The following is a 57,671-nucleotide window of genomic DNA, read 5'->3' on the forward strand; positions in this document are numbered from 1 at the left end:
ACCCCACCCCACCCCACCTGCACCCTCTTCCAACGCCCCTGCCCGCCCAGCCCCGTTCGCGCCGTCGCGCGAGCGACCCCGGCCACATCAATTCCTGCCCGGGTCATTGACGCGCCCGGAGGGCCTCCGTAACTTGTGGCGGCAAGCGCTTACTTGAAACGATTCATGGGGCGGACGCATCGTCGCGGGGAGGCTCAACCATGCAGCAGGACAGAAATGTTGAGAGGCGAACGATCCTTAAGGCGGGGGGAGCCTCGCTGGCCGCGCTGGGGCTGGGGGCCACGGCGACGGCCTGTGGGGGCGGCAGCGGTGCCGGAGACGGGACGGTGACGATCCGTTACGCGTGGTGGGGCGCTGAAGACCGGGCCCAGCGCATCAACAAGACCATTGCGCTCTTCGAGAAGAAGTACCCGAAGATCAAGGTGAAAACGGACTTCCAGCCGTACACCGACTTCTGGAAGAAATTCAACACCCAGGCCTCCGGCGGCAATCCGCCGGACGTTTTCCAGAATGCCGTCGGATTCCTGCGCAAATACGATGCGAAGAATGTGCTGCTCGACCTTAGTGAGCAGGTCAAGGCGGGCAACCTCTCCATGGACGGCTTCCGTGCCGGCCTGGAGAAGTTCGGCGAGATCGACGGAAAGCTCCTCGGCGTACCGGTCGGCTCCAACTCGATGGCCCTTGTCATCGACAAGCCCGTCTACACCAAGGCGGGCGTGACGCCGGAACAGGGCTGGACCTGGGACGACTATCACGAGGCGTTGCAGAAGATCCGCGACAAGGCGGGGCGCGCGGGAGACACCGGCCCGTACAACGTCATGTACCTCTACGACCTCTTCCTGCGTCAGAACGGCAAGGCGTTCTTCACCGAGGACGGACTCGGCTTCACCGAGGCGGATCTGACGGACTGGTGGACCAAGGCTGAGCGGCGGGTCAAGCAAGGTCTTTACGCCGACCAGAAGAAGGTCATCCAGATCAAGCCCAAGTCGGCGGTCTCCGGTGAAATCGCCGGCGGCGAGTTCACCTGGGACAACTTCACAGTCCGCTACACCGCCGAGGGCAAGAGTGAGTACGGCCTGGCGCCCATCCCCACCACGGACGGCAAGAAGACCGGCCAGTACCTCGGCTCCCTGATGCTCAGCGCTTCCAAGCGCACCCAGCACCCCAAGGAGGTCGCCCAGTTCATCGACTTCATGGTGCACGACCCCGAAGTCGCCAAGATCATGGGCTACGACCGCGGTGTGCCCGCGACGCAGGCCCAGTACGACGCGTTCAAGCCGGCCGACCCGGTCAACAAGGCGATCGCCGAGTACGAAGAGTCCCTCGTCGCGGCGGGCGTCCTGGAGCCCATCACCCCGCACCCGAACGGCGCGGACATCTGCGAGTCCGCGTTCCTGCGCATCGGCGAGGAACTGGGCCTGGGTGAGCGGTCGGTGGCCGACGCCGTCAAACAGTTCTTCACCGAGTCGAAGACGGCTCTCACCGGCTGATGGGAACCACCGTGACGCACGCCCCTGCGATGGAGGACCTGACCAAGGGCTCCGAGCCGCGGCACGGTCCGGTGAAGCCCGAGCGCTCCGCCGCCCTCAAGCGGCGGCGGCGCCGGGAGAACCTGGCCGGCTATCTCTTCATGTCCCCCTGGATCGCCGGTTTCCTGCTGCTGACAGCGGGCCCTATGGCCGCCTCGCTCTACTTCGCCTTCACCGACTACAACCTGTTCGACGCGCCCAAGTGGATCGGCCTCGACAACTTCTCGGAGATGTTCGGCGACCCGCGCTGGCGGCACTCGGTGCGGGTCACGCTGTGGTACGTCGTCGTCGGCACGCCGCTCAAGCTGCTCCTGGCCCTCGGCGTCGCCCTGCTCCTGGCCCAGAGTCGGCGCGGCCAGGCCTTCTACCGGGCCGCCTTCTACGCGCCGTCGCTGATCGGGGCGAGCGTCTCCGTCGCGATCGTCTGGAAGGCGATCTTCTCGGACGACGCGATCGTCGACCGTACACAGAAGATCTTCGGCATCGACGTCGGAGGCTGGACCGGCAACCCGGACATGATCATCTACAGCCTGGTGGCGCTCACCGTCTGGCAGTTCGGCGCCCCGATGGTCATCTTCCTCGCCGGTCTCAAGCAGGTCCCGCGCGAGCTGTACGAGGCGGCAGAAGTCGACGGGGCGGGCAAGCTCCGCCGGTTCTGGAACATCACCCTGCCGATGATCTCCCCGGTGCTCTTCTTCAACGTCCTGCTGGAGACGATCCATTCCTTCCAGATATTCAGCTCGGCGTACATCGTCGGCGGCGGCGCCGGCGGCAATGCCTGTGGCCCTGCGGACGGCTCAATGGTCTATACCTGTTACCTCTACGTTCAGGGCTTCGAGAACAGCCGGATGGGGCTGGCCTCCGCCATGGCCTGGATGCTGCTCGTCGCGGTCGCCCTGGTGACGGCGGTGCTGTTCTGGTCCCAGAAGCGCTGGGTGCACTACGAGGAGGGCGCCCGATGAGCGCACCGGCCACCGACATCACTCCGGCCCGTTCCACCAAGGCGGGCAACTTCCGCCGCAGGCTGCCCGGTTCGCTTGCCTGGCACGTCGGGTCCCTGGTGATCCTCGCAGTCATCCTGTACCCGGTGGTCTGGGTCGTCGGCGGGTCCTTCAAGCGGAGCGAGAACGTCGTCGGCAGCCTGGATCTCTTCCCGGGCGACCCGATCATCTCCAATTACACGAGCCTCGCCGACGGCATCGCGGACATCTCGATCTCCACGTTCTTCTTCAACTCGCTCCTCCTCGCGGTGGGTTCGGTGATAGGGATCGTGGCGTCCTGCTCGTTGACGGCGTACGCCTTCGCGAGGATCCGGTTCGCGGGCCGCAATCTGCTGTTCACGCTGATGATCGGCACCCTCCTGTTGCCGTATCACGTGCTGCTCATCCCGCAGTACGTGCTGTTCCGCAACATGGACATGATCAACACGTACACCCCACTTCTGCTCGGCAAGTACCTCGCCATCGAGGCGTTCTTCGTCTTCCTGATGGTGCAGTTCATGCGCAACCTGCCCAAGGAGCTCGATGAGGCGGCCCGTCTCGACGGCTGCGGGCACCTGCGCATCTACTGGTCGATCGTGCTGCCGCTGTGCCGGCCGGCCTTGATCACCAGTGCGATCTTCACCTTCATCAACTCCTGGAACGACTTCATGGGACCGCTGATCTACCTCAACGAGCCCAGCAAGTACACGGTCTCCCTGGGGCTGAAGATGTTCGTGGACCAGGAGGGCGTGGCCAACTACGGCGGCATGATCGCTATGTCGCTCGTCGCGCTACTGCCCGTCCTCGCCTTCTTCCTCGCCTTCCAGCGCTATCTGATCGACGGTATGGCGACGTCCGGTCTGAAGGGCTGAGGTGCGCAGGATGAGCCAGGCATCTGCCAAGACGCGCGGTACGCCGCGGGAGTCCGTCTTCGCCGAGCGGTTCGCGCTCTTCGCCGAGTGTCTGCTGACGGGTGTATGGATCGCGGTGGCTTCGCTGCCCCTGGTCACCTACCCCGCCGCTTTCGCCGCCGGGGCGCGGCATCTGCGGCGGCGTACGGACCACCAGGGCGGCGGCTGGCGGGAGTTCGTCGCCGACTTCCGGGCGGCCGTGCGCCACGGGTGGGTCGTCGGCGTCGCCGGCTGGGTCGCGGCCGTCGCGGTCTGGGTGGATGTGCATGCCGTACGGGCCGGGATCCCCGGTGGGCCGCTCGTCGGCGCCGTCGGGCTGTTCGCCCTGATCGGACTGGTCGTCGCCGGAATGCGAGCGGCGGCGGTCTGGGAGCCCGATGCGTCGTGGCGGGTGCTGCTCGGGGCCGCCGGGCGCCGTACCGTCCTCGATCCCGCCGGGTCCTTTCTGCTCGTCGGCGGACTGGTCGTGGTGGCCTGCTCCGCCTGGTTCGTCGTGCCGCTGGCGGTCCCCGTCCTGGGGGCCGTCGCGGCGGCGGCTCTTGCCGTGGAGGCGCGCGGCCGACGCCGCTGAGCGGCCGCAGCTCAAACAAGGTCGACGCCCCGGCGTCGTACCTCTCTCTGTCATGCCCCTGACTTCCCCGCACGGAAAGGAAAGGCCATGTCTCCCATCCCCCGCAGGTCCCTCCTGAAGGCCGCAGCAGTCGCCGGCGCCGCCGCCCAGTTCAGCTGGGCCTTGGGCACCCAGGACGCGCAGGCCGCGCCCAGAGCCGAGCCGGGCGACGCCGACCCGGTGACCCTGGACTGGCTCGAGGAGGGAGGCCTCGGCGCCGCCCCCGGTTCCACCGTGGGCGTGCCCTGGCCGAAGGGCGCGTACGAGAAGGACCAGACGTTCGCGCTGAAGGACGCAGACGGCAAGGAGGTGCCGGTCCAGTCCTGGCCCATCGGCTACTGGCCGGACGGCTCGCTCAAGTGGACCGCGCACGCGGTCGGGGCCGGAGTCGGCGCCGGGAAGCTGACGCTCGCCGCCGGTGCGCCCGCGGCGCCCGAGAAGAAGGTCACCGTCGACAAGAGCGGCGGCACCATCGACGTATCGACCGGTGTCATCACCGCGAAGATCGGCAAGAGCGGCTCCACGCTCGTCAAGTCCGTCGCCCGCGGCTCCACCGAGATCGCCAAGGACGGCCGGCTCGTACTGCTGCGCCAGCCCGAGATCGAGGACGGCGACCAGGGCACGGAGAAGTACGAGCGGTTCGAGAGCGTCATCGGCGAGGTCGAGGTCGAGCAGGACGGGCCAGTACGTGCCGTGGTCCGCGTCGACGGCAAGCACCGTAAGGGCGGCCGGAGTTGGCTGCCGTTCTCGATCCGCCTCTACTTCTATGCGGGCGCCGAGTCGTTCCGCATGGTGCACACGATCACGTTCGACGGGAAGCAGGAGCCCGGCAAGGCGAGCGGCGACTTCATCCGCGGCATCGGTGTGCGCTTCAAGGTGCCGATGCGGGACGCCGCGTACGACCGGCACATCCGCATCGGCGGCGAGGGCACCGGTCTGCTGCGCGAGGCGGTCAAGGGCATCACCGGGTTGCGGCGCGACCCGGGGGCGGCGGTGCGGACGGCCCAGTTCGAGGGCAAGAAGCTGCCCGACCCGTCCACCTGGGACCAGCGGGTGACCACCCGGCTGCAATACATCCCCGAGTGGGGTGACTACACCCTCTCGCAGCTCTCGGCCGACGGCTTCGGCGTCCGCAAGCGCACCAAGAAGGGCCACGGCTGGATCCCCGCAGGCGGCGGCCGTCGGGCGAGCGGCTTCGGGTACGTCGGCGGCGCGAGCGGTGGATTCGCCTTCGGCCTCAGGGACTTCTGGGAGAAGTTTCCCGCCCAGCTCGACATCCGCGACGCCCAGACCGACGAGGCCGAGGTCACGCTCTGGCTCTGGTCGCCCGAGGCACAGCCCATGGACCTGCGCTTCTACCACGACGGCATGGGCCAGGACACGTACCCCGAACAGCTCGAAGGCCTCAACATCACCTACGAGGACTACGAGCCCGGCTTCGGCACGCCCTACGGCATCGCCCGCACCAGCGAACTCCTTTTCTGGGCCCACGAGTCCACGCCGAGCGCCGAGGCGATGGCCCAGCAGGTCGAAGCCGTACGCACTCCGCCGCAGCTCGCCGCCCCGCCGGGGCAGCTCATCAAGGCAGGCGTCTTCGGCAAGCTGTTCGCCGAGCCGGACCGCTCCACGGCCGCCAAGGCGAAGATCGAGGACCACCTCGACTTCCTCTTCACCTATTACAAGGATCAGGTGGAGATGCGCCGTTGGTACGGCTTCTGGGACTACGGCGACATCATGCACAGCTACGACCCCAGCCGCCGCCAGTGGTGTTACGACGTCGGCGGCTACGCCTGGGACAACTCCGAGCTCTCGCCCGACCTGTGGCTCTGGTTCGCGTACATGCGCTCCGGCCGCGCCGACATCTTCCGCTTCGCCGAGGCCATGACACGGCACACCGGCGAGGTCGACGTCTACCACCTCGGCAAGTGGGCGGGCCTCGGCACCCGCCACGGCGTCCAGCACTACGCGGACAGCGCCAAGCAGCAGCGCATCGCCAACACCACCTACCGCCGCTACTACTACTTCCTCACCGCGGACGAACGCGTCGGCGACCTCATGCACGCCAATGTCGACTCCGACGAGACGTTCCTCGTGCTCGACCCCATCCGCAAGATCCGCACCGAGCCCTACACACCCGACCGCAACGCCCTCTCCATCGGCTTCGGCACCGACTGGAGCGGCCTCGTCTCCGCATGGCTCACCGAGTGGGAGCGGCGCGGCCCCAAGTGGGAGAAGGCCAAGGCACGCGTCCTGTCCACGATGGAGACCATCGCCGCCCAGCCCAACGGCTTCGTTCAGGGCAATGCGCTGTACGACCTGGACACCGGGAAGTTCGCCGTCGCCAAGGAGGCCAAGGTCAGCGTCTCGCACCTGTCGGCGATGTTCGGCCTGGTCGAGCTGAACGCCGAGCTCATCGACCAGATCGACATGCCGAAATTCAAGGAGGCGTGGCTCGACTACTGCCGCTACTTCAACGCCACGAAGGCCGAGCAGAAGGCCCGTTACGGCTCCGACTTCGGTTCCCTGCTGCTCTTCCAGGGCCATGCGCGGCAGGACGCGTACGCCGCCGTGCAGTTGAAGGACGACAAGCTGGCCGCGCGGGCGTGGCGGCAGTTCTACAACAGCGCCGACACCTGGGACTACAAGGAGTCCACCGACTGGTCCACGAAGAAGATCGAGGGCCCGACCGGGCTGGTGCCCGGCAGCGAGGCGGCGTGGGTGTCCACCAACGCGACGGCGCTGTACGGGCTGGCGGCGATCCAGAACCTGGCGTTGGTCGGCGACAAGATTCCGTCATGACCGTCGCCTAGCACCACCTCCCCAACTCCTCCCGCACTCGCCGCGCGCAACGACCGGCGAGTGCGGGAGGCAACCACCGGCTCAGAGGGCAGACTCGGGCCATGGACTGGACGCACTACCGCTTCCGCAGCCTGTGGGTTCTCGGCGCATCGGCCGACGACGTCTACGACGTGCTGGCCGACGCCGAGAATTACCCCAGATGGTGGCCGCAGGTGCGTGAGGTGACGCGGATCGACGACCACAGCGGGATCATCCGTATCCGCTCACTGCTCCCGTACGACCTGGTGTTCACCGCGCGAGAGGTACGCCGCGACCGGGCGGCCGGGGTCCTGGAGATCGCGATGACGGGCGACCTGGACGGCTGGGCACGCTGGACGCTCACCTCGCAGGGGCCGGGCACGCGCGCCCGCTACGACCAGGAAGTCCACGTGACGAAGCCCCTGCTCCGGCGCCTCGCCCTGCCCGGACGGCCGGCGTTCCGCGCCAACCACGCGCTGATGATGCGGGCGGGGCGGCGCGGGCTGGCCGCGTACCTGCGCGCGAACCATCAACAGGTTTGATGAGAACCCCGCTCGACCTGTATGGTTCAGTGCGTTCCTGGGCGATTAGCTCAGTGGGAGAGCGCTTCGTTCACACCGAAGAGGTCACTGGTTCGAACCCAGTATCGCCCACCCGGAGACAGCCGGTCCGTCACAGACGGACCGGTTTTTCGCATGTCAGGGCTTATGCCAGGACCTGTTCCACGTCTTACGCCGCCGCCGGGAGCTCCGGACGCAGAGGCCATGCCGGATCGACCGCCTCCTCTGTGCCGCTGCGTGCGAACCACGCCTCCAGGCCGCGGGCCTGCGCCGCGTGCCACACCGCCTGCAGCGTGTGCAGTTCGGCCGGCGAGAGCCGTTCCAGGCGGGCCGCGAAACGCCGCCCCACCGCGCGTACGACATCCATCGCGGCCTGCGCGTCGGCCGCCGCGTCATGGGCGCCCGTCAGCTCCACGCCGTAGTGCGCGCACAGGTCGGTCAGCGTGCGGCGGCCCTTGCGGTAGCGGTCCAGGTGTTTGTCGAGGACCCGCGGATCGAGCACGCGCAGCGGCACGGTCTCGAACCAGTGGTCCAGCGACGACGCCCGATGCCGACGCAACTCCCGGTCGAGCAGCGTCAGATCGAACGGCGCGTTCATCACCACGAGCGGGCGACCCGCCGCGCTCTGCTCGGCCAGCTCCCTGACTATCTCGTCCATCACCGGCGACGGCCAGCGGCCGTTGTGCTGCAGGTGATCCTCCGTCAGACCGTGTACCGCCGTTGCCTCTTCGGGCACCGGAACGCCCGGATTGACCAGCCAGCGGCTCACCCGCGGCCGGCCCCCGGAAGCGTCCTGGACGACGACGGCGGCCGACACGATCCGGTCGGTCTCCACGTCCACACCGGTCGTCTCGGTGTCGAACGCGGCCAGTGGACCTTCGTACCAGCACGTCATACGCACGCAACTCCTCATTCACCCTCGGCAGTTGACGCACCGTCCGCGCCGCCCTCTGCCCCGATTCGGTGATACCCGTGCTGTTTGCGGCGTACGCCGGAAGGAGACAACAGAGATACGGGTCTTTGCAGTTCAGCGGCCCGTCGCGGGGATTCACCGGTTTCGGAAGGCTGTTGGAAATGGCCATCGCGCAGCCCGAACAGGGCGGGCTGCTGCCTCAGCGGACACCACCGCATCGCGGCACACTCGCCACCACCGCCTGCATGGAGACACTGCAGGTCGGCTATCTGCACGCGGTCGCAGCGGCCGCGGGCTGCTCCCTGTCCCAGCCCTTTCCGGACAACGGCATCGACTGGCACGTCAGCCACAGCGCCCCCGGCCACACGGTCGACGACGAAGTCACCATCAAGGTGCAGCTCAAGTGCACGTACCAGATCCCGCCGAACCCCCCGGGCCCGGCCTTCTCCTTCACGCTCGACAACGCCCACCTGGAGAAGCTCGCCCGCAGCCCGGTCTCGGTGCACAAGATCCTGGTAGTGATGCTCGTGCCCAGATCCCAGGACGACTGGCTGCGCGCCAGCCACGACCGGCTCGATCTGCGGCACTGCTGCTACTGGACCAACCTCGCCGGACATCGCATCACCGGCCGGCGCAGGACCACCGTGCGAATACCGACCTCGCGCATCTTCGACGACCGGGCGCTCTGCGAGATCATGACGCGGGTCGGAACGGGAGGCAGACCGTGACGCACCGCCCGACCGACGAACCGGCACGATCAGCCAGGCCCCACCCAGTGGAGCCGACGGGCCAGTGGGACCGGCCGCCCAGGCCCGACCGGGTCGACCCCGCCGTCCTCAGCGCGCTGCTGCACCGGCACGGCTGGCAGCGCCGCGGCGGAGCCCCCGGACGGTACGGCCGCTGGACCCCGCCCGGGCCCGGCGGCGCCGGCACCAGCCTGCTCGTGCCGGAGAGCCGGGCCTTCCCCGACAGCGAGGACCTCCTCGGCGAGGCCCTGGTCGCGCTTTCGCGCAGCGGCTTGCCCTCCGCGCGTGACGTCCTGGTCGGCCTCGCCGTGCCCAGCGACGAGATTCGCTGGTGGCGCGATGTGCCCACCGGGCCCGTGGGCGCCACGCCCTGGACCGTCGAGGAGCAACTGCGCAAGGCAGCCCGCCAGATGCTCCTTGCGGGCGCCCTCGCCGTACGCGCGCGTGCGGGCTATTACGGCGCCCGCCACCGCAGGCCCGCCGCCGCGTCCCTGGAGGACGTGCTCGTCTCAGCCGCGCCCGGCGGCCGGCAACTGACCGCCTTGGTGCCCGTCGCCACCGGACGGCCGCTCGCCGTCCGGCTCCACCAGGCGGTGTACGCGGCCCGCGAGGCCATCGACTACCAACGCGCCACCGGCGGCATGGACGCCTTCGACGGCGCCGTCGAAGCGGGCGTCAGCCATGAGCTCACAGAGGCTCTCGTCACCCTCGTGAAGGGCACCGAGGGCGCTCGGATCGCCGTCGAGTGGGCACCCGCCGCCGGAGTCCCCGAGGGCTGCGCGACACCCGCCGAACCCGTCGAGTTCTCACCCGGCGACCTGCCCGTGCTGCGGGAGGCCGGCGCCCGCTACCTGCGCGACGAGCCGTCCGTGGCGGTGCGGCTCACGGGCACGGTCGTACGGATGCGCAGGTCGGCGCCGCGCGGTGACGGCACCGTACGGCTGCGGGTCATCGCGGGCGCCGAGGTCCCACACGTACGGATGACGCTCGACGAGGAGGCGTACCGGATCGCGGGCCATGCCCATCTGGTGGGGCTGCCGGTACGGGTGCACGGGCGGCTGGAGAGCCGGGGCGGCTTCCGGCGGCTGACCGGGGCGTCCGGGGTCGTGCCCGTGCAGGTGGACGACGCGGAGCGGGACCGGCTGATGAAGTCGCTGCAGGAGACGGCGGAGATCACGGCTTTCTTTGAGGAGGCGTGCGGCGGGGACTGAGACGGGGGACGGCGGGGCAGACCTAACCGTTTCGCAAGGGGTGCCCTGGGCTCGGTACGATCGCCCTTGTCTATTGCACGCGTAATCAAAGATCCGCGTGCCCCTTGCAGTCAGGAGAGACCGGTGTCAGACGTCCGTGTGATCATCCAACGCGATTCCGAGCGGGAAGAGCGCGTGGTGACGACGGGCACTACGGCCGCCGATCTGTTCGCCGGAGAGCGCATCATCGTCGCCGCACGCGTGGCCGGCGAGCTGAAAGACCTCGCGTACGAGGTGAAGGACGGCGAGACCGTCGAGGGCGTCGAGATCTCCTCCGAGGACGGTCTGAACATCCTGCGCCACTCCACCGCGCACGTCATGGCGCAGGCCGTGCAGGAGCTCTTCCCCGAGGCCAAGCTGGGCATCGGCCCGCCGGTCAAGGACGGCTTCTACTACGACTTCGACGTGGAGAAGCCGTTCACGCCCGAGGATCTCAAGGCCATCGAGAAGAAGATGCAGGAGATCCAGAAGCGTGGCCAGCGCTTCTCGCGGCGTGTGGTGACAGACGAGGCCGCGCGTGAGGAGCTGGCCTCCGAGCCGTACAAGCTGGAGCTCATCGGGCTGAAGGGCTCGGCTTCGTCCGACGACGGCGCGGACGTCGAGGTGGGTGCCGGCGAGCTGACCATCTACGACAACATCGACGCCAAGACCGGTGACCTGTGCTGGAAGGACCTCTGCCGGGGTCCGCACCTGCCGACCACCCGGAACATCCCGGCGTTCAAGCTGATGCGCAACGCCGCCGCGTACTGGCGCGGCAGCGAGAAGAACCCCATGCTCCAGCGCATCTACGGCACCGCCTGGCCGTCCAAGGACGAGCTGAAGGCGCACCTCGAGTTCCTCGCCGAGGCCGAGAAGCGCGACCACCGCAAGCTGGGCTCCGAGCTGGACCTTTTCTCGATCCCCGAGCAGATCGGCTCCGGCCTCGCCGTCTTCCATCCCAAGGGCGGCATCATCCGTCGGGTGATGGAGGACTACTCGCGGCGCCGCCACGAGGAGGCGGGCTACGAGTTCGTCTACACCCCGCACGCGACGAAGGGGAAGCTCTTCGAGACCTCGGGGCACCTGGACTGGTACGCGGACGGTATGTACCCGCCCATGCAGCTCGACCACGGCGTGGACTACTACCTCAAGCCCATGAACTGCCCGATGCACAACCTGATCTTCGACGCGCGTGGGCGGTCGTATCGTGAACTGCCCTTGAGGCTCTTCGAGTTCGGTACGGTCTACCGCTACGAGAAGTCGGGTGTGGTGCACGGCCTGACCCGGGCCCGCGGCTTCACCCAGGACGACGCGCACATCTACTGCACGCGCGAGCAGATGTCCGAGGAGCTCGACAAGCTGCTCACTTTCGTCCTCGATCTGCTGCGGGACTACGGTCTGACCGACTTCTATCTGGAGCTGTCGACCAAGGATCCGGAGAAGTTCGTCGGCTCGGAGGCGGCGTGGGAGGAAGCGACCGAGACGCTGGCCCAGGTCGCCGAGAAGCAGGGACTGCCGCTGGTTCCGGACCCGGGTGGCGCCGCCTTCTACGGGCCGAAGATCTCCGTCCAGGCAAAGGACGCGATCGGCCGCACCTGGCAGATGTCGACGATCCAGCTCGACTTCAACCTGCCGGAGCGCTTCGAGCTGGAGTACACCTCGCCCGACGGTTCCAAGCAGCGTCCGGTCATGATCCACCGCGCGCTGTTCGGCTCGATCGAGCGGTTCTTCGCGGTACTGCTCGAGCACTACGCGGGTGCGTTCCCGGCGTGGCTGGCTCCGGTGCAGGCGGTCGGTATCCCGGTGGGCGACGCACACGTCGAGTACCTGGAGACGTTCGCTGCCGAAGCGAAGCAGAAGGGGCTGCGGGTCGAGGTGGACGCCTCGTCCGACCGGATGCAGAAGAAGATCCGTACGCAGCAGAAGCTGAAGGTTCCTTTCATGATCATCGTCGGCGACGACGACATGAACGCGGGGACCGTGTCGTTCCGGTATCGCGACGGTTCACAGGAGAACGGCATTCCCCGGGACGAGGCACTGGCGAAGCTCGTGGACGTGGTGGAGCGCCGGGTCCAGGTGTGATCGTGGCCCTGCCACAGCGGCGCTTTGGCCCCCGGGTTTTCCCCAGGGGCCTTTGCCGTGCATGGTGTGTGAAGCCATATGCTGCACCACATGACGAGTGAGCCGGAGCAGCAGATCGGGGTGGGGACGCAGGACGCGTTCCAGCGCTTGTGGACGCCCCATCGGATGGCGTACATCCAGGGGGAGAACAAGCCCAGCGGCCCTGGTGCCGACGACGGCTGCCCGTTCTGCTCGATCCCGGCCAATTCCGACGAGGACGGGCTCGTCATCAAGCGGGGTGAGCAGGTCTACGCGGTGCTCAACCTGTACCCGTACAACGGCGGTCACCTGATGGTCGTGCCGTACCGGCACGTAGCTGACTACACCGAGCTGACCGCTGAGGAGACCGCGGAGCTCGCCGAGCTGACGAAGCAGGCGATGGCTGCGTTGCGCTCCGCTTCGGGGGCGCATGGGTTCAATATCGGCATGAACCAGGGTGGGGTCGCGGGCGCGGGGATCGCCGCTCACCTTCACCAGCATGTCGTGCCTCGGTGGGGCGGCGACACGAACTTCATGCCGGTCGTCGGGCACACCAGGATCCTGCCTCAACTCCTTGCGGACACCCGCAAGATGCTCGCGGAGGCGTGGCCTACGGCGGCCTGAGCGCTCCGCTTGGAATGCGGTTCGAAGCTGCGGGTCCGTTGTGGCTGGTCGCGCAGTCCCCGCGCCCCTGAAGGGCGCGGGGCTGCCACTGGTCGCCACAGGAGCATCCTTGTCTCCGGGCACCCACCCCCGCTGAACCGCCGGAGGCCTACGCGTCGTAGACGTCCGCCTTGCTGGGGGCCGCGTCCTGGACCTGGGTGCTCAGGAACGCTGAGCGGGTGCCGAACTTTTCGGTGTTCACGCCGTTCTCGTCGAGGACGCGGATGGCCGCGGCGTGGACCACGCGGAGGATGGGCGTCGCGGCGCGCAGGGCGTCGTCTGCCATGAAGCGGTGGCGCCAGGGCTTGTCGGCCCAGGCGTGGCGCAGGCCGAAGGGCTCGGGGAGGACCAGCTTGCCGCCCAGCCAGTCGAGGATCGGCGGATACCAGGTGAAGGGGGCGCGCACCGCGAGCCGTACCACCTCGTCCGTCTCGACCAGCGGCAGCTTCCGCTCCGTCGTCTCCCAGAACTTGACCGTCTTGGCGACTTCCTTCGTCTTGGCCGCGGGCTTCGAGGTGAACAGGGAGTGCACGGGTCCCAGGGCATGACCGGTGACCTCGATCCGCAAGGTCTCGTGCAGCACGGTCACGGTGATCAGCATGGTGATGATCAACTGGCCGTCCCAGAGCGTCCACTGGACCCCGAGGTAGTGCCGGTCGCCGCTGCCGAACTGCTGCTTGTTGCAGATGTCCTGAATGGCGTGGTTCTTGATCTGGTACGCGTCAACGTCCGTACCCCCCGGCCGGGACACCTCCGCGGCGTTCTCCCCGATCGGTGTGACCACCCAGTGCCGTATCGAAGGCTTCGGGAAGCCACCGGTGTTGAGCGGCCCGCGCTCCAGCATGCGCAGCTGGTCGTGGATCGAGCGTATGACGTCCCAGCTGCGGAAGGGGTGGATCTCCTTGTCGGCGTCTGCCGGCACCAGGTCCTCGGCGAGGTGCCAGCTGCCCCAGCGCGTACCCATGCCGAGTATGCCCTTGGGGCCCGCGTAGAACACGGAGTTGGACTGCTGCTCGGCGGTGAGCCGGGCCAGCCCCTGGCGCAGCCGCTCGGCCGCGGTCTCACCGGGACTGCCTGGCACCGCCTCGGGGATCTTGGCGCCTATGCCGCCGCCGGCCAGCAGACTGGCCCAGCGCTCGCGCATGTCCTTCGCCGTACGCTCGCAGATCTGCCGCGCCCAGAACCAGCCGAGGACGGGCGCGACGACCGCCGCGCGCGCATACCAGGCCCAGAAGCCGGTGAACGGCATCCGGATCAGGAAGATCACGGCGAGGGCGGCCACACCGATCAGAAGGGCCGTGGCGAGGGCGGAGGCACGCTTGTTGGTGGTCTTGTCGATCGTCCGGCGGATCTGGAAGACCAGCAGCCAGACCAGCAGACCGGGCAGGAAGATCAGACCGGTCAGCACCATCACGGCGGTGAGCCAGCTGTCCCGCTCCTTGCGGATGCGGTTCGCCGCCAGGCAGTGCTCGACGATGACCTGCGGCTCCGTGCCGAACGACTGGATGAGCGGCTTGCGCGCACCGCCCAGCATCCTCAGCTGCACGGCGCGGGCGAACGCCTCACCCAGGTTCGGCTTGCAGATCGTCGCCCACTTGAGTCCCGGCTTGACGGTCGACTTGTGCCACTCGCTGTTCGCTTCGAGGATCTTCTCGACGGGGTCGTCGCGGTACGCCGCCGAGGCCAGGGCGAACGTCGCCGCCGTCTGTCCCGCGGCACCCTGGAGCGGAATCTGTGCCCCGGGCCTGAAATCGAATCCGTCGTCCGCCACTGACCGCCCCCATCGCCGCCTTGCTCCGCTGCTGCGGCTTTTCCCGACTTCCGTACTCCGCACACCTGTTGATCAGGTCGTCGTCTTGATCAGGTTCTCAGAGTAGCCGCCGGGACCGACAATCGTCGGCGGACAGCCCAAGCTGCCCGCCGACACTACGAGAGATCAACTAGGGGGAGTCCTGGGCCTGTTCGCGGATCTTCTCGGCCAGCTGAGCCGGCATCGGCTCGTGCCGCGCGTAACGCCGGCTGAACCGTGCGGTGCCGTGAGAGAGGGAGCGCAGATCGACCGCGTACCGGTCGATCTCGATCTCGGGGACCTCGGCCCGTATGAGCGTCCGCCCGCCGCCCGCCTGCTCGGTGCCCACGACCCGGCCGCGCCGCCCCGACAGATCGCTCATCACGGCGCCCACGTAGTCGTCGCCGACCAGGACCGTCACCTCGGCGACCGGCTCCAGGAGATGGATCTTCGCGTCGGCGGCGGCCTCACGCAGGGCGAGCGCGCCGGCGGTCTGGAACGCGGCGTCCGAGGAGTCCACCGAGTGCGCCTTGCCGTCGAGCAGCGTCACCCGTACGTCGATGAGCGGATAGCCGGCGGCCACACCCTTGGCGGCCTGGGCGCGCACGCCCTTCTCCACGGACGGGATGAACTGCCTCGGCACGGCCCCCCCGACGACCTTGTCGACGAACTCGATGCCGGAGCCGCCGGGCAGCGGCTCGACCTCGATCTCGCAGATCGCGTACTGCCCATGCCCGCCGGACTGCTTCACATGACGGCCGCGGCCGGCCGACTTGGCGGCGAACGTCTCCCGTAGGGAGACCTTGTGCGGTACGACATCGACCTGGACGCCGTACCGGCTGCGCAGCCGCTCCAGGGCGACGTCGGCGTGGGCCTCGCCGAGGCACCACAGGACCACCTGGTGGGTGTCCTGGTTCTGTTCCAGGCGCATCGTGGGGTCCTCGGCGACCAGCCGGCTCAGGCCCTGCGAGAGCTTGTCCTCGTCCGCCTTGCTGTGCGCGTGGATGGCCAGCGGCAGCAGCGGGTCGGGCATCTCCCACGGCTCCATGAGCAGCGGGTCGTCCTTGGCCGAGAGCGTGTCGCCGGTCTCCGCGCGGTTCAGCTTGGCCACACACGCCATATCGCCCGCGATGGCGTGCGAGAGGGTGCGCTGCTGCTTGCCGAACGGTGCGGACAGGGCGCCGATGCGCTCGTCGACATCGTGGTCCTCGTGCCCGCGATCGGCCAGCCCGTGCCCCGAGACGTGCACCGTCTGGTCGGGCCGCAGGGTGCCCGAGAAGACGCGGACGAGGGAGATCCGGCCCACGTAGGGGTCGCTCGCCGTCTTCACGACCTCGGCGACCAGCGGCCCGTCCGGGTCGCAGGCCTTGATCTCGCGTGGTTTGCCTTCCGGAGTGGTGACCGTGGGTGCCTCGGGCTCCAGCGGGGTCGGGAAGCCGCCGGTGATGAGCTCCAGCAGCTCGACCGTGCCCAGGCCCTGACGGGCGCCGTCGGCCGCGGGTGCGGCAGCCAGCACCGGGAAGAAGACCCCACGCGCCACAGCACGCTCCAGGTCCTCCACCAGCGTCTTGAAGTCGATCTCCTCGCCGCCGAGATAGCGGTCCATGAGGGTCTCGTCCTCGCTCTCGGAGATGATGCCCTCGATCAGCCGGTTGCGGGCCTCCTCGATGAGCGGCAGCTGGTCGGGACCCGGTTCGGACTCCTTGCGCTCTCCGGAGGAGTAGTCGAACAGTTTCTGCGAGAGCAGCCCGATCAGGCCCGTCACGGGCGCGTGCCCGTCAGGGCCCGGCGCTCCGTGGAGCGGCAGATACAGGGGCAGTACGGCGTCCGGGTCGTCGGCGCCGAAAGCCTCCGCGCAGGTCCGCGTCATCTCGTCGAAATCGGCTCTGGCCGCTTCGAGGTGGGTGATCACGATGGCCCGTGGCATACCGACCGCCGCGCACTCCTCCCACACCATGCGGGTCGAGCCGTCCACCCCGTCCGAGGCCGAGACGACGAAAAGGGCCGCGTCCGCTGCTCGCAGACCGGCCCTCAACTCCCCGACGAAGTCGGCGTATCCGGGAGTGTCCAGAACATTGACCTTGTACCCGCCCCATTCGACGGGCACCAGGGAGAGCTGTACCGACCGTTGCTGCCGGTGCTCGATCTCGTCGTAGTCGGAGACGGTGCCGCCGTCCTCCACGCGGCCCGCCCTGTTCACCGCTCCCGCTGTCAGTGCGAGAGCTTCCACCAGAGTCGTCTTGCCCGATCCGCTGTGGCCGACCAGCACCACATTCCGTACGGACGCGGGGTGGTCGGCCGCCGTAGCCCTGCCGGCGGCTCCGGGGTGTGCGTTCGCCTTGTCGCCCATGGCCTTGCCTCCCGTGCACGGTGAGGTCATGTGTGGGCGCGGACATGCGGACCCGCGTGCCGCGTGCGGTTGGCGGCTCCGGTGACGCCCGCGGTCCTTTCGAGCTTTCCACTCAGGTTACGGCGCGTCCATACAAAGGACGTGATCGTGCGCTCAGGGTCCCGCCCGCCGTCCACGCGCGCGCGTGGCTACGATGGGCCAGCCGGTGGCCAGCAGGGGCCGCGCGGCCACACCGACCCTCGGGAAGGCCATGCTGAACAAGTACGCGCGTGCATTCTTCACGCGTGTTCTCACACCGTTCGCCGCGTTTTTGATCCGCCGCGGCGTCAGCCCCGACACGGTCACGCTCCTGGGCACGGCGGGAGTGGTCGCGGGCGCGCTGGTCTTCTTCCCCAGGGGCGAGTTCTTCTGGGGCACGATCGTCATCACGCTGTTCGTGTTCTCGGACCTCGTCGACGGCAACATGGCCCGCCAGATGGGCCGCTCCAGCCGCTGGGGCGCCTTCCTGGACTCGACCCTCGACCGGGTCGCCGACAGCGCGATCTTCGGCGGCTTCGCGCTCTGGTACGCGGGGAGCGGTGACGACAACATCCTGTGCGCGGTCTCGATCTTCTGCCTGGCCAGCGGCCAGGTGGTCTCGTACACCAAGGCCCGTGGCGAATCGATCGGCCTGCCCGTCGCCGTCAACGGCCTCGTCGAGCGGGCCGAGCGCCTGGTGATCTCGTTGGTCGCGGCCGGTCTTGCGGGCTTCGAGACGTTCGGGGTACCCGGTATCCATGTGCTGCTGCCCATCGCCCTGTGGATCGTCGCCGTCGGCAGCGTCGTCACGCTGATCCAGCGGGTCGTCACGGTACGCAGGGAGTCCGCGGAGGCGGATGCCGCGACCGGCCAGGAAGGCGACCGGCCGGGCGGCCAGGACAACGGCCGGGAACAGGGTCCGGAGAGCGCCCCACAGGACAACTCGCAGGACAACTCGCAGGACAGCTCAAAGACCAGCTCACAGAGCAGCGAGGCCACATCGTGAGCGGTGTGCGGGAACGGCTGACGGACGGCGCGTACGCCCTGGGCTGGAGCACAGTCAAGAAGCTCCCCGAGCCCGTGGCCGAACGGCTCGGCAGGACCATCGCCGACATCGCCTGGAAGCGGCGCGGCAAGGGGATACGCCGTCTGGAATCCAATTACGCGCGCGTGGTGCCCGACGCGACCCCCCAGCGGCTCGCCGAGCTCTCCAAGGCGGGCATGCGCTCGTATCTGCGCTACTGGATGGAGTCTTTCCGGCTGCCGGCCTGGAGCAGGGAGCGTATCGCGAGCGGCTTCATCCCCCAGGACCTGCACTACCTGACCGACGGGCTCGCATCCGGCAAGGGCGTCATCCTCGCGCTGCCGCACCTGGGCAACTGGGACCTCGCCGGCGCCTGGGTCACCACCAAGCTGGAGATTCCCTTCACCACGGTCGCCGAGCGGCTCAAGCCGGAGACGCTGTACGACCGTTTCGTCGCCTATCGCGAGGGCCTGGGCATGGAGGTGCTCGCGCACGAGGGCGGCTCCGCGTTCGGCACGCTGGCCCGCAGGCTGCGCGACGGCGGGCTGGTCTGCCTGGTCGCGGACCGCGACCTGTCCGCCTCCGGAGTCGAGGTGAAGTTCTTCGGTGAGACGACACGGATGCCCGCGGGCCCGTCGCTGCTCGCCCAGCAGACCGGCGCCCTGCTGCTGCCGGTGACGCTCTGGTACGACGACTCGCCCGTGATGCGGGGCCGTGTGCATCCTCCGGTTGATGTCCCCGAGACAGGTACCCGGGCCGAGAAGACGTCTGTCATGACGCAGGCGCTGGCAGACGCCTTCGCCACCGGCATCGCCGACCATCCGGAGGACTGGCACATGCTCCAGCGCTTGTGGCTCGCTGACCTGGAACCCCGCCCCGAGCTGTCCGACGGGGAGCGCCCGTGAGGATCGGCATCGTCTGTCCGTACTCCTGGGACGTGCCCGGCGGCGTCCAGTTCCACATCCGCGATCTGGCGGAGCACCTCATCCGCCTCGGGCACGAGGTGTCCGTCCTCGCCCCGGCGGACGACGAGACACCCCTGCCGCCGTACGTCGTGTCGGCGGGCCGCGCGGTTCCGGTGCCGTACAACGGGTCGGTGGCCCGGCTCAACTTCGGCTTCCTGTCCGCCGCGAGGGTCAGGCGCTGGCTGCACGACGGCACCTTCGACGTGATCCACATCCATGAGCCGGCCTCGCCGTCGCTCGGCCTGCTGGCCTGCTGGGCCGCACAGGGCCCCATCGTCGCGACCTTCCACACGTCCAACCCGCGCTCGCGGGCGATGGTCGCCGCGTACTCGATCCTCCAGGCGGCCCTCGAGAAGATCAGCGCACGGATCGCCGTGAGCGAATACGCACGGCGCACGCTCGTCGAGCACCTGGGCGGCGACGCGGTCGTCATCCCGAACGGCGTCGACGTCGACTTCTTCGCGAAAGTCGAGCCCAAGGCCGAGTGGCAGGGGGAGACGATCGGCTTCATCGGCCGCATCGACGAGCCCCGCAAGGGCCTGCCGGTCCTCATGAAGGCCCTCCCGAAGATCCTCGCCGAACGGCCGGGGACGCGTCTTCTGGTGGCCGGCCGCGGTGACGAGAAGGAGGCCGTCGAGTCACTGCCCAAGGAGCTGCGTGCACGCGTCGAGTTCCTCGGCATGATCAGCGACGAGGACAAGGCGCGGTTCCTGCGCAGCGTCGACCTGTACGTCGCCCCCAACACCGGTGGGGAGAGCTTCGGGATCATCCTCGTCGAGGCCATGTCGGCGGGCGCGCCCGTCCTCGCCTCCGACCTCGACGCCTTCGCGCAGGTCCTCGACCAGGGCGCGGCGGGCGAACTGTTCGCCAACGAGGACGCGGACGCGCTGGCGGCCTCCGCGGTACGACTGCTCGGCGACTCCGGGCGCCGCGCGGAGCTTCGTGAGCGGGGCAGCGCGCATGTCCGGCGCTTCGACTGGTCGACGGTCGGGGCGGACATCCTCTCCGTGTACGAGACGGTCACGGACGGAGCCGCCGCGGTCGCCGCCGACGAACGCAGCGGGTTGCGGGCGCGGTTCGGGCTGGCCCGGGACTGAGCGGGGCGTCTGGTGCGGGAGAGCTGCGCAACGTGCGGGAAGTGCCGCAGGAGGGCGCCACGACGCCTCTGACGGCCGAGGAGGAGCTGCGGGCCCGGTAGTGTTCGCAGCCGAGATCGGCGCGCAGTCGGCCCGTCAGGGATGGGCGACGTTTCCCGCGCACACGCCTCAGGAGCGCATCCGGCTGTACGCGGTGGCGCGGGATCGGGGAGGGGCTGGACAACCTAGTGGAGGCCGTGCCCGAGCACACGATCACCATGCACTTCGCGGTGGTCGGGACGGGTGACGCACTCAGCCGATCCCGGTGATCCGCGTGCGGCCCCGGGCCGCACCGGAGGCCTGGTCCGGCACCGGTAGCCTGTGCGCCCGTGACCTTCACCCTGATCTGGATCGTGGTCGCCCTTGTGGCGATCGGCCTCTACTTGAGCTGGACCGCGGGCCGACTCGACCGGCTGCACGTCCGGATCGACGCCGCGCGCGCCGCCCTCGACGCGCAACTCCTGCGGCGTGCGTCGGTCGCACAGGAACTGGCCACTTCCGGCGTGCTCGATCCGGCCGCCTCGATCGTCCTCTACGAGGCGGCGCATGCGGCTCGGCAGGCCGAGGAGGAGCAGCGGGAGGTCGCCGAGAGCGACCTCAGCCAGGCGTTGCGGGCCGTCTTCGGGGAGGCGCAGCAGGTCGAGGCGGTACGCGAGGCCCCCGGCGGCGAGGAGGCCGCCCGCGAGCTCGCCCAGGCGGTACGCCGGGTGCCGATGGCCCGCCGCTTCCACAACGACGCCGTACGCGCCGCCCGCGCCCTGCGCCGCCACCGCAAGGTCCGCTGGTTCCGGCTGGCCGGCCACGCACCATTCCCGCTGGCCTTCGAAATGGACGACGAGCCTCCGGCGGCCTTGGCCGATCGCTCGGGCTAGGCGCGGGTTTGGCACCTGGGTTTCGCCCCGCCGCCCCTACCCCTCCCGAGGGGGCTGATTTTCAGCCCGTCCGGCGTTCGAGGACGAGGCCGTCAGGCCGATGGGGGTCTGGGGGCGCAGCCCCCAGCGGGGCCCGGGGCGGAGTCCCGGGACGGGACGGGTAGGGGCGGCGGGGGCGAAATCATGCCACCCGCTCCCCATTGGCCCTTGCAGTGGCCTGGTCCCCTCGCGTTTCCTCGGTGTTTGCAGAAACCCTCTTTCAGCGAGTGAGGTCAACCCGTGTCGAGCACGCTCTCCAATTCCGCCCAGGCCCCCGAAACCGGCACCGCGCGCGTGAAGCGCGGAATGGCCGAGCAGCTCAAGGGCGGCGTGATCATGGACGTCGTCACGCCTGAGCAGGCGAAGATCGCCGAGGACGCGGGCGCCGTCGCCGTCATGGCCCTGGAGCGGGTCCCGGCGGACATCCGCAAGGACGGCGGCGTGGCCCGGATGTCCGACCCGGACATGATCGAGGGCATCATCGAGGCCGTGTCCATCCCGGTGATGGCCAAGTCGCGGATCGGCCACTTCGTGGAGGCCCAGGTCCTGCAGTCCCTCGGCGTCGACTACATCGACGAGTCCGAGGTCCTCACCCCGGCCGACGAGGTCAACCACTCCGACAAGTGGGCCTTCACCACGCCGTTCGTCTGCGGCGCCACCAACCTCGGCGAGGCCCTGCGCCGCATAGCCGAGGGCGCGGCCATGATCCGCTCCAAGGGCGAGGCCGGCACGGGCAACGTCGTCGAGGCCGTCCGCCACCTGCGCCAGATCAAGAACGAGATCGCCCGCCTCAAGGGCTACGACAACAACGAGCTGTACGCCGCCGCCAAGGACCTCCGCGCCCCGTACGAGCTCGTCAAGGAGGTCGCCGCACTCGGCAAGCTCCCCGTGGTGCTGTTCTCGGCCGGCGGTGTCGCCACTCCCGCCGACGCCGCCCTGATGCGCCAGCTCGGCGCCGAAGGCGTCTTCGTCGGCTCAGGCATCTTCAAGTCGGGCGACCCGGCCAAGCGCGCCGCCGCCATCGTGAAGGCCACCACCTTCTACGACGACCCCAAGATCATCGCGGACGCCTCCCGCAACCTGGGCGAGGCCATGGTCGGCATCAACTGCGACACCCTCCCCGAGGCCGAGCGCTACGCGAACCGCGGCTGGTAAGCACCCATGACTGAAGCACCCGTCATAGGTGTCCTGGCCCTCCAAGGCGACGTACGGGAGCACCTCATCGCCCTGTCCGCGGCCGATGCCGAGGCCAGGGCGGTGCGGCGCCCCGAGGAGCTCGCCGAGGTCGACGGACTGATCATCCCTGGCGGCGAGTCGACCACCATCTCCAAACTGGCCGTCCTCTTCGGAGTGATGGAGCCCCTCCGCGCGCGCGTGCGGGCCGGAATGCCCGTCTACGGCACCTGCGCCGGCATGATCATGCTCGCCGACAAGATCCTCGACCCGCGCTCGGGCCAGGAGACCATCGGCGGCATCGACATGATCGTGCGCCGCAACGCCTTCGGACGGCAGAACGAATCCTTCGAAGCGGCCGTCGACGTGAAGGGCGTCGAAGGCGATCCTGTAGAGGGCGTTTTCATCCGCGCCCCCTGGGTCGAGTCCGTCGGGGCCGAGGCCGAGGTGCTCGCCGAGCACGACGGCCACATCGTCGCCGTACGCCAGGGCAACGCGCTCGCCACGTCGTTCCACCCGGAACTCACCGGCGACCACCGCGTGCACGGTCTGTTTGTCGACATGGTGCGCGCGGACCGTACAGCGGAGTCCTTGTAGGATCTCTGCCGTTCGGACAGAGATGGGTTACGCGAAGGAGACAGGCAGATGTCCGGCCACTCTAAATGGGCCACGACGAAGCACAAGAAGGCCGTGATCGACGCCAAGCGCGGCAAGCTCTTCGCGAAGCTGATCAAGAACATCGAGGTCGCGGCGCGCATGGGCGGCGTGGACCTGGACGGCAATCCGACGCTGTACGACGCCGTGCAGAAGGCGAAGAAGTCGTCGGTCCCGAACAAGAACATCGATTCCGCGATCAAGCGCGGTGGTGGTCTCGAGGCCGGCGGCGCCGACTACGAGACCATCATGTACGAGGGTTACGGTCCGAACGGTGTCGCGGTGCTCATCGAGTGCCTCACCGACAACCGCAACCGCGCCGCCTCCGACGTACGCGTCGCCATGACCCGTAACGGCGGCTCGATGGCCGACCCCGGCTCGGTCTCGTACCTCTTCAACCGCAAGGGCGTCGTCATCGTCCCCAAGGGCGAGCTGTCCGAGGACGACGTCCTGGGTGCCGTACTCGAGGCGGGCGCCGAGGAGGTCAACGACCTGGGCGAGTCCTTCGAGGTGCTCAGCGAGGCCACCGACCTGGTCGCGGTCCGCACCGCCCTCCAGGACGCCGGCATCGACTACGACTCCGCAGAGGCCAACTTCGTCCCGACCATGCAGGTCGAGCTGGACGAAGAGGGCGCCAAGAAGATCTTCAAGCTGATCGACGCCCTGGAGGACAGCGACGACGTGCAGAACGTCTTCGCCAACTTCGACGTCAGCGACGAGGTCATGGAGAAGGCGAGCGCGTAGCGCTGCCGCGAGCGCCGCAGGTTTCGGCGGGCCGGTGGGACATCTCCCACCGGCCCGCCGCTGTTGTCGGTGGCAGCGGATAGCCTGGCGTCATTCAAAAGATCACCGTCCACGGACCGTAACCATCAATTGAGAAACACCGATGGTGCTCAACCAGGTCCGCGAGAGCGGCGGCGGTTTAGCCGCAAAGAAGGGGGGGCTGGATGCGCGTACTGGGTGTGGACCCAGGGCTGACCCGATGCGGCGTCGGTGTCGTCGAGGGTGTCGCCGGGCGCCCCTTGACGATGCTCGGCGTCGGGGTCGTACGGACGTCCTCGGACGCCGATGTCGGCCACCGCCTCGTCGCCATCGAGCAGGGCATCGAGGAGTGGATCGACGAGCACCGGCCCGAATGCGTCGCCGTGGAGCGGGTGTTCAGCCAGCACAACGTACGGACGGTCATGGGCACCGCCCAGGCCAGCGCTGTCGCCATGCTCTGCGCGTCCCGTCGCGGACTGCCCGTAGCCCTGCACACCCCCAGCGAGGTCAAGGCGGCCGTGACCGGCAGCGGCCGGGCCGACAAGGCCCAAGTCGGCGCCATGGTCACCCGCCTGCTGCGGCTCGACGCGCCCCCGAAGCCCGCCGATGCCGCCGACGCCCTCGCGCTCGCCATCTGTCACATCTGGCGTGCCCCGGCCACCAACCGTCTGCAACAGGCCCACGCCCAGGCCCGCGAGGCCCAGGCCCGGGCCCGACAGGCCCGGCAGCAGGCTCAGTCACTCGCCCGAAAGGCCCCCCGATGATCGCCTTCGTCAGCGGCCCGGTCGCCGCCCTCGCTCCCGACTCCGCGGTGGTCGAAGTGGGCGGCATCGGCATCTCCGTCCAGTGCACGCCGGGCACGCTGTCCGGACTCCGCATGGGCAAGGAGGCGAAACTCGCCACGTCCCTCGTCGTACGGGAGGATTCGCTGACCCTGTACGGATTCGTGGACGACGACGAGCGCCAGACCTTCGAGCTGCTGCAGACCGCGAGCGGTGTCGGCCCGCGGCTCGCCCAGGCGATGCTCGCCGTGCACGGCCCGGACGACCTGCGCCGCGCGATCTCCACCGGTGACGAGAAGGCGCTCATGGCTGTCCCGGGCATCGGCAAGAAGGGCGCCCAAAAACTCCTCCTGGAGCTCAAGGACCGCCTCGGCGAACCTCTCGGCACGGGCCGCCCGGCCGTCGGTACGCCCGTCTCCACCGGCTGGCGCGAGCAGTTGCACGCCGCGCTCATCGGACTCGGGTACGCGACAAGGGAGGCCGACGAGGCGGTCTCGGCCGTCGCACCGCAGGCGGAGGCGTCCGAAGGGGCTCCCCAGGTGGGCCAATTGCTGAAGTCCGCTCTGCAGACCCTCAACAGAGCGCGGTAGCAAGCGAGTTCCGCGAAGAGGCATACACGCCCGTCCGAACTACCAGACCGCGAGGCACACGTAATGCTGCATCTTCCCGGAGGGCACTGCGCCCCACAGTGGCTCCGCCGCGGGCCGGACCCCCGGCCGGACGACCTCCCCGGCACACCCCTGCGAGGTGAACTTCAGTGAACTGGGACGACCCGACCGACGAGAGCGCCGCCGAGCGGCTCGTCGGTGCGTCCGCCGACCGTGAGGACCAGGCCGTCGAGGCCGCCCTGCGTCCCAAGGACCTGGACGAGTTCATCGGCCAGGAGAAGGTCCGCGAGCAGCTCGACCTCGTCCTGCGCGCGGCACGCGCGCGTGGCGCCACGGCCGACCACGTACTGCTCTCCGGCGCCCCCGGCCTCGGCAAGACCACCCTCTCGATGATCATCGCCGCCGAGATGGAGGCCCCGATCCGCATCACCAGCGGCCCCGCCATCCAGCACGCGGGAGACCTGGCCGCGATCCTGTCCTCCCTCCAGGAGGGCGAGGTCCTCTTCCTCGACGAGATCCACCGCATGTCGCGGCCCGCCGAGGAGATGCTCTACATGGCGATGGAGGACTTCCGCGTCGACGTCATCGTCGGCAAGGGCCCCGGAGCCACCGCCATCCCGCTCGAACTGCCGCCCTTCACCCTGGTCGGCGCCACCACGCGCGCGGGACTGCTGCCGCCCCCACTCCGCGACCGCTTCGGCTTCACCGCGCACATGGAGTTCTACGAGCCCGCCGAACTGGAGCGCGTCATCCACCGCTCCGCGCACCTGCTCGACGTCGAGATCGGCGCCGAGGGAGCCGCCGAGATCGCCGGCCGCTCCCGGGGGACGCCCCGTATCGCCAACCGCCTGCTGCGCCGCGTGCGCGACTACGCCCAGGTCAAGGCCGACGGCGTCATCACCCGGGACATCGCCGCGGCGGCCCTCGCCGTGTACGAGGTGGACGATCGAGGTCTCGACCGCCTCGACCGCGGCGTCCTCGAAGCCCTGCTCAAGCTCTTCGGCGGCGGACCGGTCGGCCTCTCCACGCTCGCCGTGGCCGTGGGGGAGGAGCGCGAAACGGTCGAAGAGGTGGCCGAGCCCTTCCTCGTACGTGAAGGACTGCTGGCCCGCACTCCCCGCGGCCGCGTCGCCACACCGGCCGCATGGGCGCATTTCGGCCTCACCCGGCCCGGGCCTTCCACTGGTGGAAACGGACAACAGGACCTGTTCGGGGCGTGAGGGGGCGCAGACTCGCCGGACCAGGAACCACGGTGCAATGCTGGGCGTTGTTCCTTGAGTGCGGACTCGCTTAGACTCCGCCGATGCCGCCTTTGCCGGCGGCGTACATATACCCCCATCCATCAGGCCGCACAGCATCGCGGTCGAATGAAGGAAGTTCCGACCCGTGAGTCTCGTGACCCTCCTCCCGTTCATCGTGCTCATCGGGGCCATGTTCCTGATGACCCGGTCGGCCAAGAAGAAGCAGCAAGCCGCTGCGCAGATGCGCAACGAAATGCAGCCAGGCTCCGGCGTCCGCACGATCGGCGGCATGTACGCGACGGTGAAGGAGGTCAACGAGGACACGGTCCTCGTTGACGCAGGCCCGGGAGTCGACCTGCTCTTCGCCAAGAACGCCATCGGTGCCGTCCTCAGCGACGACGAGTACAACCGCATCGTGCATGGCATCGAGCACGACCTGAAGACCGACGAAGCCGTCGTCCCGGACGATGCCTCCTCCCTCACCGAGACCGACGAGCCCGCCGAGTCTTCCGACGACCAGCCCATCGACCTCGGCAAGAAGGAAGCGGCCGACGAGACCGCCGACGAGGAGCCGAAGAAGGCCGATGACGCAGAGCTGAAGAAGTCCGACGGCGAGTCCGACGCGAAGTAGTCATGACCGGGGACCGCGGAGTGCGCTGCTCGCGCACCGCGGTCCCCGGACCATGTTGTTTCGCGGGGAATCTCGACACCATTTCATGGCCGTCCGCGCAGGTGCCCCGTCGCCGGGCGGACAACGAGGGAGAACGAGAAGGTGGCAGCACCTAAGAAGGGCCGAAAGCAGAGCGCCCAGGGGAGGCCGGGTCGCACTCTGGCCCTGATGCTGATCGCGATCGTGGCGCTCACCGGTGGCATGTTCGCCTCCGGGCACACGACGCCGCGCCTCGGCATCGACCTCGCCGGCGGCACGAGCATCACGCTCGAGGCCCAGAACGAGCCAGGTCAGAAGAACGCGATCAACCCGACCAACATGAAGACCGCGGTCGGCATCATGGAGCGTCGCGTCAACGGCCTGGGCGTCTCCGAGGCGGAGGTCCAGACCCAGGGCGACAAGAACATCATCGTCAACATCCCCAAGGGCACGAACTCGGCGCAGGCCCGGGAGCAGGTCGGCACCACCGCCAAGCTCTACTTCCGTCCGGTTCTGACCGGGGCGCCGACGGGCGGTGCGACGGACCCCGGCGCTTCCCCTTCGCCCAGCCCTTCCGGGAACTCCGCGTCGCCTTCTGCCTCCGGGAAGTCTCCCTCGCCGACTCCCTCCGCCACTGCCACCACCCAGGGCCGCGCGGTGACGGAGGGCCTCGCTGCGAAGGATGAAGCGAAGAAGGCGTCCCCGACCCCCTCCACGACGCCCAGCGACAGCGCTTCCCCGCCGGCCGACCCCTCCGACGGCAGCGCCGCTGCCGCCGACGTGCAGAAGCAGCTGGACGCGCTGAACTGTTCCACGGCGAAGGGCCGTGCCGCGGCGAGCGAGAAGGCAAGCCAGGCCAAGGACTCCGAAACCATCGTCGCCTGCGATCCGGAGTCCCAGTACAAGTACGCGCTCGGTCCGGTTGCCGTGAACGGCGAGCGGGTCGAGGACGCCAGCGCCGTGTTCGCGACGACGACCGGCGAGGGCTGGATCGTCCAGATGAAGTTCGACAACAAGGGTTCGGATCAGTTCGCCGATGTCACCGGCAGGCTGGTCGGCCAGACACCGCCGCAGAACCAGTTCGCCATCGTCCTCGACGGCGAGATCGTCTCGGCTCCGTCGGTCAACTCGGCGATCACCGGCGGATCCGCCCAGATCTCCGGCGGCTTCACCCAGCAGTCCGCCGAGGACCTGGCGAACGTACTGTCCTACGGCGCCCTCCCGATCACCTTCGAGGAGGCGAGCGTCACCACGGTCGACGCCGCGCTCGGCGGCGACCAGCTGGAGGCCGGTCTGATCGCCGGCGCCATCGGCCTCGCCCTGGTCATCATGTACCTGCTGCTCTACTACCGTGGCCTGTCGCTGATCGCCATCGCCTCACTGCTGGTCTCGGCGGTCATGACGTACGTGATCATGTCGCTGCTCGGCCCGGCCATCGGCTTCGCGCTGAACCTGCCGGCCGTCTGCGGTGCGATCGTCGCGATCGGTATCACGGCGGACTCGTTCATCGTGTTCTTCGAACGCATCCGTGACGAGGTCCGTGAGGGCCGTACGCTGCGGCCCGCCGTCGAACGCGGCTGGCCGCGCGCCCGGCGCACCATCCTGGTCTCCGACTTCGTGTCGTTCCTCGCCGCCGCGGTGCTCTTCATCGTCACCGTCGGCAAGGTCCAGGGCTTCGCGTTCACCCTGGGTCTGACCACCGTCCTGGACGTGGTCGTGGTCTTCTTCTTCACCAAGCCGCTGATGACGATCCTCGCCCGCAAGAATTTCTTCGCGAACGGCCACAGTTGGTCCGGCCTGGACCCGAAGCGGCTCGGCGCCAAGCCACCGCTGCGCCGCTCCCGCCGCGTATCCGCTCCCGTCGACCCGAAGGAGGCGTGAGATGTCGAAGCTCGGCAACCTCGGCGCCCGTCTCTACCGCGGTGAGGTCGGCTACGACTTCGTCGGCAAGCGCATGCTCTGGTACGGCGTATCGATCCTGATCACCATCCTGGCCATCGTCGGCCTGGCGGTACGCGGCCTGAACATGGGCATCGAGTTCGAGGGCGGTGCCGTCTTCACCACCCCGAAGACCAGCGTTTCGGCATCCCAGGCGGAAGAGTACGCCGAGGAGGCAGCCGGCCACGACGCGATCGTGCAGGGCCTCGGCACGGGCGGGCTGCGCATCCAGGTCGCCGGCGTGGACACGGACAGGTCCGACCAGATCAAGTCGGAAATCGCCCGGGACATGAACCTCGACGCGGAGAGGATCAGCGCCGAGCTCGTCGGACCCAGCTGGGGTGACCAGATCGCCAACAAGGCGTGGCAGGGCCTGGGGATCTTCCTGGTCCTGGTGGTGATCTATCTGGCGATCGCCTTCGAGCGGCGCATGGCGTTGGCGGCGTTCGTCGCCCTCATCCATGACATCACCATCACGGTCGGCATCTACGCCCTCGTCGGCTTCGAAGTCACACCAGGCACCGTGATCGGTCTGCTGACGATCCTGGGTTATTCGCTGTACGACACAGTCGTCGTCTTCGACAGCCTCAAGGAACAGACGAAGGACCTCACCAAACAGACTCGCTGGACCTACAGCGAGGTGGCGAACCGCTCGATCAACAGCACCCTCGTGCGCTCCATCAACACCACGGTGGTCGCACTTCTCCCGGTAGCCGGACTGCTGTTCATCGGTGGCGGCGTACTCGGCGCAGGCATGCTCAACGACATCTCGCTGTCGCTGTTCGTGGGCCTCGCGGCCGGTGCGTACTCCTCGATCTTCATCGCCACGCCGCTCGTCGCCGACCTCAAGGAGCGCGAGCCGCAGATGAAGGCGCTCAAGAAGCGCGTACTCGCCAAGCGCGCCTCGGCGGCCTCGCAGAGCGAGCCCCAGGAGGCCCCTGCCGTCGACGAGCCGTACGACGAGGGGCCGGAAGACGCGGCGCCCGCGGTCGTCGGGCCGCCGCGCGGCCAGCGTTCGCAGCCGTCGTCCCGCAACAGGGGCCGCGGCCGACCTTCCGGGAAGCGCCGATGAGCGAGCTCACAGACATCTCGGAGTTGCTCCTCAGCCGTATCCGGGACGTGGCCGACTATCCGGAGCCGGGCGTGATGTTCAAGGACATCACCCCGCTCCTGGCCGACCCGGCGGCGTTCACGGCACTCACCGACGCGCTCGCCGAGATCAGCGTCCGCAGCGGCGCCACGAAGATCGTGGGCCTGGAGGCCCGTGGCTTCATCCTCGGCGCCCCCGTAGCGGTCCGCGCCGGGCTCGGCTTCATCCCCGTCCGCAAGGCCGGCAAGCTCCCCGGGGCGACGCTGAGCCAGGCGTACGAGCTGGAGTACGGCTCGGCCGAGATCGAGGTGCACGCCGAGGACCTGGCCGTGGGCGACCGCGTCATGGTCGTCGACGACGTCCTCGCCACCGGAGGCACCGCGGAGGCCGCGCTCCAGCTGATCCGCCGGGCCGGCGCCGAGGTGGCCGGAGTGGCCGTCCTCATGGAGCTCGGCTTCCTCGGCGGCCGGGGGCGGCTGGAACCGGCCCTCGCGGGCGCCCCGTTGGAGGCGCTCCTCACGGTCTGAGCTAGGGACTGAGCGACGCCCGGACACCCTGAGACAGGGCGTACGCAACGCCTGGGACGCTCGTAGGACACCGCGGAGGCGGGCCCGGAGGAATCCGGTGCCCGCCTCCTGCGTTTCTCCTGTACAAGGCAGTCTCTCCGGGCGAAGGCGAGTCCGCAGCAGGGGATCGCTACCATGGGATCTCCGGAGCCTGACCGGGGACCCGGATCGCGCACGAGGAGCCCTCTTGGCAGACGAGGCCCAGCCACTGACTCCCAGGGCTGAACACCTGGGGGCACCCCCAGCCGCCAAGCCCGACTCGGCGACGGGCACCGCGGCCGCGCCCACGAAGAACGCCAGAAGCGACACCGGCGGGCCGGTCCAGCATGCCCAGCCGGCCTCCGGCGGCACAGCGGCCGAGCAGTCGCGCCCGAAGCCTGCTCCTCCCGAGCGCGAGCGGCCGGGGCCCTCACCCACGCCTACGACCGCACCCGCGGTTCGCCCCGCGCCCGGCCAGCCCGCCCGCTCCGGCGGCTCCTCCAATCGCGTACGCGCCCGTCTCGCCCGCCTCGGCGTCCAGCGCTCCAACCCGTACAACCCGGTCCTGGAGCCCCTGCTGCGGATAGTGCGCAGCAACGACCCGAAGATCGAGACCTCCACGCTCCGCCAGGTCGAGAAGGCCTACCAGGTCGCCGAGCGCTGGCACCGCGGCCAGAAGCGCAAGAGCGGCGACCCGTACATCACACACCCGCTCGCCGTCACCACCATCCTCGCCGAGCTCGGCATGGACCCGGCCACCCTGATGGCGGGCCTGCTGCACGACACCGTCGAGGACACCGAATACGGGCTCGAGCAGCTGCGCCGTGACTTCGGCGACCAGGTCGCTCTCCTCGTCGACGGCGTCACCAAGCTGGACAAGGTCAAGTTCGGCGAGGCGGCCCAGGCCGAGACCGTACGCAAGATGGTCGTCGCGATGGCCAAGGACCCCCGCGTCCTGGTCATCAAGCTCGCCGACCGCCTGCACAACATGCGCACCATGCGCTACCTCAAGCGCGAGAAGCAGGAGAAGAAGGCGCGCGAGACCCTCGAGATCTACGCGCCGCTCGCCCACCGCCTGGGCATGAACACCATCAAATGGGAGCTGGAGGACCTCGCCTTCGCGATCCTCTACCCCAAGATGTACGACGAGATCGTCCGCCTCGTCGCCGAGCGGGCCCCCAAGCGCGACGAGTACCTCGCCATAGTGACCGACGAGGTCCAGTCCGACCTGCGCGCCGCCCGTATCAAGGCGACCGTCACCGGGCGCCCGAAGCACTACTACAGCGTCTACCAGAAGATGATCGTCCGCGGCCGTGACTTCGCGGAGATCTACGACCTGGTGGGCATTCGTGTACTGGTCGACACCGTCAGGGACTGCTACGCCGCCCTCGGCACCGTGCACGCGCGATGGAACCCGGTCCCCGGCCGGTTCAAGGACTACATCGCGATGCCCAAGTTCAACATGTACCAGTCGCTGCACACGACGGTCATCGGGCCCAACGGCAAGCCCGTCGAACTCCAGATCCGTACGTTCGACATGCACCGCCGCGCCGAGTACGGCATCGCCGCGCACTGGAAGTACAAGCAGGATCCCTCCGCCGGCGCCTCCAAGGTGCGCACGGACGCACCGAAGGGCCTGGGCAAGGACAAGGACGCCGTCAACGACATGGCGTGGCTGCGCCAGCTGCTCGACTGGCAGAAGGAGACCGAGGACCCCAGCGAGTTCCTGGAGTCCCTGCGCTTCGACCTGTCCCGCAACGAGGTCTTCGTCTTCACGCCCAAGGGCGACGTCATAGCGCTCCCCGCGGGCGCGACCCCGGTGGACTTCGCCTACGCGGTCCACACGGAGGTCGGCCACCGGACCATCGGCGCGCGGGTCAACGGTCGCCTCGTACCGCTCGAATCGACCCTGGACAACGGCGACTTGGTGGAGGTCTTCACCTCCAAGGCGGCCGGCGCGGGCCCCTCCCGCGACTGGCTCGGCTTCGTGAAGTCACCACGGGCTCGCAACAAGATCCGCGCCTGGTTCTCCAAGGAGCGCCGCGACGAGGCCATCGAACACGGCAAGGACGCCATCGTCCGCGCGATGCGCAAGCAGAACCTGCCGATCCAGCGCATTCTCACCGGCGACTCCCTGGTCACGCTCGCCCACGAGATGCGCTACCCCGACATCTCCGCGCTGTACGCGGCGATCGGCGAGGGCCATGTGTCCGCGCAGAACGTCGTGCAGAAGCTCGTCCAGGCGCTCGGCGGCGAGGAGGCCGCCACCGAGGAGATCGACGAGAGCGTGCCGCCCGCGCGCGGGCGCAGCCGCAAACGCCGCTCCAGCGCCGACCCGGGCGTCGTGGTCAAGGGCGTCGACGACGTGTGGGTCAAGCTGGCCCGCTGTTGTACGCCCGTCCCCGGCGACCCCATCATGGGCTTCGTCACGCGCGGCAGCGGCGTATCGGTCCACCGCACCGACTGCGTCAATGTCGACTCGCTGTCCCGCGAGCCCGAGCGCATCCTCGAGGTCGAGTGGGCGCCCACCCAGTCCTCTGTCTTCCTGGTCGCCATCCAGGTCGAGGCCCTGGACCGCTCACGCCTCCTCTCGGACGTCACACGCGTCCTCTCGGACCAGCACGTCAACATCCTCTCCGCGGCCGTCCAGACCTCCCGCGACCGCGTCGCCACCTCCCGCTTCACGTTCGAGATGGGCGACCCCAAGCACCTGGGCCACGTCCTGAAGGCGGTCAGGGGCGTGGAGGGCGTGTACGACGTGTACCGGGTGACGTCGGCGCGCAGGCCGTAACGACCGCTGCGCCGCTACTGCACGTAGAAGGGGCTTCCGTACGCAACGTACGGAAGCCCCTTCTGTGTAGCAGCGGGAAAACTGCGGGAAGACTCAGCCGCCGAACTCCTGCAGACCCTTCAGCGCCTGGTCCAGCAGCGCCTGACGGCCATCGAGCTCCTTCTGGAGCTTGTCGGCCTTGGCGTTGTTGCCCGCCGCGCGCGCCGCGTCGATCTGGCCCTGGAGCTTGTCCACGGCAGCCTGGAGCTGACCGGTCAGACCCTCGGCACGCGCGCGTGCCTCCGGGTTCGTCCGGCGCCACTCGGTCTCCTCGGACTCCTGGATGGCCCGCTCGACCGCGTGCATCCGGCCCTCGACCTTCGGGCGGGCGTCGCGCGGCACATGGCCGATGGCCTCCCAGCGCTCGTTGATGGCACGGAAGGCGGCGCGGGCCGCCTTCAGATCCGTCACCGGGAGGATCTTCTCGGCCTCCTGGGCCAGCTCCTCCTTGAGCTTGAGGTTCTCGGCCTGCTCCGCGTCCCGCTCTGCGAAGACGGAGCTGCGGGCCGCGAAGAAGATGTCCTGGGCGCCGCGGAAACGGTTCCACAGGTCGTCCTCGTGCTCGCGCTGGGCGCGGCCCGCGGCCTTCCACTCCGACATCAGCTCGCGGTAACGCGCCGCCGTCGGACCCCAGTCGGTGGAGCCGGACAGTGCCTCGGCCTCCGCGACCAGCTTCTCCTTGGTCTTGCGGGCCTCCTCGCGCTGCGCGTCCAGCTGCGCGAAGTGCGCCTTGCGGCGCTTTGAGAACGCCGAGCGGGCATGCGAGAAGCGGTGCCACAGCTCGTCGTCCGACTTGCGGTCGAGCCGCGGCAGACCCTTCCAGGTGTCCACCAGGGCCCGCAGCCGCTCACCGGCCGCACGCCACTGGTCGGACTGCGCCAGCTCCTCCGCCTCGGCGACCAGCGCCTCCTTGGCGTGCCGCGCCTCGTCGGACTGCTTCGCCCGCTGGGCCTTGCGCTCCTCGCGGCGCTTGTCGACCGTCTCCACGAGCTTGTCCAGCCGGACGCGAAGGGCGTCCAGGTCGCCGACTGCGTGGTGGGCGTCGACCTGCTCGCGGATGTGGTCGATCGCGGCCATCGCGTCCTTGGCCGACAGGTCGGTGGTCTTCACTCGTCGCTCGAGGAGGCCGATCTCCACAACCAGGCCTTCGTACTTGCGCTCGAAGTAGGCCAGTGCCTCGTCAGGAGAGCCGGCCTGCCAGGAACCGACGACCTGCTCGCCATCGGCCGTACGCACGTACACGGTGCCCGTCTCGTCGACGCGGCCCCACGGGTCGCTGCTCACAGCGCCTCCTCCACATGATGCCTGCGTAGGGTGGCTGTACCCCCGGCATCGTCCACAGTTTCGTCACGGCCAACATAGGCGACCGGCGGGGCGGCTGTCCGCATACCGCGCGACCGAAATTCCGCACCTGGCGATCAGGATTTCGTCACGGTCGCCTTGTTGATCACGACCGTCGCGTTCGGTGCGGTGTTGCCGGTCGTTGGGTCCACGGGCTGGGCGCCGGCGTCCGAGATCTTCTTCAGGACCTTCATGCCCTCCGCGGAGATCGTTCCGAACGGCGTGTAGTCGGGCGGCAGCTGGCTGTCCTGGTACACGAGGAAGAACTGGCTGCCTCCGGAGTCGCGGCCCTCCTTCGTCTGCGCGTTGTACTGGTTGGCCATGGCCACCGTGCCCGCCGGATACACGTTCCCCTTCAGGCGCTCGTCCTTCAGGTTCTCGTCCGGAATGGTGTAACCGGGACCGCCCGTGCCGTCACCCTTGGGGTCACCGCACTGGAGCACGTAGATGCCCTCGGGGACGAGCCGATGGCACTTGGTGTGGTCCAGATAGCCCTTGCCCACCAGGAAGTTGAACGAGTTCACCGTACGCGGAGCCTTCGACGCCGGCATCTCGATGTCCATCGTGCCGCAGGTCGTCTCAAGCTTCATCGTGTAGTCCGCCGACTTGTCGATGGTCATCGCCGGCTCCTTCTTGTAGCTGAGCGGCTTCACCTTGCCCGCGGCGGGCTTCTCGCAGGGGTCCGGCGCCTTGCTGGGGGAGGCGCTCGGGGTGACCTCCGCGTTCGCGTTGTCCTTCGTGTCGTCGCCCTTGAGGGCATCCGTCGTGGTCGCGACCACGACCAGCACCAGGATCACACCGAGCGCCGACGCGATGGAGGCGTTGCGGACACGTGCCTTGCGCCGCGCGGCCGTACGCCGCTGCTGCTGCCGCAAGAACTTCTCCCGGGCGAGCTGACGCCGCCGCTGTTCCTGGCTGACCACCGGGTTCTCTCCTCATGCGTCTCGTACGTCAGGTGGGACGCGTGCGTCTTGTGAGCCGACCGCCTGCGTGTGCCCCGTACCGTATATGGGTTCGCTGTGATTCCGGCAGCGCCGGTAGGCTCTGGTCCACAGCCACCCGCCCCCGTACGACATACCGAAGGACGATCGTGCTCATTGCCGGGTTCCCCGCCGGGGCCTGGGGCACCAACTGTTATCTGGTCGCCCCCGCCGCAGGCGAGGAGTGCGTGATCATCGACCCGGGCCACGAGGCCGCCGAGGGAGTCGAGGAAACGCTGAAGAAGCATCGGCTCAAGCCTGTCGCCGTCGTCCTCACGCACGGCCACATCGACCACGTGGCCTCGGTCGTCCCGGTGTGCGGCGCGCACGGCGTACCGGCGTGGATCCACCCCGAGGACCGGTACATGATGACGGACCCGTCGATGGGTCTCGGCCGTTCCATCGGGATGCCGCTCATGGGCGAGCTGACCGTGGGGGAGCCGGACGACGTCAAGGAGCTGACCGACGGCGCGAAGCTGGAGCTGGCCGGTCTGGAGCTGTCCGTCGCGCACGCGCCGGGCCATACGAAGGGGTCGGTGACCTTCGGGCTGCCCGAGGCGGCGGACATCCCGCCGGTCTTCTTCTCGGGCGACCTGCTGTTCGCCGGCTCCATCGGACGCACCGACCTGCCCGGCGGTGACACGGCCGAGATGCTCGACTCGCTGGCCCGTGTGTGCCTGCCGCTCGACGACTCGACCGTGGTGCTGTCCGGTCACGGCCCCCAGACGACCATCGGCCAGGAGCGCGCCACCAATCCGTATCTGCGGCAGGTGGCAGCCGGCCTGGGAGCGGACCCGAGTTCCGCTCCTCGACGAGGAATGTGACGAGAGACTTCCGTGAGCACCTTCAAGGCCCCCAAGGGCACGTACGACCTGCTTCCCCCGGACAGTGCGACGTTCCTCGCCGTGCGCGAGGCGATCGCCGCGCCGCTGCGGAACTCCGGGTACGGCTACATCGAGACGCCCGGCTTCGAGAGCGTCGAACTCTTCGCGCGCGGGGTCGGTGAGTCCACCGACATCGTGACCAAGGAGATGTACGCCTTCGAGACCAAGGGCGGGGACAAGCTCGCACTGCGGCCCGAGGGCACCGCTTCCGTACTGCGCGCCGCGCTCGAGGCCAACCTCCACAAGCTGGGGAATCTGCCGGTCAAGCTCTGGTACTCGGGCTCGTACTACCGCTACGAGCGCCCTCAGAAGGGCCGTTACCGCCACTTCTCGCAGGTGGGCGCGGAGGCGATCGGGGCTGAAGACCCCGCCCTGGACGCCGAGTTGATCATCCTGGCGGACCAGGCGTACCGCTCGCTCGGCCTGCGGAACTTCCGCATCCTGCTCAACTCGCTGGGCGACAAGGAGTGCCGTCCGGTGTACCGGGCCGCGTTGCAGGACTTCCTGCGCGGGCTCGAACTCGACGAGGACACGCTGCGCCGCGCCCAGATCAACCCCCTGCGTGTCCTCGACGACAAGCGTGACGACGTGCAGAAGCAACTCGTGGGGGCGCCGTTGCTGCGCGACTTCCTGTGCGACGCGTGCAAGGCGTATCACGAGGAGGTCCGTGAGCTGATCACGGCCGCCGGGGTCTCCTTCGAGGACGATCCGAAGCTGGTGCGCGGTCTGGACTACTACACGCGGACCACCTTCGAGTTCGTGCACGACGGTCTGGGCTCGCAGTCCGCGGTGGGCGGCGGCGGCCGCTACGACGGCCTCTCCGAGATGATCGGTGGACCCGCGCTGCCGTCGGTCGGCTGGGCGCTGGGCGTCGACCGTACGGTCCTTGCCCTGGAGGCAGAAGGCGTCGAGCTCCAACTGCCCGCGTCCACCAGCGTGTTCGCGGTGCCCCTCGGAGAGGAGGCCCGGCGGTTGCTCTTCGGCGTGGTCACCGAGCTGCGCAAGGTCGGGGTTGCGGCGGACTTCTCGTACGGCGGGAAGGGGCTCAAGGGGGCGATGAAGAGCGCGAACCGGAGCGGGGCGCGGTACACCATCGTCGCCGGTGAGCGCGACCTTTCCGAGGGCGTCGTCCAGCTCAAGGACATGGAGTCCGGGGAGCAGGAGGCCGTCGGGGTGCACGAGATCGTGGCGGAGTTGGAAGCACGGCTGGGGTGAGGTTCGAGCGAACGTTCCGGGGCCGCTGTGCGTACCTCCTTATGTCCAGCGAACGGTGGATACGCGCGCGCGTGCGGCACAATGACCGTGCCCGTCGACCCCCCTCAAGCTACGGAAACGGCGTGATGAGCAAGACGACAGTCAGGGAAGGCGTCTCCGTCGACCAGGCACGAGCCGAGGGCCCGCCACGCACGGTGGGCGGGAGCCGCGCACTCGCCCTCCTGCTGGTGATCACGGGCGCGGCCGGGCTGCTGGCCTCCTGGGTCATCACGATCGACAAGTTCAAGCTCCTGGAGGACCCGAACTTCACCCCGGGCTGCAGCCTGAACCCGGTCGTCTCCTGCGGCAACATCATGAAGAGCGACCAGGCCTCGGCCTTCGGGTTCCCCAACCCGATGCTGGGCCTGGTCACCTACGCCATCGTCATCGGCGTCGGCATGAGCCTGCTGGGCCGGGCCACGTTCCCGCGCTGGTACTGGCTGACCTTCAACGCCGGCACTCTCTTCGGTGTCGGCTTCTGCACCTGGCTCATGTACCAGTCGCTCTACAACATCAACTCCCTGTGCCTGTGGTGCTGCCTCGCCTGGGTCGCCACGATCGTCATGTTCTGGACCGTGACCGCGTTCAACGTCCGGCACGGGTTCCTGCCCGCGCCCGGCTGGCTGAAGGGCTTCCTCGGCGAGTTCGCCTGGGTGCTGCCCGTGCTGCACATCGGGATCATCGGAATGCTGATCCTGACCCGCTGGTGGGACTTCTGGACCGGCTGACCGGACCAGTTGACCGGGCGGGCTGTCGGGACGAGCTGCCCGGACCAGTTGGGGCGGACTGGCTGACCGCGGCCCGGGCGTTGTCAGTGGCGTGACATAGGGTTTTCCTCGTGGAGCCCGACCTGTTCACCGCCGCAGCAGAAGAACGCCAGGAGAAGGACCCGTCCAGCAGCCCCCTGGCCGTGCGGATGCGCCCGCGTACCCTGGACGAAGTCGTGGGCCAGCAGCACCTGTTGAAGCCCGGCTCGCCCCTGCGCAGACTGGTCGGCGAGGGCGCCTCGGGTCCTGCCGGACCCTCCTCCGTGATCCTCTGGGGCCCGCCCGGCACCGGCAAGACGACCCTCGCGTACGTCGTCTCCAAGGCCACCAACAAACGCTTCGTGGAGCTCTCCGCGATCACCGCGGGCGTCAAGGAGGTCCGCACGGTCATCGACGGCGCCCGCCGTGCCACCGGCGGCTTCGGCAAGGAGACCGTCCTCTTCCTGGACGAGATCCACCGCTTCAGCAAGGCCCAGCAGGACTCCCTGCTCCCGGCCGTCGAGAACCGCTGGGTGACCCTGATCGCCGCGACCACCGAGAACCCGTACTTCTCGGTGATTTCCCCCCTCCTCTCCCGCTCCCTGCTCCTCACCCTCGAACCGCTCACGGACGACGACCTGCGCGGTCTCATCAAGCGCGCGCTGGCCGACGAGCGCGGCCTGAAGGACGCCGTCACGCTCCCCGAGGACACCGAGGAGCACCTGCTGCGGATCGCCGGCGGTGACGCCCGCCGCGCCCTCACCGCCCTGGAAGCCGCGGCCGGCTCCGCGCTCGACAAGGGAGAGACGGAAGTGACCCTCCAGACCCTGGAGGAGACCGTCGACCGCGCCGCCGTGAAGTACGACCGCGACGGCGACCAGCACTACGACGTGGCGAGCGCCCTGATCAAGTCCATCCGCGGCTCGGACGTGGATGCCGCGCTGCACTACCTGGCCCGGATGATCGAGGCCGGCGAGGACCCCCGCTTCATCGCCCGCCGACTGATGATCTCCGCCAGCGAGGACATCGGCCTCGCCGATCCGAACGCGCTGCCCATAGCCGTAGCCGCCGCCCAGGCCGTCGCCATGATCGGTTTCCCCGAAGCCGCTCTCACCCTCAGCCACGCCACCATCGCCCTCGCACTGGCCCCCAAGTCGAACGCCGCGACGACGGCGATAGGCGCCGCCATGGAGGACGTACGGAAAGGCCATGCGGGCCCCGTGCCGCCGCACCTGCGGGACGGGCACTACAAGGGCGCGGCCAAGCTCGGGCACGCGCAGGGGTACGTCTATCCGCACGACCTGCCCGAGGGAATCGCCGCCCAGCAGTACGCCCCGGACGCACTCAAGGACCGGGAGTACTACACGCCCACCCGGCACGGCGCCGAGGCGCGCTACGCGGACGCCGTGGAGTGGACCAGGAAGCACCTTGGTCGAGGGCGCTCCTGACCACTACTGGTCACCCTGTAAGATGGCGCGCAGCGCTGCGTCCCGTGTCCGACTCCGGTCGGCGCCTCAGGCGGGGCAGTCAGCCGGATCTTTTGATCCAGGAGCGTCGCGCACCGTTGTAGGTGTCGCGGGCAGCCCACCACCACTCGGAGTCCCGGGACCGGTCGGTGGGCCGTTCGTGTGCTGCACGTATGTGCCCAGACCAGGGGAGCGGCTGCCCGACAAGTCCTGTGCGGACCTGGCGGGATTCCCCGGCTGCGGATGCGACCTCCCATAACCCTGAGGCAGCCGACAGGAAGAAAGAAGAGAGAAGTGGCGAATCAGTCCCGCCCCAAGGTCAAGAAGTCGCGTGCCCTCGGCATCGCGCTGACCCCGAAGGCCGTCAAGTACTTCGAGGCCCGCCCCTACCCGCCGGGCGAGCACGGCCGCGGCCGCAAGCAGAACTCGGACTACAAGGTCCGTCTGCTCGAGAAGCAGCGCCTGCGCGCGCAGTACGACGTGTCCGAGCGCCAGCTCGTCCGCGCCTACGAGCGTGCCGCCAAGACGCAGGGCAAGACCGGTGAGGCCCTGGTCATCGAGCTCGAGCGCCGTCTCGACGCGCTGGTCCTGCGTTCGGGCATCGCCCGCACGATCTACCAGGCCCGCCAGATGGTCACCCACGGCCACATCGAGGTCAACGGCCACAAGGTCGACAAGCCGTCCTTCCGCGTCAAGCCCGACGACGTCGTGATGGTCCGCGAGCGCAGCCGCCAGAAGCCGCTCTTCGAGGTGGCCCGCGAGGGTGGCTTCGCCCCCGACGGCGAGACCCCCCGCTACCTCCAGGTGAACCTCCGCGCCCTGGCCTTCCGCCTGGACCGCGAGCCGAACCGCAAGGAGATCCCGGTCATCTGCGACGAGCAGCTCGTCGTCGAGTACTACGCCCGCTGATCACCTCCCCGCGGACGTAGCACCACCAGCGCGTCGGCCCGCCGTCTCCCCGCCCTTCCCGGCGGGCGAGGCGGCGGGCTTTCGCGCATACGCCGACGGTCGGGCCTTAATCCGGTACGGAGCGCCATCCTGGGCGCGATAGGCTCGGGAGACGACTTTTTAGATGTTCAGGCACGGAATCCAGGGAGCGGGTGCGCAGTGTCCGGTGGAGAGGTGGCCGGGATCCTGGTGGCCGTCTTCTGGGCGATCCTGGTCTCCTTCCTCGCGGTGGCGCTCGCGAGGCTGGCCCAGACGCTCAGGGCGACCACCAAGCTTGTCGCGGACGTGACCGACCAGGCCGTCCCGCTCCTGGCAGACGCCTCCGCCGCGGTGCGCTCCGCGCAGACCCAGATCGACCGGGTCGACGCCATCGCCTCCGACGTCCAGGAAGTCACGTCGAACGCGTCGGCGCTCTCCACGACCGTCGCCTCCACCTTCGGCGGCCCGCTGGTCAAGGTGGCAGCCTTCGGCTACGGCGTACGCAGGGCCATCGGCAGCCGACGTGAGGACGCGCCCGCCAAGTCGGAGCGCCGTACCGTGATCGTGGGCCGCACCGTTTCGTCCGCGCGACGGGAGAAGCGGAACAACCGGGGTAAGAAGGACTGACGCAGCGATGTTCCGCCGTACGTTCTGGTTCACCGCCGGCGCAGCCGCCGGGGTCTGGGCCACCACCAAGGTCAACCGCAAGCTCAAGCAGCTGACGCCCGAGAGTCTCGCGAACCAGGCCGCCACCAAGGCGCTCGAAGCGGGCCACCGCCTCAAGGACTTCGCGCTCGACGTCCGCGACGGCATGGCCCAGCGCGAGGCCGAACTCGACGAGGCCCTCGGGCTGAACGCGAACCCCGAGCTGCCCTCCCCGCGGCGCTTCGCCGCCCTGGAGAACAGCAACCCTCCGAAGTACAGCAAGAGCCCGACGTACGTCGAGCGGTCGACGTACTCGTACAACCGGAATGAGGACCACTGATGGAGTCGGCTGAGATTCGCCGCCGCTGGCTGAGCTTCTTCGAGGAGCGCGGGCACACCGTCGTCCCTTCGGCGTCGCTCATCGCGGACGACCCGACTCTGCTCCTGGTCAACGCGGGCATGGTGCCCTTCAAGCCGTACTTCCTCGGTGAGGTCAAGCCGCCCTTCGCACGCGCCACCAGCGTGCAGAAGTGCGTGCGCACCCCCGACATCGAAGAGGTCGGCAAGACCACCCGGCACGGCACGTTCTTCCAGATGTGCGGGAACTTCTCCTTCGGCGACTACTTCAAGGAAGGCGCCATCAAGTACGCCTGGGAGCTGCTCACCTCGCCCCAGGACAAGGGTGGTTACGGGCTGGAGCCGGAGAAGCTCTGGATTACCGTCTACAAGGAGGACGACGAGGCCGAGCGCATCTGGCGCGACGTCATCGGCGTCCCGGCCGAGCGCATCCAGCGCCTGGGCATGGGCCCCAACTTCTGGTCCATGGGCGTCCCGGGCCCGTGCGGACCGTGCTCCGAGATCAACTACGACCGCGGTCCGGAGTTCGGAGAAGAGGGCGGCCCGGCCGTCAACGACGAGCGGTACGTGGAGATCTGGAACCTGGTCTTCATGCAGTACGAGCGCGGCGAGGGCTCCGGCAAGGAGGACTTCCCGATCCTCGGCGACCTGCCCGCCAAGAACATCGACACCGGCCTCGGCTTCGAGCGGCTCGCCATGATTCTGCAGGGCGTGCAGAACATGTACGAGATCGACACCTCCATGGCCGTCATCGACAAGGCCACCGAGCTGACCGGCGTCCGCTACGGCGACGCCCACGACTCCGACGTGTCCCTGCGCGTGGTCACCGACCACATCCGCACGTCCGTGATGCTCATCGGCGACGGCGTCACACCCGGCAACGAAGGCCGCGGCTATGTGCTGCGCCGCATCATGCGCCGCGCCATCCGCAACATGCGCCTCCTCGGCGCCACGGGTCCCGTCGTTCAGGACCTGATCGACGTCGTGATCGAGGTGATGGGCCAGCAGTACCCGGAGCTCATCACCGACCGTCGGCGCATCGAGACGGTCGCCCTCGCAGAGGAGGCCGCCTTCCTCAAGACGCTGAAGGCCGGCACGAACATCCTCGACACCGCCGTCACGGAGACCAAGGCCGCCGGTGGCACGGTCCTCGCCGGTGACAAGGCCTTCCTGCTCCACGACACCTGGGGCTTCCCGATCGACCTCACCCTCGAAATGGCCGCCGAGCAGGGCCTTTCGGTGGACGAAGACGGCTTCCGGCGCCTGATGAAGGAGCAGCGGGAGCGCGCCAAGGCCGACGCCAAGGCCAAGAAGACCGGCCACGCCGACCTGGGCGCGTACCGCGAGATCGCCGACAACTCGGGCGAGACCGACTTCATCGGCTACCTGCACACCGAGGGCGAGTCGAAGGTCGTCGGCATCCTCGTCGACGGTGTCTCGTCCCCCGCCGCCACCGAGGGCGACGAGGTCGAGATCGTCCTCGACCGCACCCCGTTCTACGCCGAGGGCGGCGGTCAGATCGGCGACACGGGCCGCATCAAGGTCGACTCCGGTGCCGTCATCGAGGTCCGCGACTGCCAGAAGCCGGTTCCGGGCGTGTACGTCCACAAGGGCGTCGTGCAGGTCGGCGAGGTCACCGTCGGCGCCTCCGCCCAGGCCGTCATCGACGTACGCCGCCGCAAGGCCATCGCCCGCGCCCACTCGGCGACGCACCTTACGCACCAGGCCCTGCGCGACGCCCTCGGCCCGACGGCCGCCCAAGCCGGTTCCGAGAACCAGCCCGGCCGCTTCCGCTTCGACTTCGGCTCCCCGTCCGCCGTTCCGACGACCGTGATGACGGACGTCGAGCAGCAGATCAACGAGGTGCTCGCCCGGGACCTCGACGTCCGGGCCGATGTCATGAGCATCGACGAGGCCAAGAAGCAGGGCGCCATCGCCGAGTTCGGCGAGAAGTACGGCGACCGCGTGCGCGTCGTCACCATCGGCGACTTCTCCAAGGAACTGTGCGGCGGCACGCATGTCCACAACACCGCCCAGCTGGGCCTGGTGAAGCTGCTCGGCGAGTCGTCCATCGGCTCCGGTGTGCGCCGTATCGAGGCTCTGGTCGGCGTGGACGCGTACAACTTCCTCGCCCGTGAGCACACCGTCGTCGCCCAGCTCCAGGAGCTGGTCAAGGGCCGCCCCGAGGAGCTGCCGGAGAAGGTCTCCACCATGCTCGGCAAGCTGAAGGACGCCGAGAAGGAGATCGAGAAGTTCCGCGCGGAGAAGGTCCTCCAGGCCGCCGCCGGTCTCGCCCAGGGCGCCAAGGACGTACACGGTGTCGCCCTCGTCACCGGCCAGGTGCCGGACGGTACGAGCGCCGACGATCTGCGCAGGCTGGTCCTCGATGTGCGCGGCCGCATCCCGGGCGACCGGGCCGCCGTGGTCGCCCTGTTCACCGCGGTGGGCGGCAAGCCGCTGACGGTCATCGCCACCAACGAAGCAGCCCGCGAGCGCGGCCTCAAGGCCGGCGACCTGGTCCGAACGGCTGCCAAGACCCTCGGTGGCGGCGGTGGCGGCAAGCCCGACCTCGCCCAGGGCGGGGGCCAGAACCCGGCCGCCATCGGCGAGGCCGCCGACGCCGTCGAGCGCCTTGTGGCCGAGACGGCCAAGTGAGCGGAGACGAACGCGTCATGCGCCGGGGACGCCGGCTCGCCATCGACGTCGGGGACGCCCGGATCGGGGTCGCCTCGTGTGACCCCGACGGGATCCTCGCCACCCCGGTGGAAACCGTCCCGGGCCGCGATGTTCCGGCCGCCCAGCGGCGGTTGAAGCAACTCGTCGAAGAGTACGAACCGATCGAGATCGTCGTCGGCCTCCCTCGCTCCCTCAAGGGGGGCGAGGGCCCGGCCGCGGTCAAGGTCCGTGCCTTCGCCCAGGAACTGGCCCGCATGGTCGCCCCGGTTCCGGTCAGACTCGTGGACGAGAGGATGACCACAGTCTCGGCCAGTCAGGGACTGCGCGCTTCGGGCGTGAAAGCGAAGAAGGGCAGGTCCGTCATCGACCAGGCCGCCGCCGTCATCATCCTGCAGCAGGCGCTGGAATCCGAACGGGTGTCAGGTAAAGCTCCCGGGGATGGCGTCGAAGTGGTCATCTGATCGCGGTACGGTAACGTTCCGCGCGATGCGGCGGCGTTCGAACAGCCTCCGCACAGCAGAGAGGCGGATGGGAGCCGGGCCACACGCGCCGAGCGACCGCCGCCTCGCGGCTTCTAGGGGATCGATGACTGATTATGGCCGGGGCCAGGGCTCCGAACCGTGGCATCCCGAGGACCCGTTGTTCGGGGACGACGGATGGAGAGGACAGGACGGCCACGCGGCCCAGTCCTCCTACGGCGGCCAGCAGCACTATTCGCAGCAGCCGCAGCAGCAGAACCAGTACGGCGACTGGGGCAACGGGCAGCAGTCCGGCTACGACCAGGGGCAGCAGCACTATGCCCAGGGACAGCAGCAGTACGGCGGCCCGGATCAGCAGCAGTACTACGATCAGGGCGGCCAGCAGTACCAGGGCCACAACAACGGCCAGCAGTACCAGGGCCACAACAACGGCCAGCAGTACCAGGGCCACAACAACGGCCAGCAGTATCAGGGCCAGAACGGCCAGCAGTACAACGGGGGTTGGGACACCGGGCAGCACGGTCATGGCCAGGGGCACGGCCCGTACGGATCCGAATCCGGCGATCCCTACGGAGGCCAGCAGGCCCCGTACGGCGGTCAGCAGTCCGACTACTACGGGACTCCCCACGCGTACCCGCAGCCGCAGCCGCCGAGCCGTCGCCGGACCGAACGCGAACCTGAGCCCGCGCCGCCGACCGACTGGGATCCGGGACCGGATCAGGGCGAGCACGCCTTCTTCTCGGGCGGCAGCGACGATGACGACGACTTCGACGACGACACGTCGGACGGGAAGCGCGGCAAGGGCAAGGGGAAGACCGGCAAGAAGAGCCGCAACGGCTGCGCCTGCCTGGTCGTGTCGCTGGTCCTCGTCGGTGGTCTCGGCGGAGCCACCTATTACGGCTACCAGTTCTACCAAAGCCGTTTCGGCGAGGCGCCGGACTTTGCGGGCGACGGCACCAGCCAGACGGTGATGGTCGAGATCGCCAAGGGCTCGGGTGGCTATGAGATCGGCCAGAAGCTGAAGGCGGCGGGCGTCGTGAAGAGCGTCGACGCGTTCGTGTCGGCGCAGTCGGAGAATCCCGAAGGGCAGCGTATCCAGGCCGGCGTCTATCTCCTCAAGAAGGAGATGTCCGCCGAAAGCGCCGTGAATATGATGCTCGACCCCAAGAGCCAGAACAACATGATCGTGGCGCCGGGGCAGCGCAACAGCACGGTCTACGCGACGATCGACAAGAGGCTCGGACTCAAAGAGGGCACCACCGCGAACGTCGCCAAGGAGAAGTACGAGAGCCTCGGACTTCCTGACTGGGCGAACAACAACGACGACATCAAGGATCCGCTGGAAGGTTTCCTTTACCCGCACACCTACGCCGCCGCAAAGGGCATGAAGCCCGAGGACGTACTGAAGAAGATGGTCGCCCAGGCCAAGGAGAAGTACGCCGAGTACGACCTTGAGGCGAAGGCCAAGGACCTCAAGCTGGACAACCCGCTGGAGGTCGTCACGGTCGCGAGCCTCGTCCAGGCGGAGGGCAAGACCAGCGACGACTACCGCAAGATGGCGGAAGTGGTCTACAACCGCCTCGACCTAGCCAACCCCGAGACCTACGGGGCCCTGCAATTCGACTCGACCTTCAATTACCTGAAGAACGAGAGCAATATCGACATCAGCGAGTCGGAGATCAAGAGCAACAAGGACCCGTACAACACGTACACGAACAAGGGATTGCCGCCGGGCCCGATTGGAAACCCGGGCGATGTGGCCATCAAGGCGACGCTCGCCCCCACCAGCGACGGCTGGTACTACTTCGTGGCGACCGACGGTGTGAACAAGACCGAATTCGCCAAGACGCATGACGAATTCCAGAGGCTCAAGGACAAGTTCAATGCGCGCTCGGGCAGTTGAGGCCCGCCGGGCTGCCGTGCTCGGCAAGCCCATCGCCCACTCCCTCTCCCCGGTCCTGCACCGAGCCGCCTACGCGGATCTGGGGCTGGGAGACTGGTCGTACGACCGTTTCGAGATCGCCGAGGCCGCTCTGCCCGGCTTTCTCGAGGGGCTCGGAATGGAGTGGGCCGGGCTGTCGCTGACCATGCCGCTGAAGCGGGCCGTGATTCCGCTGCTCGACGAGATCAGTGCGACGGCGGCCTCCGTCGAGGCGGTCAACACCGTCGTGTTCGGCGAGGACGGCCGGCGCACCGGTGACAACACCGATGTCCCCGGCATGGTCGCCGCCCTGCGGGAGCACGGGATCGAGCAGGTCGACTCCGCCGCCATCCTCGGCGCGGGCGCCACTGCCTCGTCCGCGCTGGCCGCCGTCTCGCGGATCTGCCCGGGCGAGATCGTCGCGTACGTCCGCAGCGAGGCCCGCGCCGCCGAGATGCGGCAGTGGGGCGAGCGCCTGGAGACCGAGGTACGCATCGCGGACTGGGCGGACGCGGAGCGGGCGCTGCACGCACCGCTGGTGGTCGCCACGACCCCGGCGGGCACCACCGACGCCCTCGCCTCCGCCGTCCCCGGGCGCCCTGCCACGCTCTTCGACGTCCTGTACGACCCCTGGCCGACCGCACTCGCCGCCCGCTGGTCCGCGTACGGCGGCGCCGTCGTCAGCGGCCTCGACCTCCTGGTGCACCAGGCGGCACTCCAGGTCGAGCAGATGACGGGGCGTGCGCCGGCCCCGCTGGGCGCCATGCGAAAAGCGGGAGAGCACGCACTCGCCGGACGTTAAGATTCTTTACGGTTCCGCAGGGGGCGGGACCGAGGGGGAATCTTCATGACCACGCAGGCTTCCTGGAAGTCGGAAATCTTCCAGGCCACACTGAATTTCCTGCCGGACTGGCTGCAATACACGGCGATCGGACTGGCAGTCGGCGGCTTTGTCGTTTTCCGGGTCGTCAAGTGGCGCCGCGGACGCGCCCTCCGACGAGCGCTCGGCCCGATCACGCCCATCCCCGACGTGCCGGACGGGGCGCGCGGCGCCGACTACCTCGGTGCGTACGCCCCCCAGCAGCCGCGCAACGACGCCACGGCCTGACCGAGTCGTCCGCCTGATGGACCTGCGCCAGGTTCCCGGGGGTGGACGTGGGAGGATCGACAGTGGCGGGCCAGGGCCGCGCACCCGGTCACGCCGTCGCCGTACGCGAGGACGCGCGTACGCACCGGCAGTACGCAGTACCAGGGCGCGAGCATCGAGGAGCACCGTTGAGCAGGTTGCGCTGGCTGACCGCGGGGGAGTCCCACGGTCCCGCACTTGTCGCGACGCTGGAGGGCCTTCCCGCCGGCGTGCCGATCACCACGGAGATGGTGGCGGACCACCTGGCACGGCGGCGCCTCGGCTATGGGCGCGGCGCGCGGATGAAGTTCGAGCGCGACGAGGTCACCTTCCTGGGCGGTGTCCGGCACGGGCTGACGCTCGGTTCGCCGGTCGCGATCATGGTGGGCAACACCGAGTGGCCCAAGTGGGAGCAGGTCATGGCGGCCGACCCCGTGGACCCGGCCGTGCTCGCCGAGCTGGCTCGCAACGCGCCGCTGACCCGGCCCCGGCCCGGTCACGCGGACTTGGCGGGCATGCAGAAGTACGGCTTCGACGAGGCCAGGCCGATTCTGGAGCGGGCGAGTGCGCGGGAGACCGCCGCCCGCGTCGCGCTTGGCGCGGTGGCACGCTCGTACCTCAAGGAGACGGCCGGCATCGAGATCGTCTCGCACGTCATCGAGCTGGCCGCGGCGAAGGCTCCGTACGGCGTCTACCCCAAGCCCTCCGACGTCGAGAAGCTCGACGCGGACCCGGTGCGGTGCCTGGACGAGGACGCGTCGAGGGCGATGGTCGAGGAGATCGACCAGGCCCACAAGGACGGCGACACTCTGGGCGGTGTGGTCGAGGTGCTGGCGTACGGAGTGCCGGTGGGCCTGGGCTCGCATGTGCACTGGGACCGGCGGCTGGACGCGCGGCTCGCGGCCGCGCTGATGGGCATCCAGGCCATCAAGGGGGTTGAGGTCGGCGACGGCTTCGACCTGGCGCGGGTGCCGGGCTCGAAGGCGCACGACGAGATCGTGCAGACCGACGAGGGCATCAAGCGGGCCACGGGCCGCTCGGGCGGCACCGAGGGCGGGCTGACCACCGGTGAACTGCTGCGCGTACGCGCAGCGATGAAGCCGATCGCAACCGTGCCGCGCGCGCTGGCCACCATCGATGTGATGACCGGTGAGGCGGCGAAGGCCCACCACCAGCGTTCGGATGTCTGCGCGGTCCCGGCGGCCGGCATCGTCGCGGAGGCGATGGTGGCGCTGGTCCTTGCGGACGCGGTGGCGGAGAAGTTCGCCGGAGACAGCGTCACGGAGACCCGGCGCAACGTCACCTCGTACCTCGAGAACCTGGCGATCCGATGAGCGCAGGACCCGTGGTCGTACTCGTCGGGCCGATGGGCGTCGGGAAGTCGACGGTGGGCGCGCTGCTCGCGGAGCGGCTCGGGGTCGGCCACCGGGACACCGACGAGGACATCGTGGCCGCCGAGGGGCGCACCATCGCGGACATCTTCGTCGAGGAGGGCGAACCGGCCTTCCGCGCGATCGAGAAACGGGCGGTGCATCAGGCGCTGGCCGAGCACAAGGGCGTACTCGCCCTGGGTGGCGGCGCCATCCTCGATGCCGACACCCGGGCGTTGCTGCACGGGCTGCCGGTGGTGTACCTGTCGATGGACGTCGAGGAGGCCGCCAAGCGCACCGGGCTGAACGTGGCCCGGCCGCTGCTCGCGGTCAATCCGCGCCGCCAGTGGCGCGAGCTGATGGAGGCCCGCCGCCACCTCTACACCGAAGTCGCCCGTGCGGTCGTCGCCACCGACGACCGCACTCCGGAGGAGGTCGCCCAAGCGGTCCTCGACGCCTTGGAGTTGAAGCAGGCATGAGCGAGCAGGACCAGACGGTCACCCGGATCCAGGTCGGCGGTACGGCCGGCACCGAGCCGTACGAGGTGCTGGTGGGCCGTCAACTCCTTGGTGAACTGGGCGGGTTGATCGGCCCTCGGGCCAAGCGCGTCGCGGTCGTCCACCCGGAGGCGCTGGCCGAGACCGGCGAGGCGGTCCGGGCCGATCTGGCCGGGCAGGGCTTCGACGCGGTGGCCATCCAGGTGCCCAACGCCGAGGAGGCCAAGACGGCCGAAGTCGCCGCGTACTGCTGGAAGGCGCTCGGGCAGTCCGGCTTCACCCGCACCGACGTGATCGTCGGGGTGGGCGGCGGCGCAACCACCGACCTGGCCGGGTTCGTGGCCGCGAGCTGGCTGCGCGGGGTGCGCTGGATCGCGATCCCGACGACCGTACTGGCCATGGTGGACGCGGCGGTCGGCGGCAAGACCGGCATCAACACCGCCGAGGGCAAGAACCTGGTGGGCGCCTTCCACCCGCCCGCCGGGGTGCTCTGCGACCTGGCCGCCCTCGACTCGCTGCCGGTCAACGACTTCGTGTCCGGTCTCGCCGAGATCATCAAGGCCGGGTTCATCGCCGACCCGCGGATCCTCGAGCTGATCGAGGCCGATCCGGAAGGGGCACGCGGACCGGACGGTCCGCACACCGCCGAACTCATCGAACGCTCCATCAAGGTCAAGGCCGAGGTGGTCTCCTCCGACCTCAAGGAGTCGGGGCTGCGCGAGATCCTCAACTACGGCCACACCCTGGGCCACGCCATCGAGAAGAACGAGCGCTACCAGTGGCGGCACGGCGCCGCCGTCGCCGTCGGCATGCACTTCGCCGCCGAACTCGGCCGCCTGGCAGGCCGGTTGGACGACGAGACCGCCGACCGGCACCGCACCATCCTGCAGTCCGTGGGCCTGCCGCTGCACTACCGCTATGACCAGTGGCCCAAGTTGCTGGAGACCATGAAGGTCGACAAGAAGTCCCGAGGCGACCTGCTGCGCTTCATCGTCCTGGACGGACTTGCCAAGCCCACCGTCCTGGAGGGCCCCGACCCGGCCGTCCTGCTCGCCGCCTACGGAGAAGTGGGCGAATAGCTCCACAGGAGGCCACTTCACCCGATTTGCCTTGTGTCCATGGGCACTTCGGACCCACCCCGGCCGTTCACCAAACGGCGGCCGGGGGCGGTACCGTTCGGTAGGGAGCGGGGCAGGTGTTCCGCTGCCAGCGCCAAGAGATACGAGACGGAGTGGCACCGGATGCAGCACGCAGTGGGGTCTCCGCTGCCGCCGCCCCACCAGCCGGGGCAGGAGCCGGCCGCCGGCATTTCGTCGGCCGCGCAACACTCGGGCGCGCACTCGGGTGCCCCCATGGGTTCCCCCGCGGGTCCCGCGCCCGTGAACCCGCCTCCGGGTTTCGCCGGACCGCCCGGACCCGCCGTGCCGCACCCTCCGGGGCACGCGCCCGCCCCGCACCATCACGCGGCCCCCCAGCACGCGCCCGCGCCGATGCCGGACACCACGGGGCATGTGCAACTGCCGCCGGGCGGGCCCGTCGCGATGCCGAGCCCGCCGCCTGCCGCGGGTACGCCCGATCCGGCGTCCACCACGCTGGCCGTGCTGCTCATCGGGCCCGCCGGTGCCGGGAAGACGAGCGTCGCCAAGTACTGGGCCGGCCATCGGCGGGTGCCCACCGCGCACATCAGCCTTGATGACGTACGGGAATGGGTGCGCTCGGGCTTCGCGGACCCGCAGTCGGGGTGGAACGACCACTCGGAGGCGCAGTATCGTCTCGCCCGGCGCACCTGCGGCTTCGCCGCACGCAACTTTCTTGCCAACGGGATCTCTTGCATCCTGGACGACGCCGTCTTTCCGGACCGGCCCGTCGTCGGCCTTGGCGGCTGGAAGCGGCACGTGGGACCCGGTCTGCTGCCGGTCGTTCTCCTGCCGGGCCTGGAGATAGTTCTGGAGCGCAATGCCGAGCGCTCCGGAAATCGCCGCCTTACCGATGAAGAAGTCGCCCGCATCCATGGCCGGATGGCCGGCTGGTACGGGTCCGGGCTTCCCATCATCGACAACTCCCAGCTTGACGTTCCGACGACGGCGCGTGTGCTCGACGATGTGCTGGCGCGGTCGATTGCGAGTCCACCTCCGTGGTGAGCGGGGGTTTTCTTTCCCCAGCCCCGCCCCTTCCCGAAACTGGGACTGCGCCCCAGGCCCCCGCCAGGGGGTGGGGGTGACAGTCGTGTCGCGGCTGCGGGTGCGTTGTGGCTGGTCGCGCCCACGCGGCGGAGCCGCTGATGTCACAGCCCCGCGCCCCTGAAAAAGCCAAAGCCTGCGACTCCCGGCGCCCGGAGAGAGCACGCGCCCCGGAAGGGCCCGCGTCCCGGGAAAGCCCGTACCCCCAACTGCCCGCAGTCTCCCACCGGCGGGAGGGGACGTGGGTCGGTGCGTCGTATGCCCGTCGCTCAGGTTCTGTCTCAGGTCACCTTCGCTGTGTACCGACACCGGGTCGTATGCCCGGCCTGCCGACGAGACCAGCCACCCACACACCCGCACCCGAGAACGAACCCACCCGGACCAACCTGAACCGGCACAATCTGCCCACCCCTCGTAGGCTCGGGTCATGTCAGAGGTGTACGCGGCCCGCCGCGAACGGCTCCTGGAGCGATGTGCAGCCGGCGGCAGCGCGACCGCGCTCGTGTCCCGGCCCGCCAACGTCCGCTACCTCGCGGGCGCAGCCCCCCGCGGCGCCGTTCTCCTGCTGGGCAGGGGAACGGACGTGATGATGTGCGCGGGCCCCCTCGGCGCGCACCCCGACGACGAGCGGCCCGACGAAGCCCTGCGGATCCAGACGCTGCCGGGAGCCGCCGACGGCCGCGGCGACCCGGCCGTCGCCGCGGCCGATCTCGCCGTGGCCCACGGCGCCGAGTCCCTCGCCGTCGAGGAACACCATCTCACCGTGGCCCGCCACAGAGCCATCCGCTCCGTGACGCCCCGCCTGCGCCTCACCGACCTCGGCGGCGCCGTCGAGCAGTTGCGCGTCATCAAGGACGAGGAGGAGATCTCCTGCCTCCGGATCGGCGCCGAGATCGCCGACCAGGCCCTGAGCGAACTCCTCGAATCGATCCTCGTCGGCCGCACCGAGCGCCACCTCGCCCTGGAGCTGGAGCGCCGCCTCGTCGACCACGGCGCCGACGGCCCGGCCTTCGCGACCTCCGTCGGCACCGGCCCGAACTCGGGGCGTCGCGGCCACCGTGCCACCGACCGACGGGTCGAGGAGGGCGACTTCCTCTCCGTGTGCCTGGGGGCGACTTACCGCGGCTATCGCTGCGAGATCGGCCGTACGTTCGTGATCGGCACCTCGCCCGCCGACTGGCAGATCGAGCTTTACGACCTCGTCTTCGCCGCCCAGCGGGCCGGCCGCGAGGCGCTCATGCCGGGCGCCGAATACCGCGAGGTGGACCGCGCCGCCCGGCAGGTGCTGGACTCGGCGGGGTACGGGCACGGTCTTTCTTCGCTGACCGGGCACGGTGTAGGGCTCGAAATCGATGAGGACCCTCAGCTGGCCCCCGCGGCCATGGGTAAACTGGACGCTTGCGTGCCGGTCACCGTCGAACCGGGGGTCCACCTCCCGGGCCGGGGCGGTGTCCGGATCGATGACACGCTCGTCGTACGCCCTGAGGCGGACGGCGGACCCGAGCTACTCACCATCACGACCAAGGAGCTGCTCGCGCTCTAGCCTCCGAGCTGTGCGCTTGCCCCGGGGTCGTCCACGTCAGTCCAGGAGATTCCGCAACCGTGGCTTCCACGAACGACCTCAAGAACGGCCTGGTGCTCAAGCTCGAAGGCGGCCAGCTCTGGTCCGTCGTCGAGTTCCAGCACGTCAAGCCCGGCAAGGGCCCGGCTTTCGTGCGCACCAAGCTCAAGAACGTGCTTTCCGGCAAGGTCGTCGACAAGACGTTCAACGCCGGTGTCAAGGTCGAGACGGCCACTGTCGACAAGCGCGACATGCAGTTCTCGTACATGGACGGCGAGTACTTCGTCTTCATGGACATGGAGACGTACGACCAGCTGATGGTCGACCGCAAGGCCGTCGGCGACGCCGCCAACTTCCTGATCGAGGGCTTCACCGCGACCGTCGCGCAGCATGAGGGCGAGGTGCTCTTCGTCGAGCTGCCGGCCGCCGTCGAGCTGGTGGTCCAGGAGACCGAGCCGGGCGTCCAGGGCGACCGCTCCACCGGTGGCACCAAGCCCGCCACCCTGGAGACCGGCCACCAGATCAACGTGCCGCTCTTCATCACCACCGGTGAGAAGATCAAGGTCGACACCCGTACGAGCGACTACCTCGGCCGGGTGAACAGCTAACCGTGGCTGCCCGCAACACGGCCCGCAAGCGCGCCTTCCAGATCCTCTTCGAGGGCGACCAGCGCGGCGTGGACGTCCTGACGGTCCTCGCGGACTGGATCCGGCACTCCCGGACCGACACCCGGCAGCCGCCGGTGAGCGAGTACACGATGCAGCTGGTGGAGGGCTACGCCAAGCGTGTCCCGCGCATCGACGAGCTCATCGCGCAGTACGCGGTCGACTGGACGCTGGACAGGATGCCGGTCGTCGACCGCAACATCCTGCGCCTCGGCGCGTACGAGCTGATCTGGGTCGACGAGACCCCGGACGCCGTCGTCCTCGACGAGATGGTCCAGCTCGCGAAGGAATTCTCCACGGACGAATCCCCGGCCTTCGTGAACGGCCTCCTCGGCCGCTTCAAGGACCTCAAGCCTTCGCTGCGCCGCGACGAGTAGCGCCACAGGTCGTCACGGAGGGCCCGCAGCCTCGGCTGCGGGCCCTCCGACGTGTTCTGCGCGGGCGGCCGACACAAAGCCGCCGGGGTGGCCGGAACGCTCAGGTTCCGGCCACCCCGGCGGCACGTTTCTTCAGGGGGCTGACGCCGGTCAGCCCTCTTCGTGGGAGACCGCGCGGCGTGCGTCCGCGTCGAGGACGCCCCAGTTGATCAGCTGCTCGGTGAGGACCGAGGGGGACTGGTCGTAGATGACGGCCAGGGTGCGCAGGTCGTCCTGGCGGATCGAGAGCACCTTGCCGTTGTAGTCGCCGCGCTGGGACTGGATCGTCGCTGCGTAACGCTGCAGGGGGCCCGCCTTCTCGGCCGGGACGTGGGCCAGTCGCTCCAGGTCCAGGACCAGCTTCGGCGGCGGCTCGGCAGCGCCGCCCGGTGTGGTGCCCGGCAGCAGCTCCTGCACCGGAACGCCGTAGAAGTCCGCCAGCTCGGCGAGGCGCTGTACGGTCACGGCGCGGTCGCCGCGCTCGTAAGAACCGACCACGACCGCCTTCCAGCGGCCCTGGGACTTCTCCTCGACGCCGTGGAGGGAAAGGCCCTGCTGGGTACGGATCGCACGGAGCTTGGCCCCGAGCTGTTTGGCGTATTCGCTGGACATATAGCTCCCCGGACACTGTGTCGACGTGCGGTTTTGCCGCGCGGCTGGTGACTCACTGTGAGGTTACGCAGCGTTACTCTTCCCCGTCAAGCCGAATGGTCCCGCCCGGACCCATCCGCGCGATCCCCGCAGAAGTGACGTCAGGTGGTGCAGGAGTGACTGCAGGGGGGTGATCAGGGCCGTTGCCGGGCTGGTACCGTTGTTGGCGCAATTCCGACGTCCTTTAAGGTCCGTCCCGTGAGGCGGAGAAGGAGGTCCGTCTCGTATGGACACACAGCAGTCAGAATCCCGGGCCGTGCTCGAAGGCCCCGACATCGCGCGGATGTTGACCCGCATCGCCCACGAGATCGTCGAGCGCGCCAAGGGCGCCGACGACGTGGTGCTTCTCGGCATTCCGACCCGAGGCGTCTTCCTCGCCCAGCGGCTCGCCGCCAAGCTCGAGGAGATCACCGACCGCAAGATCCCGGTGGGCTCACTCGACATCACCATGTACCGCGACGACCTGCGCATGCACCCGCCGCGTGCGCTGGCCCGCACCGACATCCCGGCCGACGGCATCGACGGCCGGCTGGTCGTCCTCGTCGACGACGTGCTCTTCTCCGGCCGCACCATCCGCGCAGCGCTCGACGCGCTGAACGACATCGGCCGTCCGCGCGCCGTGCAGCTCGCGGTCCTCGTCGACCGGGGCCATCGAGAACTCCCGATCCGCGCCGACTACGTCGGCAAGAACCTCCCGACGTCGTTGCGGGAGACGGTCAAGGTCCAGCTCGCCGAGGAGGACGGTCGCGACACCGTGCTGCTCGGCGCGAAGCAGCCCGCACCGGGCGCGCAGCAGTAGCACTCCGGCGTACGTCCCGCGTAAGCCCCCGAGCGTGCCTGTGCGTGCCTGCCTGCCCGGCTGCGACCTTCCGCCGGGCCCTCGCCTCCCGAACTGAACTGCCTTACGGAGCCTGACAGATGCAGCGTCATCTCATCTCGGCCGCCGACCTCACCCGCGACGACGCCGTCCTGATCCTCGACACCGCCGAGGAGATGGCCCGGGTCGCCGACCGGCCGATCAAGAAGCTGCCGACCCTGCGCGGCCGCACCGTCGTCAACCTCTTCTTCGAGGACTCGACCCGTACCAGGATCTCGTTCGAGGCCGCCGAGAAGCGCCTCTCCGCGGATGTGATCAACTTCACTGCCAAGGGGTCCAGCGTCTCCAAGGGCGAGTCCTTGAAGGACACCGCCCAGACCCTGGAGGCGATGGGCGTCGACGCCGTCGTCATCCGGCACGGCGCATCCGGAGCCCCGTACCGCCTCGCGACCTCCGGCTGGATCGACGCCGCCGTCATCAACGCCGGCGACGGCACCCACCAACACCCCACCCAGGCCCTGCTCGACGCCTTCACGATGCGGCGCCGCCTCGTCGGACGGGACGCCGGCCTCGGGCAGGACCTCGACGGCAAGCGGATCACGATCGTCGGTGACATCCTGCACGGCCGGGTCGCCCGCTCGAACGTCGACCTGCTGCACACCCTCGGCGCCCAGGTCACCCTCGTCGCCCCGCCCACCCTGCTGCCGGTCGGCGTCGAAACCTGGCCCTGCGAGGTGTCATACGACCTCGACAGCACGTTGCCCAAGTCCGACGCGGTCATGATGCTGCGCGTCCAGCGCGAGCGGATGAACGCGGCCTTCTTCCCGACCGAACGCGAGTACTCACGGCGTTACGGCCTCGACGGCGACCGTATGGCGCGGATGCCCGAGCACGCCATCGTGATGCACCCCGGGCCGATGGTCCGCGGCATGGAGATCACCGCCGAGGTCGCCGACTCCGACCGTTGCACCGCCATCGAGCAGGTGGCGAACGGTGTCTCGATCCGCATGGCCGTCCTGTACCTGCTCCTGGGCGGCAACGAGCCCGCCGTCACCCACACCCGCCCGCCCGTCTCCCACCACCACCCTTCCAACGAGCGCTCCGCGCACACCATTTCTGCGGACGAGGAGAAGTAAGCAAGATGAGCAAGATCCTGATCCGTGGTGCGAAGGTGCTCGGCGGCGAGCCG

Annotated in this window: 53 protein-coding genes and 1 tRNA gene (1 of these 54 running past the window's edge); 48 read left to right on the forward strand and 6 right to left on the reverse strand. The window is 69.0% G+C overall.

Features of this window, described 5'->3' with window-relative positions:
* The first annotated feature begins 200 nt into the window (after positions 1-200).
* From ABD357_RS06185 to ABD357_RS06215, 7 genes are all read left to right on the forward strand, one after another.
* Positions 201-1,490: an ABC transporter substrate-binding protein gene (locus ABD357_RS06185; protein WP_344388033.1), complete on the forward strand. Its 1,290-nt coding sequence runs from the start codon at positions 201-203 to the stop codon at positions 1,488-1,490.
* Positions 1,490-2,491, forward strand: a complete 1,002-nt coding sequence (locus ABD357_RS06190) for a carbohydrate ABC transporter permease (protein WP_344388034.1) — start codon at positions 1,490-1,492, stop codon at positions 2,489-2,491. The genes ABD357_RS06185 and ABD357_RS06190 overlap by 1 nt, the downstream gene beginning before the upstream one ends.
* Complete coding sequence (locus ABD357_RS06195; RefSeq protein WP_344388035.1) at positions 2,488-3,381, forward strand: carbohydrate ABC transporter permease; 894 nt, start codon at positions 2,488-2,490, stop codon at positions 3,379-3,381. Before ABD357_RS06190 ends, ABD357_RS06195 begins: the two co-directional genes overlap by 4 nt.
* A gap of 10 nt (positions 3,382-3,391) precedes the next feature.
* Positions 3,392-3,991, forward strand: a complete 600-nt coding sequence (locus ABD357_RS06200) for a hypothetical protein (protein WP_344388036.1) — start codon at positions 3,392-3,394, stop codon at positions 3,989-3,991.
* Positions 3,992-4,078: 87 nt separating this feature from the next.
* Positions 4,079-6,829 carry an exo-rhamnogalacturonan lyase family protein gene (locus ABD357_RS06205; RefSeq protein ID WP_344388037.1) on the forward strand — a complete coding sequence of 917 codons (2,751 nt, stop codon included), beginning with the start codon at positions 4,079-4,081 and terminating at the stop codon, positions 6,827-6,829.
* Positions 6,830-6,930: 101 nt separating this feature from the next.
* On the forward strand, positions 6,931-7,389 hold the full coding sequence (locus ABD357_RS06210; RefSeq protein ID WP_344388038.1) for an SRPBCC family protein: 459 nt from the start codon (positions 6,931-6,933) through the stop codon (positions 7,387-7,389).
* Positions 7,390-7,428: 39 nt separating this feature from the next.
* Positions 7,429-7,500, forward strand: a tRNA-Val gene (locus ABD357_RS06215).
* Between the two features lie 76 nt (positions 7,501-7,576).
* Here the strand turns inward: ABD357_RS06215 and ABD357_RS06220 are convergent.
* The gene (locus tag ABD357_RS06220; protein WP_344388039.1) at positions 7,577-8,302 is read right to left on the reverse strand and encodes a 3'-5' exonuclease; all 726 of its coding nucleotides are present in this window, start codon (positions 8,300-8,302) and stop codon (positions 7,577-7,579) included.
* A 179-nt stretch (positions 8,303-8,481) separates the two neighbouring features.
* On the opposite strand from ABD357_RS06220, the gene ABD357_RS06225 reads away from it, so the two are divergent.
* The 4 genes from ABD357_RS06225 (at position 8,482) to ABD357_RS06240 (ending at position 13,019) form a co-directional block, all read left to right on the forward strand.
* The gene (locus ABD357_RS06225; protein WP_344388040.1) at positions 8,482-9,048 is read left to right on the forward strand and encodes a DUF4365 domain-containing protein; all 567 of its coding nucleotides are present in this window, start codon (positions 8,482-8,484) and stop codon (positions 9,046-9,048) included.
* Positions 9,045-10,277 (forward strand): hypothetical protein, encoded by a 1,233-nt coding sequence (locus ABD357_RS06230; RefSeq protein WP_344388041.1) that lies wholly within the window; start codon positions 9,045-9,047, stop codon positions 10,275-10,277. Before ABD357_RS06225 ends, ABD357_RS06230 begins: the two co-directional genes overlap by 4 nt.
* 123 nt (positions 10,278-10,400) lie before the next feature.
* Complete coding sequence (thrS, locus tag ABD357_RS06235; protein ID WP_344388043.1) at positions 10,401-12,377, forward strand: threonine--tRNA ligase; 1,977 nt, start codon at positions 10,401-10,403, stop codon at positions 12,375-12,377.
* A 78-nt stretch (positions 12,378-12,455) separates the two neighbouring features.
* The gene (locus ABD357_RS06240) at positions 12,456-13,019 is read left to right on the forward strand and encodes an HIT family protein (protein WP_344388045.1); all 564 of its coding nucleotides are present in this window, start codon (positions 12,456-12,458) and stop codon (positions 13,017-13,019) included.
* A 148-nt stretch (positions 13,020-13,167) separates the two neighbouring features.
* Here ABD357_RS06240 and ABD357_RS06245 read toward each other — a convergent pair whose 3' ends face one another.
* Both ABD357_RS06245 and ABD357_RS06250 read right to left on the reverse strand, forming a co-directional pair.
* Positions 13,168-14,829 carry a hypothetical protein gene (locus tag ABD357_RS06245; RefSeq protein WP_425584751.1) on the reverse strand — a complete coding sequence of 554 codons (1,662 nt, stop codon included), beginning with the start codon at positions 14,827-14,829 and terminating at the stop codon, positions 13,168-13,170.
* Between the two features lie 169 nt (positions 14,830-14,998).
* Positions 14,999-17,197 (reverse strand): elongation factor G-like protein EF-G2, encoded by a 2,199-nt coding sequence (locus ABD357_RS06250; protein ID WP_344388046.1) that lies wholly within the window; start codon positions 17,195-17,197, stop codon positions 14,999-15,001.
* 193 nt (positions 17,198-17,390) lie between these two features.
* Here ABD357_RS06250 and pgsA point away from each other — a divergent pair, with 193 nt between their 5' ends.
* From pgsA to ABD357_RS06325, 15 genes are all read left to right on the forward strand, one after another.
* The gene (pgsA, locus tag ABD357_RS06255) at positions 17,391-18,221 is read left to right on the forward strand and encodes a phosphatidylinositol phosphate synthase (RefSeq protein ID WP_344388230.1); all 831 of its coding nucleotides are present in this window, start codon (positions 17,391-17,393) and stop codon (positions 18,219-18,221) included.
* Positions 18,218-19,144: a phosphatidylinositol mannoside acyltransferase gene (locus tag ABD357_RS06260; RefSeq protein WP_344388047.1), complete on the forward strand. Its 927-nt coding sequence runs from the start codon at positions 18,218-18,220 to the stop codon at positions 19,142-19,144. The genes pgsA and ABD357_RS06260 overlap by 4 nt, the downstream gene beginning before the upstream one ends.
* Entirely contained in the window at positions 19,141-20,301 is a 1,161-nt protein-coding gene (locus ABD357_RS06265; RefSeq protein ID WP_344388050.1) for a glycosyltransferase family 4 protein, read from the forward strand. Before ABD357_RS06260 ends, ABD357_RS06265 begins: the two co-directional genes overlap by 4 nt.
* 368 nt (positions 20,302-20,669) lie before the next feature.
* The gene (locus tag ABD357_RS06270; protein ID WP_344388051.1) at positions 20,670-21,212 is read left to right on the forward strand and encodes a LemA family protein; all 543 of its coding nucleotides are present in this window, start codon (positions 20,670-20,672) and stop codon (positions 21,210-21,212) included.
* Positions 21,213-21,491: 279 nt separating this feature from the next.
* Positions 21,492-22,406 carry a pyridoxal 5'-phosphate synthase lyase subunit PdxS gene (pdxS, locus tag ABD357_RS06275; RefSeq protein WP_344388052.1) on the forward strand — a complete coding sequence of 305 codons (915 nt, stop codon included), beginning with the start codon at positions 21,492-21,494 and terminating at the stop codon, positions 22,404-22,406.
* A 6-nt stretch (positions 22,407-22,412) separates the two neighbouring features.
* Entirely contained in the window at positions 22,413-23,021 is a 609-nt protein-coding gene (gene pdxT, locus ABD357_RS06280; protein ID WP_344388053.1) for a pyridoxal 5'-phosphate synthase glutaminase subunit PdxT, read from the forward strand.
* Between the two features lie 48 nt (positions 23,022-23,069).
* Positions 23,070-23,822 carry a YebC/PmpR family DNA-binding transcriptional regulator gene (locus tag ABD357_RS06285; RefSeq protein WP_033324912.1) on the forward strand — a complete coding sequence of 251 codons (753 nt, stop codon included), beginning with the start codon at positions 23,070-23,072 and terminating at the stop codon, positions 23,820-23,822.
* A gap of 203 nt (positions 23,823-24,025) precedes the next feature.
* A complete protein-coding gene (gene ruvC, locus ABD357_RS06290; protein WP_344388054.1) occupies positions 24,026-24,604 on the forward strand; it encodes a crossover junction endodeoxyribonuclease RuvC in 579 nt (192 codons plus the stop codon).
* Complete coding sequence (ruvA, locus tag ABD357_RS06295) at positions 24,601-25,212, forward strand: Holliday junction branch migration protein RuvA (protein WP_344388055.1); 612 nt, start codon at positions 24,601-24,603, stop codon at positions 25,210-25,212. Before ruvC ends, ruvA begins: the two co-directional genes overlap by 4 nt.
* 167 nt (positions 25,213-25,379) lie before the next feature.
* Positions 25,380-26,450 (forward strand): Holliday junction branch migration DNA helicase RuvB, encoded by a 1,071-nt coding sequence (ruvB, locus tag ABD357_RS06300; protein WP_344388057.1) that lies wholly within the window; start codon positions 25,380-25,382, stop codon positions 26,448-26,450.
* 166 nt (positions 26,451-26,616) lie between these two features.
* Positions 26,617-27,102 carry a preprotein translocase subunit YajC gene (gene yajC / locus ABD357_RS06305; RefSeq protein WP_344388058.1) on the forward strand — a complete coding sequence of 162 codons (486 nt, stop codon included), beginning with the start codon at positions 26,617-26,619 and terminating at the stop codon, positions 27,100-27,102.
* A 141-nt stretch (positions 27,103-27,243) separates the two neighbouring features.
* Positions 27,244-29,001, forward strand: a complete 1,758-nt coding sequence (secD, locus tag ABD357_RS06310) for a protein translocase subunit SecD (protein ID WP_344388059.1) — start codon at positions 27,244-27,246, stop codon at positions 28,999-29,001.
* A gap of 1 nt (position 29,002) precedes the next feature.
* A complete protein-coding gene (gene secF / locus ABD357_RS06315) occupies positions 29,003-30,130 on the forward strand; it encodes a protein translocase subunit SecF (protein WP_344388060.1) in 1,128 nt (375 codons plus the stop codon).
* Positions 30,127-30,675: an adenine phosphoribosyltransferase gene (locus ABD357_RS06320; RefSeq protein ID WP_344388062.1), complete on the forward strand. Its 549-nt coding sequence runs from the start codon at positions 30,127-30,129 to the stop codon at positions 30,673-30,675. Before secF ends, ABD357_RS06320 begins: the two co-directional genes overlap by 4 nt.
* A gap of 226 nt (positions 30,676-30,901) precedes the next feature.
* Positions 30,902-33,484 carry a RelA/SpoT family protein gene (locus tag ABD357_RS06325; RefSeq protein WP_425584752.1) on the forward strand — a complete coding sequence of 861 codons (2,583 nt, stop codon included), beginning with the start codon at positions 30,902-30,904 and terminating at the stop codon, positions 33,482-33,484.
* Between the two features lie 93 nt (positions 33,485-33,577).
* On the opposite strand, the gene ABD357_RS06330 is transcribed toward ABD357_RS06325, so the two are convergent.
* The gene (locus ABD357_RS06330; protein ID WP_344388064.1) at positions 33,578-34,807 is read right to left on the reverse strand and encodes a DUF349 domain-containing protein; all 1,230 of its coding nucleotides are present in this window, start codon (positions 34,805-34,807) and stop codon (positions 33,578-33,580) included.
* A gap of 134 nt (positions 34,808-34,941) precedes the next feature.
* Positions 34,942-35,787 carry a peptidylprolyl isomerase gene (locus ABD357_RS06335; RefSeq protein ID WP_344388066.1) on the reverse strand — a complete coding sequence of 282 codons (846 nt, stop codon included), beginning with the start codon at positions 35,785-35,787 and terminating at the stop codon, positions 34,942-34,944.
* A gap of 167 nt (positions 35,788-35,954) precedes the next feature.
* Between ABD357_RS06335 and ABD357_RS06340 the strand changes: the two genes are divergently transcribed.
* The 19 genes from ABD357_RS06340 to nusB all read left to right on the forward strand — a co-directional run bounded on the left by ABD357_RS06340 (position 35,955) and on the right by nusB (position 54,975).
* The gene (locus tag ABD357_RS06340; RefSeq protein ID WP_344388068.1) at positions 35,955-36,668 is read left to right on the forward strand and encodes an MBL fold metallo-hydrolase; all 714 of its coding nucleotides are present in this window, start codon (positions 35,955-35,957) and stop codon (positions 36,666-36,668) included.
* A 12-nt stretch (positions 36,669-36,680) separates the two neighbouring features.
* Positions 36,681-37,943, forward strand: a complete 1,263-nt coding sequence (gene hisS, locus ABD357_RS06345) for a histidine--tRNA ligase (protein ID WP_344388069.1) — start codon at positions 36,681-36,683, stop codon at positions 37,941-37,943.
* A gap of 125 nt (positions 37,944-38,068) precedes the next feature.
* Positions 38,069-38,710, forward strand: a complete 642-nt coding sequence (locus ABD357_RS06350; protein ID WP_344388070.1) for a vitamin K epoxide reductase family protein — start codon at positions 38,069-38,071, stop codon at positions 38,708-38,710.
* A gap of 110 nt (positions 38,711-38,820) precedes the next feature.
* Complete coding sequence (locus ABD357_RS06355; RefSeq protein WP_344388072.1) at positions 38,821-40,176, forward strand: replication-associated recombination protein A; 1,356 nt, start codon at positions 38,821-38,823, stop codon at positions 40,174-40,176.
* Positions 40,177-40,488: 312 nt separating this feature from the next.
* A complete protein-coding gene (gene rpsD / locus ABD357_RS06360) occupies positions 40,489-41,103 on the forward strand; it encodes a 30S ribosomal protein S4 (protein WP_033324931.1) in 615 nt (204 codons plus the stop codon).
* Positions 41,104-41,301: 198 nt separating this feature from the next.
* A complete protein-coding gene (locus ABD357_RS06365) occupies positions 41,302-41,748 on the forward strand; it encodes a DUF948 domain-containing protein (protein ID WP_344388073.1) in 447 nt (148 codons plus the stop codon).
* Between the two features lie 7 nt (positions 41,749-41,755).
* Complete coding sequence (locus ABD357_RS06370; RefSeq protein ID WP_344388074.1) at positions 41,756-42,106, forward strand: DUF6167 family protein; 351 nt, start codon at positions 41,756-41,758, stop codon at positions 42,104-42,106.
* The gene (gene alaS / locus ABD357_RS06375) at positions 42,106-44,778 is read left to right on the forward strand and encodes an alanine--tRNA ligase (RefSeq protein ID WP_344388075.1); all 2,673 of its coding nucleotides are present in this window, start codon (positions 42,106-42,108) and stop codon (positions 44,776-44,778) included. Before ABD357_RS06370 ends, alaS begins: the two co-directional genes overlap by 1 nt.
* Positions 44,779-44,795: 17 nt before the next feature.
* Positions 44,796-45,260, forward strand: a complete 465-nt coding sequence (ruvX, locus tag ABD357_RS06380) for a Holliday junction resolvase RuvX (RefSeq protein ID WP_344388077.1) — start codon at positions 44,796-44,798, stop codon at positions 45,258-45,260.
* A gap of 124 nt (positions 45,261-45,384) precedes the next feature.
* On the forward strand, positions 45,385-47,181 hold the full coding sequence (gene mltG / locus ABD357_RS06385; protein WP_344388079.1) for an endolytic transglycosylase MltG: 1,797 nt from the start codon (positions 45,385-45,387) through the stop codon (positions 47,179-47,181).
* Entirely contained in the window at positions 47,162-48,001 is an 840-nt protein-coding gene (locus tag ABD357_RS06390; RefSeq protein ID WP_344388081.1) for a shikimate dehydrogenase, read from the forward strand. The genes mltG and ABD357_RS06390 overlap by 20 nt, the downstream gene beginning before the upstream one ends.
* A gap of 45 nt (positions 48,002-48,046) precedes the next feature.
* The gene (locus ABD357_RS06395; RefSeq protein WP_344388082.1) at positions 48,047-48,307 is read left to right on the forward strand and encodes a hypothetical protein; all 261 of its coding nucleotides are present in this window, start codon (positions 48,047-48,049) and stop codon (positions 48,305-48,307) included.
* 167 nt (positions 48,308-48,474) lie between these two features.
* Positions 48,475-49,659, forward strand: a complete 1,185-nt coding sequence (aroC, locus tag ABD357_RS06400) for a chorismate synthase (protein ID WP_344388085.1) — start codon at positions 48,475-48,477, stop codon at positions 49,657-49,659.
* Positions 49,656-50,174, forward strand: a complete 519-nt coding sequence (locus ABD357_RS06405; RefSeq protein WP_344388086.1) for a shikimate kinase — start codon at positions 49,656-49,658, stop codon at positions 50,172-50,174. The genes aroC and ABD357_RS06405 overlap by 4 nt, the downstream gene beginning before the upstream one ends.
* On the forward strand, positions 50,171-51,271 hold the full coding sequence (gene aroB / locus ABD357_RS06410; protein ID WP_344388087.1) for a 3-dehydroquinate synthase: 1,101 nt from the start codon (positions 50,171-50,173) through the stop codon (positions 51,269-51,271). Before ABD357_RS06405 ends, aroB begins: the two co-directional genes overlap by 4 nt.
* 162 nt (positions 51,272-51,433) lie before the next feature.
* Positions 51,434-52,333, forward strand: coding sequence for a Pro-rich N-terminal domain-containing protein (locus ABD357_RS06415; protein ID WP_344388088.1), 900 nt, complete (start codon positions 51,434-51,436; stop codon positions 52,331-52,333).
* Positions 52,334-52,799: 466 nt separating this feature from the next.
* Positions 52,800-53,915 carry an aminopeptidase P family protein gene (locus ABD357_RS06420; RefSeq protein WP_344388089.1) on the forward strand — a complete coding sequence of 372 codons (1,116 nt, stop codon included), beginning with the start codon at positions 52,800-52,802 and terminating at the stop codon, positions 53,913-53,915.
* Between the two features lie 59 nt (positions 53,916-53,974).
* Positions 53,975-54,541, forward strand: a complete 567-nt coding sequence (gene efp / locus ABD357_RS06425) for an elongation factor P (protein ID WP_149510572.1) — start codon at positions 53,975-53,977, stop codon at positions 54,539-54,541.
* Between the two features lie 2 nt (positions 54,542-54,543).
* A complete protein-coding gene (gene nusB, locus ABD357_RS06430; RefSeq protein WP_344388093.1) occupies positions 54,544-54,975 on the forward strand; it encodes a transcription antitermination factor NusB in 432 nt (143 codons plus the stop codon).
* Positions 54,976-55,125: 150 nt separating this feature from the next.
* Here the strand turns inward: nusB and bldD are convergent, their stop codons facing one another.
* A complete protein-coding gene (bldD, locus tag ABD357_RS06435) occupies positions 55,126-55,626 on the reverse strand; it encodes a transcriptional regulator BldD (protein WP_033321790.1) in 501 nt (166 codons plus the stop codon).
* A 265-nt stretch (positions 55,627-55,891) separates the two neighbouring features.
* On the opposite strand from bldD, the gene pyrR reads away from it, so the two are divergent.
* The 3 genes from pyrR to ABD357_RS06450 form a co-directional block, all read left to right on the forward strand.
* Positions 55,892-56,464 (forward strand): bifunctional pyr operon transcriptional regulator/uracil phosphoribosyltransferase PyrR, encoded by a 573-nt coding sequence (pyrR, locus tag ABD357_RS06440; protein ID WP_344388095.1) that lies wholly within the window; start codon positions 55,892-55,894, stop codon positions 56,462-56,464.
* Positions 56,465-56,583: 119 nt separating this feature from the next.
* Positions 56,584-57,618: an aspartate carbamoyltransferase catalytic subunit gene (locus tag ABD357_RS06445; RefSeq protein ID WP_344388097.1), complete on the forward strand. Its 1,035-nt coding sequence runs from the start codon at positions 56,584-56,586 to the stop codon at positions 57,616-57,618.
* A gap of 5 nt (positions 57,619-57,623) precedes the next feature.
* Positions 57,624-57,671, forward strand: the 5' end (the start) of a protein-coding gene (locus ABD357_RS06450) for a dihydroorotase (RefSeq protein WP_344388099.1). 1,239 nt of this gene lie beyond the right edge of the window; the window shows 48 of its 1,287 coding nt (coding positions 1-48); the start codon lies at positions 57,624-57,626; its stop codon lies off the right edge, out of view.

The organism is Streptomyces vastus (assembly GCF_039532825.1).
Classification (GTDB): Bacteria; Actinomycetota; Actinomycetes; order Streptomycetales; family Streptomycetaceae; genus Streptomyces; species Streptomyces vastus.

Excerpts from the sequence above, each read along its gene's own strand:
- secF (WP_344388060.1), top strand. The coding sequence starts at position 29,003 with ATGTCGAAGCTCGGCAACCTCGGCGCCCGTCTCTACCGCGGTGAGGTC.
- mltG (WP_344388079.1), top strand. The coding sequence starts at position 45,385 with ATGACTGATTATGGCCGGGGCCAGGGCTCCGAACCGTGGCATCCCGAG.
- pgsA (WP_344388230.1), top strand. The coding sequence starts at position 17,391 with ATGGGCCAGCCGGTGGCCAGCAGGGGCCGCGCGGCCACACCGACCCTC.
- ABD357_RS06285 (WP_033324912.1), top strand. The coding sequence starts at position 23,070 with ATGTCCGGCCACTCTAAATGGGCCACGACGAAGCACAAGAAGGCCGTG.
- ABD357_RS06320 (WP_344388062.1), top strand. The coding sequence starts at position 30,127 with ATGAGCGAGCTCACAGACATCTCGGAGTTGCTCCTCAGCCGTATCCGG.
- ABD357_RS06415 (WP_344388088.1), top strand. The coding sequence starts at position 51,434 with ATGCAGCACGCAGTGGGGTCTCCGCTGCCGCCGCCCCACCAGCCGGGG.
- ABD357_RS06395 (WP_344388082.1), top strand. The coding sequence starts at position 48,047 with ATGACCACGCAGGCTTCCTGGAAGTCGGAAATCTTCCAGGCCACACTG.
- ruvC (WP_344388054.1), top strand. The coding sequence starts at position 24,026 with ATGCGCGTACTGGGTGTGGACCCAGGGCTGACCCGATGCGGCGTCGGT.
- ABD357_RS06225 (WP_344388040.1), top strand. The coding sequence starts at position 8,482 with ATGGCCATCGCGCAGCCCGAACAGGGCGGGCTGCTGCCTCAGCGGACA.
- ruvA (WP_344388055.1), top strand. The coding sequence starts at position 24,601 with ATGATCGCCTTCGTCAGCGGCCCGGTCGCCGCCCTCGCTCCCGACTCC.
- ruvX (WP_344388077.1), top strand. The coding sequence starts at position 44,796 with ATGCGCCGGGGACGCCGGCTCGCCATCGACGTCGGGGACGCCCGGATC.
- ABD357_RS06420 (WP_344388089.1), top strand. The coding sequence starts at position 52,800 with ATGTCAGAGGTGTACGCGGCCCGCCGCGAACGGCTCCTGGAGCGATGT.
- ABD357_RS06200 (WP_344388036.1), top strand. The coding sequence starts at position 3,392 with ATGAGCCAGGCATCTGCCAAGACGCGCGGTACGCCGCGGGAGTCCGTC.
- pyrR (WP_344388095.1), top strand. The coding sequence starts at position 55,892 with ATGGACACACAGCAGTCAGAATCCCGGGCCGTGCTCGAAGGCCCCGAC.
- ABD357_RS06210 (WP_344388038.1), top strand. The coding sequence starts at position 6,931 with ATGGACTGGACGCACTACCGCTTCCGCAGCCTGTGGGTTCTCGGCGCA.
- ABD357_RS06405 (WP_344388086.1), top strand. The coding sequence starts at position 49,656 with ATGAGCGCAGGACCCGTGGTCGTACTCGTCGGGCCGATGGGCGTCGGG.
- ABD357_RS06350 (WP_344388070.1), top strand. The coding sequence starts at position 38,069 with ATGAGCAAGACGACAGTCAGGGAAGGCGTCTCCGTCGACCAGGCACGA.
- ABD357_RS06195 (WP_344388035.1), top strand. The coding sequence starts at position 2,488 with ATGAGCGCACCGGCCACCGACATCACTCCGGCCCGTTCCACCAAGGCG.
- pdxT (WP_344388053.1), top strand. The coding sequence starts at position 22,413 with ATGACTGAAGCACCCGTCATAGGTGTCCTGGCCCTCCAAGGCGACGTA.
- ABD357_RS06185 (WP_344388033.1), top strand. The coding sequence starts at position 201 with ATGCAGCAGGACAGAAATGTTGAGAGGCGAACGATCCTTAAGGCGGGG.
- ABD357_RS06445 (WP_344388097.1), top strand. The coding sequence starts at position 56,584 with ATGCAGCGTCATCTCATCTCGGCCGCCGACCTCACCCGCGACGACGCC.
- alaS (WP_344388075.1), top strand. The coding sequence starts at position 42,106 with ATGGAGTCGGCTGAGATTCGCCGCCGCTGGCTGAGCTTCTTCGAGGAG.
- ABD357_RS06370 (WP_344388074.1), top strand. The coding sequence starts at position 41,756 with ATGTTCCGCCGTACGTTCTGGTTCACCGCCGGCGCAGCCGCCGGGGTC.
- ABD357_RS06205 (WP_344388037.1), top strand. The coding sequence starts at position 4,079 with ATGTCTCCCATCCCCCGCAGGTCCCTCCTGAAGGCCGCAGCAGTCGCC.
- bldD (WP_033321790.1), bottom strand. The coding sequence starts at position 55,626 with ATGTCCAGCGAATACGCCAAACAGCTCGGGGCCAAGCTCCGTGCGATC.
- ABD357_RS06390 (WP_344388081.1), top strand. The coding sequence starts at position 47,162 with ATGCGCGCTCGGGCAGTTGAGGCCCGCCGGGCTGCCGTGCTCGGCAAG.
- ABD357_RS06220 (WP_344388039.1), bottom strand. The coding sequence starts at position 8,302 with ATGACGTGCTGGTACGAAGGTCCACTGGCCGCGTTCGACACCGAGACG.
- ABD357_RS06250 (WP_344388046.1), bottom strand. The coding sequence starts at position 17,197 with ATGGGCGACAAGGCGAACGCACACCCCGGAGCCGCCGGCAGGGCTACG.
- ABD357_RS06190 (WP_344388034.1), top strand. The coding sequence starts at position 1,490 with ATGGGAACCACCGTGACGCACGCCCCTGCGATGGAGGACCTGACCAAG.
- ABD357_RS06240 (WP_344388045.1), top strand. The coding sequence starts at position 12,456 with ATGCTGCACCACATGACGAGTGAGCCGGAGCAGCAGATCGGGGTGGGG.
- aroB (WP_344388087.1), top strand. The coding sequence starts at position 50,171 with ATGAGCGAGCAGGACCAGACGGTCACCCGGATCCAGGTCGGCGGTACG.